Raw genomic sequence first — 42,202 nt, 5'->3', positions numbered from 1 at the left:
GCGCCGTCGTCTCGCGGCTCAGCAGCCCGGGCGGCGCCCGCCACGACGGTCCCCTGCCGGAGCGCCCCTTCCTGGTCGCCGCCGTCGACGACGGCCAGCCCGGCTGGGCGGCGCTGCTGGACCGCTGCCGGGAAACCGGCATCCCGGTCGCGGTGGAACCCGCCGCCGGCGCCGCCGGCCACGTCACCCTGGTCGGCGGCGGCCCGGGAACCATCGAGCTGCTGACTGTCGCCGCCGTCGAGGCCCTGCGGGACGCCGACGTCGTCTTCTACGACCGGCTGGCCCCCTACCAGGAACTTCCGACACTGAGCACGGCCGAGCTGGTGGACGTGGGCAAGCGCCCCGGCCACCACCCGGTCAGCCAGTCCGGCATCGAGGGGCTGATGGTGGAAGCGGCCCACGCCGGGAAGAACGTGGTGCGGCTCAAGGGCGGCGACCCGTACGTGTTCGGCCGCGGCGGCGAGGAAGTGGCCGCCTGCGTGAAGGCCGGTGTCCCGGTCCGCGTGATCTCCGGCGTCACGAGCGCCATTTCCGTTCCGGCCGCGGCCGGAATCCCGGTCACGCACCGCGAGGTCAGCCACATGTTCACCGTCGTCTCCGGCCACGCCCCGCTGACCGAGCAGGAGCACATGCACCTGGCCGGGCTGGGCGGGACCATCGTGGTGCTGATGGGCATCGGCACGCTGCACCAGCTCGCCGCCGGGCTGCGCCGGGCGGGGATGCGCGCGGACATGCCGATGGCCGTCGTCGAGCGCGGGTACCGCCCCGGCCAGCGGACCACCATCGCGGAGCTGGGCACCATCACCACGGCGGCTGCCGACTGCAGCAACCCTGCTGTCCTGGTGATCGGCGACGTGGTCCGGGTGGCTGAGGCCAACCGCGGCTGCGCGGAGGCGGAAGCCGAACTGGACCGCCTGGCTGCTTCCCTGATGGGGGCGTGAAAGCCATGAGCGCGCTCAACGCCATCGCCCCTGCCGGGCTGCCCGGCGCCGGTCCGGCACCGCAGACCGCGGAGCAGACTGTGGAGCTGCCGCTGGAGGGCTTCCGGATCGGTGTGACCTCGCACCGCCGTTCCCAGGACCTGATCGAGGCCCTGGAGCGGCGCGGCGCCGAGGTGCTGCACGCACCGGCGCTGAAGATCGCCCCCGTGCAGGAGGACCTGAGCCTGATCGAAGACACCCGAACCATCATCGCCGCACGCCCGGAACTGTGCATCGCCACCACGGCCTACGGCATGCGGCGCTGGTGCGAGGCCGCGGACACCTTCGGAATCGGCGAGCAGCTGCTGGAAACGCTCGGCGCCACCCGGATGTTCGTCCGGGGCCCCAAGGCCCGCGGCGCCGTCCGCGCGGCCGGGCTGGCCGACGTCGGGATCAGCAGCGACGAAACCACCGCCACCCTGGTGGACATGCTCCTGGCCGAGGGGGTGCGCGGCAAAACCGTCGCGGTGCAGCTGCACGGCTACACCGACGTCCGCCAGCTCGAGCGGCTCCGGATGTCCGGGGCCACGGTCCTGACGGTCACCCCGTACCGCTGGGTCAAGCCCGACGGCGCCGACCGGCTGCCGCGGCTCATCGAGGCCGCCTGCAGCGGCAACCTGGACGTGCTGACCTTCACCAGCGCCCCCGCGGTGGACGCGATGTGGAGCACCGCCCACGAGATGGGCCTGTACAAGCAGCTCGTGGAGAGCCTGAAGACCACGGTGGCCACCGCCGTCGTGGGCCCGATCACCGCGCAGCCGCTCATCGATGCCGGACTGCAGCCGCTGATCCCGGAGCGGTTCCGGATGGGCGCCCTGATCCGTCTCGTCGTGGAGCACCTCGCCCTCAACCATGTCCGCCGCCTGGACACCGTGTCCGGCCGGGTGGAACTCCGCGGCCGCTCGCTGCGGATCGACGGCGAGTCCGTGGAGCTGGCTCCCGCGCCGCTGCTGCTGCTGCGGGCGCTGCTGGGCGCCAGCGGCGCCGTGCTGTCCCGGGAGTCGCTGTCCGAACTGCTGGAACTCCGCGGGTCCGTCCATGCCCTGGACATGACGGTCAGCCGGCTGCGCTCCGCCCTGCCGGACGGCCGGCTGGTGGAAACCGTGGTGAAACGCGGCTACCGGATCCGGGTGTGACCCACGGCATTACTGGCGGGTAAACATTGGCGAACGGGCCGCGAAAATACGGCAACACCGGGGAAACACGCCGGAAAAATCGGCCGCCTACGCTGGGGACCAACAAGCAGTCAGGCCACACCGACGGCCACCAGCGAAAGGGACCCATCATGTCCGCCACCCCCACCGTTTCCGCCGATTCCCAGACCCGGCCCAGGATTGTCATCGCCGGGGCCGGCCCGGCCGCGCAGGCCCTCGTCCGCCAGCTCACCCGGACCCCGTTCGCCGGCGGCATCACGGTGCTCAGCAACCGGGATGACGCCCCGGAGGAACTCCTGGAACTCGCCGCCCTCCCGCAGGTCTCGGTCCGCTTCGGCCAGCCGGCCAGCTACGTCGACCCGGACAGCCGCTATGTCACCACGGCGGACGGCCTGGAATTCAGCTACGACCAGCTGGTCATCGCGACCGGCTCCTCCCCCGCCGGCGCACCGCTGGCAGGGGAAGGCCGGTGCCTGAACTACTCAACGATTGACGACGCCGCCGGACTGGGCGAGGCCGTCAAGGACGTCACGCGGGTCCTTGGCCGGCGGCCCCTGGGCATCCTGGTCGGCACCGGAACGGCCGCGGGCCAGGCCGAGGCCGTGTTGCGCGCCCGCGGTGTCCGCCCCATCCGCACGACCCAGCGGCCGGCCGCCGTCGTTCCCACCGTCGCCGGGTCGGCCCTTACGGCTGCCGGGATTGTGTTCGAGGACGGCTCGAGCATGGCCGGGGACCTCGTGGTCCTGGCCGAGGAACCGGTGGCCCGTGACGCCCTCGCGGTCAGCGCCGGGCTGAAGACAGCCCGCCAGGGCGGAATCGTCATCGGCCGTGACTTCCGCACGTCCGTCCCGGGAATCTGGGCTATCGGGGATGCCGCCGTGTTCGACGGCGTGCGCCTGGGCCTGCTGGTGGCCGCCTCCTCGGCGGCGTCCGTCTGCGCCTCCCAGCTGCTCCAGGCCGGCATGGCGGAGCCGCTGGCGAACGCTGCCTGAACGCCTGCGCGGATGCCCTCCGGCGGGAGGCCTGTTATGGCAAGATGGACACCTGAGAAGCCACGAAGAATGCGGTGTCTGCAGGCCCATAAGGCCCCCAGAGGGACAACCTCGGGGAAAACCCCCGGGGGGCAATACAGTCCCAGGCCCGCCAGGAAAGGGACCACCATGAGCCACGAAGCCGCGACTGCCGGAAGGGTTACCGCCGCTGCCGGGGAAGCCGTAGCGTCCGGAACCTCGGGAAATATTGCCTCCTACATCGACCACACACTGCTCAAGCCGGAGGCAAGCGAGGCTGAGATCCTCAAGGTCTGTGCCGAGGCCGCCGAATACCGGTTCAAGTCAGTGTGCGTCAACCCGGTCTGGGTCAAGACGGTCAAGAAGGCCCTGAAGGGCTCTGGTGTGCTGACCTGCTCCGTCGTCGGATTCCCGCTGGGCGCCACCCCCAGCGACGTCAAGGCCTTTGAGGCCCGCGGTGCCGTCCTGGACGGCGCCGAGGAAGTCGACATGGTGATCAACATTGCTGCGGCCCGGGCCAATGACAGGGGAGCCCTGGTCGATGACATCACGGCCGTCGCGGAAGCCGTCCACGAAGGTGGCGCCATCCTGAAGGTCATCATCGAAACGGCGCTGCTGGACGACGCCCAGAAAGTGCTGGCCTGCGAGGCGGCAGTGGAGGCGGGCGCCGATTTTGTGAAGACGTCCACCGGCTTCAACGGCGGCGGGGCCACCGCCGCGGACGTCGCGCTGATGCGCCGCACGGTGGGTCCGGGCCTCGGTGTCAAGGCCTCGGGCGGGGTGCGTTCGCTCGCCGATGCACAGGCTATGATTGCTGCAGGTGCAACACGTATTGGCGCCAGCTCCGGCATCGCGATCGTCACGGGTGAACAGGGTTCTTCCGCGTACTGATCCGCTCCGGCAGCCGCCACAGTTTTGAGCCCCACGGGGCCGAGGAGGAACGAATGTCCAGCAACACCGCGAAGACCCAGCAGACCCCGCAGAACGAGAACAGCCTCGGCTCCAGCGTCGTCCTGTTCGTCCTGATGATGGTCCTCTTCGGCGCTTCCCTTTACTCGCTGAGCTTCCTGTCGCTGGGCAACCCGTGGCCGATGGCCGCCTGCCTCGTCCTGTTCGCCCTGGCATTCTGGATCCCGCAGACCATCACCGGCCGTTCGGATTCCGCGGGCGAAAGCTAAAGCACCAGATACTTAAAATGACTGAAGCTCCGGATCTTTCGGAGCTTCAGTCATTTAACCCAAGGACTCTTGGCCGGTTACACGGCCTCACCGCGAGGCGGGCCGGCGAGGCGGCTGGCGGGCCGGCTGGCGGGCCGGCCGCTACGCGGCGGCGAGCAGCCCGAACAGGCTTTGGACCAGCCCGGTCCCGATGGCCACCGCGGCGGGCCAGTGCACCTTTGCCACGCCCAGCACCCCGCCGAACATGCCGATCATGGCGTAGGCACTGACCGGGATCAGGACGAACCACTCCCGCCGTGACCCGGCCCGGCCCAGCAACGGGACCGAGAACGCCCCGTTGGCCTTCCAGACGTCCTTCAGCAGCGGCAGCTTCCGCAGGACCTTCGGCGGCTTGATCACCAGAGGCCAGAGCAGCGGAACTCCCCCGGTCGTGATCATGTCCCCCACAATGTGCACCAGCACGCCGGTCAGCATGGAGACCGGCAGCCAGGTCCACTGGTGCGGCGCGAACCAGGTCACGAGTCCGGCCATGGTGAGGGCAAGGACCCAGTTGCTGATCCAGCCGTACTTCGGGAAGAGCTTCAGGGCTTTCGCGGCGATGTTGATCATGAACATGCACAGCAGCCCGGCGCCCACCGACAGCAGGCCCCAGTCCGTCTGCAGCTGAAGTTGCCCCGCGAGCGCGGCGAGCAGCACAAAGAACGCGGCGCCGAGCAGGGAATGCGTGCCCTGGCGGTGCCCGCCGGAGACGTTCTCGATGCCGACCGCGATCACGTTCGACAGTGGCGGCAGCGAGTGCGCCACCGTGCTGGAGCGGTGGTCCCAGTCGCAGACCAGCGCCGTCCCCGCCGTCGCCATCCCGCCGATCACAATCCCGGTCGCGTCCAGCGGATACCAGCCCAGCGTGTACGGACCGGTCGAGGCAATGGCCACCCACGCCGCGGCTCCCGACGCGGCGTGGTGTCCTCCCATCATTCTTTACTTCACCGCAAGCGGGGCGTCGGAGAAAATATTGCGGATGACGCCGTTGGCCCATTCCAGGATCTCGGCGTCCTGCAGGTCGCGGCCGCCGATCCGCGCGGTCTTGGGCTTGGGGATAAGCACCGCGTCCAGGGCAGGTTTGGACTGCGATCCGGGGTACATCCGGGTGAGCCGCATCAGCTTGGATTCCGGCAGCTGCGCCGGGGAGAACTTGATGAAGTTCCCCTGCAGGGCAACATCGCTGAGCCCGGCTTCGCGGGCGCCGACCCGGAAGCGGGCAACCTCGATCAGGTTCGTCGCGGGCAGCGGCAGCTCACCGTAGCGGTCCACGAGCTCGGCGAGCACTTCGTCGATCGCCTCGTAGGTGATCGCCCCGGCGAGCTTGCGGTAGGCCTCCAGGCGCAGCCGTTCGCCTGGTACGTAGTCGTGCGGCAGGTGCGCGTTGACCGGCAGCTCGATCTTCATCTCCGCGGCCTTCTCCTCGGCCTCGCCCCGGTATTCGGCCACGGCCTCGCCGACCAGGCGGATGTAGAGGTCGAAACCCACCCCCTGGATGTGGCCGGACTGCTCGCCGCCGAGCAGGTTGCCGGCGCCGCGGATCTCAAGGTCCTTCATGGCCAGCTGCATGCCGGCGCCGAGCTCGTTGTGGGTGGCGACGGCCTTGAGCCGTTCCAGCGCCACTTCGCCCAGCGGCTTTTCGGACGGGTACAGGAAGTAGGCGTAGGCGCGTTCGCGGCCGCGGCCCACCCGTCCGCGCAGCTGGTGCAGCTGCGAGAGCCCGTACTTGTCCGCCCCGTCCACGATCAGGGTGTTCGCGTTGGAGATGTCCAGCCCGGTCTCGATGATGGTGGTGCAGACCAGCACGTCGAAGCGCTTCTCCCAGAAATCCACGATGATCTGCTCGAGCCGGCTCTCGGACATCTGCCCGTGCGCCACCTCGACCCGGGCCTCCGGGACCAGTTCGCGGATCTTCGCCGCGGTGCGGTCGATCGTGGACACCCGGTTGTGCACGAAGAACACCTGGCCTTCGCGCATCAGTTCGCGGCGGATCGCCGCAGAGGTCTGCTTGTCCGTGTACGGGCCCACGTACGTCAGCACCGGGTGGCGTTCCTCCGGCGGGGTGGCCAGGGTGGAGGTCTCGCGGATGCCGGTCAGCGACATTTCCAGGGTCCGGGGAATCGGGGTGGCGCTCATGGCGAGCACGTCCACGTTGGTGCGCATCTTCTTCAGCGCTTCCTTGTGTTCGACGCCGAAGCGCTGCTCCTCGTCCACGATCACCAGGCCGAGGTCCTTGAACGCAAAGTCCTTGGACAGCAGCCGGTGGGTGCCGATCACCACGTCCACGGACCCGGCCTTGACGCCCTCGGCGGTCTCTTTGGCCTCCTTGGCGCCCTGGAAGCGGGACAGCGGCTTGACCACGAGCGGGAAGCCGGAGAACCGTTCGGTGAACGTTTCATAGTGCTGCTGGGCGAGCAGCGTGGTGGGCACCAGCACGGCGACCTGTTTGCCGTCCTGGACGGCTTTGAACGCGGCCCGGACCGCGATCTCGGTCTTGCCGTAGCCCACGTCGCCGGAGATCAGCCGGTCCATCGGGATCTCCCGCTCCATGTCCGCCTTGACCTCGTTGATGGTGGTCAGCTGGTCCGGGGTCTCCACGTACGGGAAGGCTTCCTCGAGCTCGCGCTGCCAGGGGGTGTCGGGGCCGAAGGCGTAGCCGCGGGAGGCCATCCGGGCCGAGTAGAGCCGGATCAGTTCGCCGGCGATTTCCTTGACCGCCTTGCGGGCCCGGGACTTGGTGCTGGCCCAGTCAGCGCCGCCCATTTTGCTCAGCGCGGGGGTGTCCCCGCCGACGTAGCGGGTGACCTGGTCCAGCTGGTCGGTGGGCACGAAGAGCCGGTCGCCGGGGGCGCCGCGCTTCGACGGCGCATATTCCAGAACGAGGTATTCGCGCACACCGTCGCCTCCCCCTGCCACCTTGCGCTGGATCAGTTCCACGAACCGGCCGATGCCGTGCTGTTCGTGCACCACCGAGTCGCCGGCCACGAGCTGCAGCGGGTCCACGGCGTTCCGCCGCTTCGACGGCATCCGGCGCATGTCCTTGGTGGAACCGGCGGAGGTCCGTCCCAGCAGGTCCGCCTCGGTCAGCAGGGCGAGCTTGAGCGGCTCCAGGACAAAACCGCGTCCGACGGCGGCCGTCGTCACCTCGATCAGCCCGGCCTGCGGGTCGTCGTCGAGGGAGTCGACCCGGGCGCAGGGGATGTCGTTGTCGTGGAAGAGTTCCGCGAGCCGCTGGGCCGGGCCGGGACCCTCGGTGACGACGACGATGCGCCACTGGTCGCGGACGTGGGAGCCGATGAAGTCCATCATTTCGGCGACGTCGCCCTGGTAGCCGCGGGGTTCGCGGGCATGCAGGTTCAGGACGTCGACGTCGGGCAGCAGTTCCTCGTCGGTGGCCAGCGAGGTGATGGACCACCAGGACACCTCGTGCCCGAGGGCCACGGAGCGGGTGTCCGTGAGGGAGCGGAAGCTGGCCGAGTGCAGGGCCTCAGACGCGGCGGACGTGAGATCAAGGGGTGCGGTGCCGCCGTCGGACGCCGTCGACCACGCAGCCTCAAGGAATTCCTCGTTGGTGGCGGCGAGGTCGTGGGCGCGGGTCCGGACCTTTTCCGGTTCGATCACCACGGCCATCGAACCGGCCGGGAACTGGTCCAGGAACGGCACCATGGCATCCACCAGCACCGGGGCCAGTGATTCCATGCCTTCGACGGCGATGCCACCGGCGATCTTCTCCAGCATGTCCGCGGCGGCCGGCAGCTGTGATTTCAGCGTCGCGGCGCGGGACATCACCGAAGGCGTGATGAGGATTTCGCGGCACGGCGGGGCGTGCAGTTCGGTGGGGTGGTGCACCCCCGGCGCGCTCAGCGAGCGCTGGTCCGCGACGGCGAACCAGCGCATCTGGTCCACTTCGTCGCCAAAGAACTCCACCCGGATGGGGTGGTCCTCGGTGGGCGGGAAGACATCCAGCATCCCGCCGCGGACGGCGAATTCACCGCGCCGGGTGACCATGTCCACGCGGGCGTAGGCGGCGTCGGCCAGGCTCCGCACGACGCCGCTGAACGGGGCCTCCTGGCCGACCTTCAGGGTGACAGGCACCAGCTCGCCGAGGCCAGCGACGATCGGCTGCACGACCGCCCGGACCGGGGCGACGACAACGCGAAGGGCGCCGGCGGTGGCGGTTTCCGGGTGCGCGAGCCGGCGCAGCACGGACAGGCGCCGGCCCACCGTGTCCGAGCGCGGTGACAGCCGTTCGTGCGGGAGCGTTTCCCAGCTGGGGAACTCCGCGACGGCGTCGGCCGGCAGGAAGGCGCGCAGCGCTTCAGTCAGGTCCTCGGCTTCACGGCCGGTGGCGGTGATGGCCAGGACAACGGGCGCGAGACTGCCGCCGCTGCCTTTCCCTGCGTCTGCCGCCGTGTTTTCCGCGGTGTCTTCCGCCAGGGCGGAGAGTCCGTCGGCCATTTCCGCCAGCAGGGCCGAGCGCAGGCCGGCGGGGGCGCTGATCTGGTAGTCCTCGCTGCGGGCCGCGAACCCGCGCGCGGCTTCAGCCCGGACACGGGCATAGTTGCGGTCTTCGGCGAGGACACGGCGCAGACCGGTGAGTGAGGGGCCGTTGAGGCTCATGACGGTAGCTCCTGAAGGGATCACGGGGGACGCAGGCAACACGAATAGCCGGAATTCGCGAGAATCCCGGGTACCCCCAGCCTACCGCGCGGCCCGGAGGCCCCGGATGCAGCGTGCCGCCAGAACAACGCCTCCAAAACAACGCGGGGTCACGTAGCGCCCATCCGGAGGGCCATTATGGGCGATACGTGACCCCGCGTTGCTGCAGCGGCCTGCCGGCACCAATGGCCGTCGGGCTAGGCTGGCAGAATACGCGGCCGTCCAAACGGCACGGCGCTCCGAATGCTTCGTAGACGACAAGGAGTCACCATGACCGGCACCCCCGAATCCGCACAGATGCCGACCGCGCCCACCGGCAAACCGAAGACGGTGCTTGTCACCGGCGCCACCGGCTATATCGGCGGCCGGCTGGTTCCGCGCCTGCTGGAAGCCGGGCACAAGGTGAAGGTACTGGTCCGCACCCCGGCGAAGATCGCCGGGGTGCCGTGGCTTGAGGACGTCGAAGTCATCCAGAGCAGCCTCGACGACGGCGATGCCCTCCGCGCGGCGCTGGACGGCGTCGACGTTCTCTACTATCTGGTCCATTCCATGGCGGCCGGGGCGGGTTTCGAGTCCAAGGAAAAGGCGATGGCGGAGATTGCGGCGCAGGCGGCAGCCGACGCCGGGGTGGCCCGGATCGTCTATCTGGGCGGCCTGCACCCCGCGAACGCTGAACTGTCCACCCATATGCGGTCCCGCGAAGCCGTCGGCGGGGTCTTCCTCGACAGCCCGGTGGACGCCATCGTCTTCCAGGCCGGCGTCGTGATCGGCTCGGGATCGGCGTCGTTCGAGATGATCCGGCACCTGTCGGAGACGCTCCCCCTAATGCCGGCCCCCAGCTGGGTCCGCAACAAGATCGAGGCGATTGCCGTGCGCGATGTGCTGCACTACCTCGTGGGGGCCGCATCGCTCGAAGGCCCGATCAACCGCACCTTCGACATCGGCTGCCGCCAAGTCCTCAGCTACGCGGGGATGATGCAGGAATACGCTGCGGAGGCCGGGCTCCCGCACCGTGTGGTGCTGGCGCTCCCCATTCCCGCGCCCAAGCTCGCGGGCATGTGGGTGGCGTTGACCACACCGATCCCGCTGTCGATGTCCTTGCCGCTCGTGGAGTCCCTCCAGCACGATGCCGTCTCCCGGGAACACGACATCGACGCGTACATCCCACCGCCCGAGGGCGGCCTGACCCCCTACCGTGGCGCGGTCGCGCTTGCCCTGGGCAAGGAGCGCGACGGCCAGGTCGAGACGACCTGGGCCAGCGCCGGGGCCGACGCCGATCCCCTTCCCAGCGACCCGGACTGGGCCGGGCACCGGGTGTACCTGGACGAACGCACCTACTCCAGCCCGGTGGATCCGAAGTACGTCTGGACCATCATCGAAGGGATCGGCGGCCGCAACGGCTGGTACTCGCTCCCGCTGGCATGGCGCGTCCGCGGCTGGCTGGACAAACTCACTGGCGGCGCCGGGCTGCTGCGCGGCCGCCGGCACCCGCACCTGCTGGCCGAGGGCGAAGTGGTGGACTGGTGGCGGGCGGAGCGGATCGACCGCGGCCGGCTGCTCCGGCTGCGCGCCGAAATGAGGGCGCCGGGCCGGGCCTGGCTGGAGCTGTCTGTGGAGCCGGAGGGAACCGGCAGCCGCTACCGCCAGCGGGCAATCTTCTTCCCGAAAGGCCTGGGCGGGCGCCTGTACTGGCTGGCGGTTCTGCCATTCCACAGCCTGATCTTCCCGGCCATGTCACGGAATATCACGGCCGCGGCCAAGGATCTCCAGGACCTCGAATCGGAGCCGGCCCGGCACACCGCGTAGGATGTTTGGAGCCCGAAACGACCAGTTCCACCCCACGGAGGACCCCCATGGCATTGAGTGCATCCACCAACCTTCCGCACAGCGTTGACCGCGTGACCGCGGTTTTCGTGAATGAGGACTTCCTGCGCCACACGAGCGAACTCGTTGGCGGCACCCTTGAGTCCTTCGTCGTCGACGGCGACACGGCCGGCGCCTTCAACACCACGACCGTGCGTACCATCCCGACCAACCGGATGCCGGATATCGCCCGGAAGTTCGTCGGCGAGAGCCTGAAAGTGACGCAGCTCGACAGCTGGGACGCACCCGCCGCAGACGGCTCGCGGCTGAGCAATATCACCCTGAAGGTGTCCGGCGCGCCCCTGGACGTCAACGCCGTCCAGCGCCTGGTCTCCGACGGCGGCAGCACCCGGATCGAGCTTGAGGGCACCGTCACATCCTCGGTGCCGTTCCTGGGCGGCAAGATCGCCGAAGCGGCGGAACCGATGGTGGGCAAGGCCCTGAACATCCAGTCCACCCAGGCCCAGGCCTGGCTCGAAAGCCACTAGCGCATGGAGCTGCCGGCAATCCTGGCCGTCGTCCTGATCGTGGCGGGTCTCTGGTCCCTCGCCGTCTGGCCGCAGTTTCTGCGCCGGGTCATGAAGGATGAACGGTCCCGCGACGCGAACGGTAAAGCCACCCGCTTCCTCACGGTCCACGTCGTCCTCGTCAGCATTTCCATGCTGCTCGGGGCGGCGACGGCGGCCATCGGGATTGCCGGCCTGCTCGGCTAACGAGCCGGCCCGCCGGCCGCTCCTAGGGTGCCGCGGGGCTTGGCGCCAATGCCTGGGCGAGGGCGTCTTCGGCCGCCACCCAGGAGATCATGGCGCACTTGACCCGGGCGGCGTATTTCGAAACGCCTTCAAAGGCTGATGCGTCGCCGAGGATTTCGGGATCCGCGGCCAGTTTCCCCCGGGACCGCAGGACTTCGCGGAAGTTGTCGATGACCTTCGTGAAGCTGCCGACCTCCATTCCTTCGGCAAGGTCGGCGAGCACGGAGGCTGAGGCCATGGAAATCGAACAGCCTGCCCCGTCCCAGCGCAGCTGGGCGACCTTCCCCTCAGACACCGCCACCCGGACGGTGATCTCATCCCCGCAGACGGGATTGAGCTGGTGGGACTGCCCGGACGACGACCCCGCCGGAACAGGAATCTCCGCCAGTCCACTGCCGGTACGCAATTTTGCGTGTTCCAGAATGATCTGCTGGTACAGCTGTTCAAGGCTCATGCGGAAAAATCCTTAGGCTCCAAAGTAGGCTCGGACCTCGGCGACAGCCGCGAGGAAAGCGTCCACGTCAGACGTTGTGTTGTACAGGTAGGTGCTGGCCCGGGTAGTGGCTGTCAGGCCCAGACGGCGGTGGAGCGGCTGCGCGCAGTGGTGGCCGACCCGGACCGCAATCCCCTTGCTGTCGAGGAACTGGCCGACGTCGTGCGCGTGCACACCGGCGACGTCGAAGGAGGCAAGGCCGATCCGGTCCTGTCCCGGGGCCGGCCCGAGGACCCGGATACCGGGAATCGAGGCCAGACCCTCGACGAGGCGCTGCCCGAGCAGCGATTCCCAGGCATGGATGCGGCCCATCCCGGTCTCGGTGAGGTAGTTCGCCGCCGCGGCGAGCGCGATGGCCTGGGAGACTTTCTGGGTGCCTGCCTCGAAGCGCTGCGGTGACGGCAGGAACGCGGCACGCTCCATCGTCACCGTGGTGATCATCGATCCGCCGGTGAGGAACGGCGGCATCGCGTTCAACAGTTCGGACCGGCCGTACAGCACGCCGATGCCGGTGGGCCCGAGCATCTTGTGTCCCGAAATGACCGCGAAGTCCACACCGAGGTCCTTGACGTCCAGCGGCAGGTGCGGCGCGGACTGGCAGGCGTCCAGCACGGTGAGGGCGCCCACCTGGCGGGCCATCGCCACGAGCGTCTTGACCGGATTGATGGTGCCCAGGACGTTTGAGGCGTGGCTGAAAGCGAGGACCCGGGTGGCGGCGTTGATGATGCCGGCGGCGGCCTCGAGGTCCAGGACGCCCGCATCGTCGACGGGGATGAACCGGAGTGTCGCGCCGGTCCGCTCCGCGAGCTGCTGCCACGGGATGAGGTTTGCATGGTGCTCCATCTCGGTGACCACAATCTCGTCGCCGGCGCCCAGGGCGAAGCGTGCCGCCGTCGCCCCGGCGCCCGGCAGGGATGAGTTCAGGAACGAGTAGCTGAGCAGGTTCAGGCCCTCGGTGGCGTTGGAGGTCCAGATGATCTCATCGACCCCGGCGCCCAGGAAGGCAGCAAGAGTTTCGCGGGCGTCCTCGAAGGACTCCGTGGCTTCGACGGCCAACAGGTGTGCACCCCGGTGAACGGCGGCGTTCCGCTGCTCATAGAACTCCTGCTCGGCCTCGATCACACTGATCGGGTTCTGCGAGGTGGCCCCGGAATCCAGGTAGATCAGGGGGTGTCCGCCCATGGACCTTGAGAGGATGGGGAAGTCGTTGCGGATCCGCAACACCTCGTCGTCGCCCAGGGCAGGCGTGAGCAGGGCCTGGGACTCTGACGTCGCCGTAAATGCCACGCTGGTCTCCTCGGATCGGGTAAAATGGACTACTGTCCATCATCCCACGGAACGGCGCCCCTGATTTGGCAACCGGTTCCGCGGGCGGCCGGGCGGGTGGATCAGGCCGGGCTGGGGGCCTCAGGGCCGGTGGGAATCCCCGCCCGTGTCGATGAGGTCAACCCGCCGGCTGACGCCCAGTTTGGCGAAGACCCGGTAAAGGTGTCCTTCCACGGTCCGCTGGGACACGCAGAGCCGACTGGCGATCTCGGCGTTCGTGGCACCGCCGGACACCAGATCCAGGATTTCAGTCTCCCGGGCGGTTAGTTCCGCGTCCTGCTCCGGACGGACCAGGTCGATGTGGGCAGCCATCCCGGCAGCCGTCATTCGATTCTGGATCTTGCGCTGGACAGCCAGCAGTTTGCGCTTGTCCGTGGTCTCGGCCAGGCACCGTTCCGCCTGCTGCGCCGCCTCCAAGGCCAGCAACACGTATCCGGCACGCAGTGCCTTGTCACTGATCCGGACGAGTTCGGCGTCGTCGGCATGCAGCACGGCGAGCGCATAGTCGTGCAGCATGCCGGCCTCCCGCCCCTCGACTGCGAGGCTGCTGAGGGCAAGGCCGCCCGCGGCTTCCGTGTCTCCGCGGCGCACGGCAAGCCGCCTGATGTCTGTCTCCACCGCCCGCAATCCCTGCCGTTTGGCCTCCGCTGCCAGGCCGGTGAGCCTCCTGCTGACATCACCGACCCCGCCTGGTGCTCCGCTGGCCGCGGTGGAATACGCCTCGGCGAGCAGCGGAACGGCCCCCGGTCCCCGGTATCGGGACAGCCGGAAGGCGGTCGCATGGTCCTCAGCCTCCCGCATGTGACCCACTACGGACGCGGCATAGGCTGCCACGGCGTGGGCCAGTGGCAGGAGCTCCCATGGATCGGCAATCGTGAGTTCCTCGACGCCGAGAACGAGTTCGGCAATGCCCTCGGGCATGCGTCCCTGACGGACGCGGGCGAGGCCCCTCATCAGGTGCAGGATGCCACCGCTGAGTAACAGCCTCCTGGGGTAATGAGCCTCGTACTCATCGAGGGCAGCGGCGAGTGCCTCCCACTCCCCCGCCCAGTTCAAGCTCAGGCTGTAACGCACCAGCAGGTCTTCGTAGACGAGCGGCAATGCCCCGCCCCAGTCCTGCGCCCCCTGCCAGGCATCGCGGGCGAGCCCGACGCCTTCCACGACCCTGCCCTTGGCACAGCGCAGCTCGGCGAGCAGCGACTCCGCCGGAAGCGCGATTTCGGGCCGCTCCCCGGCGGCCACGACCAGCTGGCTTAGCCTGCCCTCCCGGTCCTCATGGCTTCCCTTCTGCTGGCTGCCCGGGATCCCCGCTGCACCGGCGACCGGGGCCAGATCCAGCCACGACGGGCCCGCGGCGGCATCGATTTGAGCGGCCGGATGGCCGGTCAGCAGCGGGCCGACCCCGGGTGCCGCGACGGCGGGAACTGCTGCTGCCGGTTCCCTTCCGGCCGGTTCTGTTGGGGGTGCAGGCCCGCTGGCCGGAGCCGTCGCGGCGGCTGGCCAGACGGCCGGTTCTGCTCGGGGCGCAGGCACGGCAGCGCCGGCGGAGGAGGCGCCGGTGACCGGCGCCTTTGCTGCACCAGCCAGGCGCCCGGACAACAATGCCGCCAGATAGCGGGATCTTTCGTTCACGAGGGGTCCCGCGAGCTGAAGGAATTTCGCGGACTGCTCGCGGTCGCCCAGCAGATAGCGTGCATAGGCGATCTGCAGCCGGGCCTCGGGAATCATCGCTTCGTCGGAAATGGCCTCAGCGGTCCTCAGCGCGGCCGGGGCATCAAGGTTGGCATTAGCCGTACACGCCGCCTTGAGGAGCTGGTCCGCCGGGACGACAGCTCCGCAATCCAGGGCCCACCGGACCCGGTTGAGGAATGCGTCCGGGGGCACCATTGTGCCCGACGGAAGCGACACGAAGCTGGCACGCAGTCCCGCGCTCCTGCCGGCCGGCACCCAACGGCGGATGATCTCCCCGATCAGGGGACTCGCGGGACGCACGGTCCGGTCGCCGCCGCGTGAAACGCTGATGATGCCGGCCCTTTCCAGGGCGTCGACAGCCTTCGGGCCGCCAAATGCCAGTAGCTGGCCGAGCGAAAGTGGTCCGGCCAGGGCAACAATGGCGGCCGCTGTCCTTTCCTCGGGCGACATCGACCGCAGTTCGTGGCCAATCAAGTCAGCGACCGGGATATCGGACATGCCGGGAGCTGACAGCAGGAACCAGATCCCGTGGCGCAGCCCCAAGGCTCCGGTCTTCCGGGCGTGCTCAATCAGCGAAAGCAGCATAAACGGGTTCCCGGCCGAGGCATCCGCGAACACCGCGCTGGCCCAGGGCGAGACATCGGCGCGGAGGACTTGCTCGCACAGCTGGTGCACCTCGGCCCGGGTGAGCGGCTCCAGGTCAAACTTCGCCAGGATCCCGTCATCCCAGAGGGCCAGGAATTCCTCGGGGATCAGCAAACCCGGCCGGCAGGTGGCCAGCACGTTGGCAGCACCGGTGGCAACGGCCTGGGCAACAAGCTGCGTTGTCCCGCGGTCCAGACACTGGGCATCGTCGATCACGAAAAGGGGCCTGCTGGGCTGCGACTTGATGTTGTCCGTCACGGCCTTGACGACTGCGGAAAAGGAGTCCAGGTCGTGCGCGGGCAACTGGCCGAGATAGGGCGACAGCGCACCGAACGGCACGGCCGACAGTGCCGGAGTTGCTGCGAGGCGAATCACGGCGGTGTGCGGCCGGAGTTCCCGGATGACCGCCCGGGAAACGGCCGTCTTCCCGGTGCCCGGGTTGCCCACGATAAGGGCGCCGGATTTTCCCTCGTCGCGCAGGCATCTGACAATGTCCTTCACGACGCCGGAGCGGCCAACCAGCGTGGCGGACTCGGTCAGGCTTTCCACCAGCCGCCCTCCCTGCTGCGGCGCGGCGGTTCCCGAACGGGCCTGGACGCTGGCGGGCCGGGTCGGTTAGCCGAGGCGGGCGTGTTCCACGGGTCCGGAGATGACATCTTTGAGTTCCGACCTGCTTGCGACGTGGAGTTTGGCGTACACCTGGTACAGGTGTCCCTCAACCGTGCGGACGGAAACGTGCATCTCATCGGCAATCTTCCGGTTGGAGGTACCCGCGGCCGCCCTGACCGCAACCTCGGATTCCCGGGCCGTCAACGTGGAGGTCAGCAGGGAGAGCACACCGTTTCTCGGATTCCCGAACCGGTCTTCCAGGGACTGCTGGGTGCGCTGGGCCATCCTGAGGGAGATGCGGTTCCCGGCATCGTTGGCGCAGCTGACAGCCTTTCTCGTCACGTCCCTGGCGAAGACGGCGTGTCCGGCGGCATCGGCGTCCTTGGACGTGGCCAGCAGTTCCTCGCTGTCGGCATCCTTGAGCCCGTCTGCGAGACGCAAGCACAGGCCAGCGAAGTGCCCAGTAACCTGGCCCGCAAGATCGCTCAGTTTTTGGCCGGCCTGGCGGTCCCCCAGCCTGGCCACCGCCGAGAGGAACTGGAGCCCGGTGGCAAGCGCGGAGGCCTCGGCGTCAATGTCGGCTTCCTGCTTCAGCGCGCGGAGGGCCTCGGTCTTCTGACCGATTTCCGCCTTGGCGGACAGCTCGAAATACCGCGTAATCCGGTTTACCAGCCACGATGCCCGCGGCATGGGCTCCTCGACTTCCATCAGCAGGGCCCCCGCTTTTTCCTCGTCGCCCTGGAGCGCGAACGCGTAGGCGCACGCGGCCGTCGCGAGACCGGCCACAGCATCCGGATCGTGCACGTTGAGCTGCCAGACCCCGGCCTGCAGCCGCTGGATTGCCCGGGTGAGGTAACCCCGGTGGAGGTCGACGATCCCCTGCCCGATCTCGAACATGCCGCCCAGCCTGGCCTGCTCGTCCCAGGACTCAGAGGTGGCCGCGATGAAGTCCGCGGCCTCCCGGAACTTTGCCGAGAGCAGCAGGAGGAGCAGGAACCGGCCCCTGACATCCCGGATCGAGCCATCGGCCAGGTCCAGGGTGGCAGCGGCGAGAATGACCTGCCTGCCCAGCCCCACAGCGCCGAGGATGTCTCCGGTGACAGCCATCGCCTCGCACAGAAGGCTCGCTGCCATGATCTTGGCTTCGCTGCCCAGGTCGGTGGAATCCACATCCTGGAACATTTGCAGGACATCACCGTACCTGCCTTCGAAAACGGCGAGCTCGGCATATGCCAGGCGCACCCGCTCAGCCACGGAGCCCAGCTTCGCCCCGGCATCCCCGGACATCGTGAGCCGCAGCTCGATCTCCTGCAGCCTGGCGAGTGCGTTTGACGCGGCCACGGGGCTGCGCCTGTCCAGCTCCGCCCACAGCAGCTGAAGTGCGGCCCACTGGTCCAATGCCAGACTGTCACCGACCCGCTGTTCAACGTCAGTGAGGATTCTTCGGGCTGCGTCGTCGTTGTGCAGGGAAATGAAGGCACGGGCGGATTCAACGGCCACTTCCGCCAGCTTTTCCCGTCCGGCGATTTCCCGGGTGAACCGCAGGGCGGACTGCGGATCGGACGCGTTGTTCGCGAGGCGCGCCGCGGCCAGGGCAAGCCGGGAATCCACCTCTTCCCCGCAGTCCAGTGCCCACGCGACCGCGGTGGATCCGGTGTATGCGTCCAGGTCCAGGTCCTGGAGCACAGCGCCGAGCCGGCGGCGGAGCTCCGCACTGCGGCCGGGCGGAACGACGCTGGCGACGATACCGGCAGTCACCGGGTTCGCGATGCTCACCATTGGCGGATGTTCATGGCTGACGCGGATCAGCGCGCGCTCCTGGAGGGTGTCAATGTCCTGCGCCTTGGAGACGCTCATCAGGGTCTGCAGGGGCAGGGCTCCGGCGAGCGATAAGAGTTCAAATACATCCCGCTGGCCCGGGCTGAGCCGGTTGAGGCGGGCTTTCAGCACGTCCCGGATTTCACCGGCCAGCGCCACCGGGCGGTCCCCCAAAACCCAGGAATCCTCGTGCCGGACAATCGTTCCCAGCTTGATCTGCTCCCGCGCCAGGGAGTGCAGGAAGAGCGCGTTGCCGCCGCTGGCGTTCCAGAGCGCGCGTGCCGCGGCGTGGGAAAAGTGTCCACCGTACTCCTGGGCGAGGCTGTCCGCCGTTTCGCGGAAATCGAAGGGACCAAGGTCCACCCGGCGCAGCAGGTCGTCCTTCCAGAGACCCATGATGTCGCTGCCCAGATTGGGCAGGTCAACGCACGCGGCGAGCAACAGGACGTGGCCGCCGGCGCAGAGCTGCGCAACCATCATGGTGGAGAGCTCATCCAGGTCATGGGCGTTGTCGACAAAGAGTACGACGCTGCGGCCCTGGGCACGGGTATGGAGCAACTGGGTGAGCCCCCGCAGAACCATTAGCGGGTGCTCAAGGTGGGAGGCGTCGAGTTCATTGAGCAGTACGCTGAGGGCGCCGTAGGGGAGCTTGGAGGAAATCGAGCTGCCCCGGACCTGAACCACCAGGTACTCGTCACCGAGCTGTTCCAGGGCCCGCTGGGCAATAAAGGATTTCCCGGCTCCGTGTTCGCCCACAATCACTGCCCCGCAACCGGATCCCGAGGTTAATGCCGCAACTACGTCAACAACGGTTTTGTGCCGCGTGTAGTGCTTCCCTTGCCACGCCTTCCCCTGGCGTTGGGCGGCTGAAATCACATCTGTTCTGCCGCTGCCCGAAGACAGGCCGGCTTCTTGCTGAAACATGAGAGAGACCTTCGCAATCAAAGTATTGACTACCGATAGCTCCAACATATTGACAGCAGGAAAGTTGGGGATGCGTAAGCGCTACTCGATTACCAGCGCAGGGTCTTGACTTGGGCTACGTGGATGTACTCAGGATCCGCGGGCAGTGCGGTGATCAAAACCAAGTAGTCACACCCCGTCCGCGTGGCGGGTGCCGCCGTGCCGTTGCCGGGGGCGCCCCTGCGGACGAAGGCTCTGGAGGTCTGCCGTGTGGGCTGGTTCTGCGGCTCGGTGCCGACACAGTCCTGGCACGGCCGCCCGGCCTGCGGGCGGCCGAGCCAAGACTGGGGGCCACTGAAAACTTAGGGAGCCGACGGCGGCTGGGGGGAGGAACCTCGGTCTCAGAAGGTTCCGACGCCGTCGGCTCCGTCAAAGGGGTTCACGCACTCGGCGGGAACCATTTCGGGAGACCATTTCGGAAAGTGTTTAGTATCTATGGCACCAGCGCGGACCATCATTCCCCACGCCGTCGGTCCTGGCAGCTTCATCGGAGGGCCTGGGCCGCATCTGCGTTGATGGCTCCACGTTCAAAGTCCTTTGTCGTGTGGTTCCTGGTGCTGACTACAATCTAGCGAACGGAACGCCGAGGGCGCACCGGTAGTGCGTACTCGAATTCGTGGCGGGTTCCGAACGAACCGCGATCGAAGGTACTTGCCCTGGCGGCCGGCCTCCGACGCTTCCGCGGTCCGGCTACGCGGTCCCCATACCCGGCCGGCCTGGAGCCTACTTGCCGGACTCCGCGAGCTACGCACGCCGTGCGGGCATGGGCGGGTGGCTCCTTCCGGCCGCCCGGGCAGCCGGGGCGCCGCGGCGGGCGGAAAGGGGCCACAGCGGGCGAAAAAGGGCCAGGACGCGCGGAAAAGCGGCGGAGGCTAGGAGGGGGACACTCCCGGCAACTGATCCCGGCCCTTGACGTTGAGCTTGGCGTAACTGCGGTACAAGTGGCCCTCGACCGTCCGGATGGACACCTGCAGTTCGGCGGCGATCTGGCGGTCGCTGAGGCCCCGCACCGCCAGTGCCACGATGTCGCGCTCACGCCGAGTCAGCAAACCGAGGGCGTCCGTCTCGGTTACCTCTTCCTGGCCATCGACGCTGTCTGCCCGGTCCAGGCACCGCTTCCGCTGGGACATCGCCATGCGCTCCCGCAGGGTGTCGCCGGCCGCCCGGAAACTGTTCGCAGCGCCATCATAGGCCATGGCCGCGAAACCCAAGAGCTCGGCATCTTCGCAGCTCTTGCCCGCGTCCAGATAGTCCGCGGCCAGATCGGTGCTGACCGCCGCAGCGTAGCGACAGATCGCGGCGGCCCGTGGACCCTCCAGACCAGGCTGCAGTTCAAGCAGCCGGGAAGCGGAGTTCCGGTCCCCCAGGGCGAGGCAGAAGGAAAGCGAATCGAACTCCAGGCCGGCCGTGGAAGCATCGCCACGCGGCCGGCCCAGCGTCCGGAGCTCGTCGACGGCACCCGGGTAGTTGCCAAGCCGGGCTTTTCCGTACGTGACTGCCATGTGCGAGAGGATGCGCAGGTAGCGTGACACGGCCCGTGGCGCTGCCTCGTAGTCGCCGAGGAATGCTGCGGCCCTGTCTTTGGCGCCGACTTCGGCGGCCGCGGCGAAGGCCATCGAGGCGGTCAGGGCAAAGAGCTGCTGGGGATCCGCGAGGCGCAGTGATTCCAGGGCCGCACTGAGGGTGTTGACGGCCTGGGCGGCCTTGCCCTGGTACAGCAGGATGATGCCGTGCGCGGCGTGGACTCCCCCGCCGAACGAGATGAGGTTCGGTCCCTGGCCGGCGGCTGCTTCGGCCAGGAGGGTTGCGGCTGCGTCCCAGTCGCCGCCGTGGATCACGGCCGCTGCTGCCCGGGCCACGAGGAACTCCGTCAGGACGTACAGTTCGTCGTGTCCGGAGCCTGCCGTTTCCAGGGCCTTGGACGCCGCCGCGAACGCCTGGGCCGCTTTGCCCTGCACCAGGAGCTGCTCCGATTCCAGGGCCAGCCTGAATGCGGCCTCCAGGGAGTTGGCGGGCGGGCTTTGCGGGCCGGCCTCCGGTTCGGTCCCCGTGCCGGCAGCCTCCGGGTACTCGCCTGCCAGCGCGGATACCATGGCCTGCATGGTGGCGTAGCGTTCCCTGGTGGCGCCGAGGATTCCCTCGGCATCGTCCGGATTTTCGCTGGCCAGCCGCTCCCCGGCCGTCAGGAGGGCCCGGGCGCGGTCCATGATCTCGGCCGGCGTGTGGCCGAGAGCGGCCAGCACCGCGGCCCACATCAGGGTACCGGTGAGGAGCACAGCCACACTGTGTCCCTTGGCGAAGTCGGCCTCCAGGATATCCCGGGCGGCCGCGTAGTCCGAGGTGTTGAAGTAGGTCCGTGCCGTCACGGCCCGTGCCGCCACCTGCAGTTCCGGGTCCTTGACCAGTGCGGCGGCCTTGCGTGCCAGCTCGTCCTCGAAGAGCCGGCTGGCCAGGACGGCTGCGCGCAGCAGCTGCCGGTCATCCACTTCTGCTCCGCATTCCAACGACCAGCTCACTTGGCGCAGCAGGCCTTCTGCCGACGTCGGCTCACTGTCCATGAGCCTCAGGAGGCTCTGGCGGAGCTGGAGGCTGCGCGCCGGCGAAATCAGGTTGCGGAGCGTGTCGGCATAGATCGTGTGCCACAGCCGCAGTTGAGGGTGTGGTGCCGGCGTGACGCGGATCAGCTCGTGTTCGATGAGAGCCGCCACCGGGACCTCGCCCACGGTCGACTCAATGAGCTCGCGGGACACCGGTTCGGCCAGGGCAATCAGGTTCAGGGCCTGGCGTTCTTCCGGCGAGCGCCGGAGCAACTGCCGGCGCACGACGTCGGTCAGGCGGTCCCCGTGGCTGTTGAGCGGACGCGTTAGCAGCCACACCCCGTTGCGTTGCAACAGGGAACCATCACTCTTCGCGTCATCAATCAGCCCGCTGAGCAGCAGCGGGTTGCCTTCGGAAGCTTCCCAGAGGACTTCGGCGGTGTTCGGAAGTATCCGGGATCCCAGCGTGCGTTCCAGTATGCCGTTCGTCTGCTGCTGGCTCAGTGGACGGAGGTCGATCCGTTCCGCAATGCCTTCAAACCACAATTGCAGCAGCGGCTCCGGCAGGCCCGGTCGGGTAGCAGCGGCTACAAGGAGTTTGGCCCAGCCCGCGGCGGCCAGTTCCACAAGGATCCCGGCCGTCGACTCATCAAGGTCGTGGCCGTCATCGACGATCAGCAGCAGGGGCTTTCCAGATGCTTGGCGCTCTTCCTCCAGCTTGGACCAGAAGGTCCTGAGGACCGCCAGCTGTGAGGTGGCATCCTGAACGGGCAGTCCGACGATGAAGGGGCCCAGTACGCCGTACGGAACGTTCGCCAGCGAAGGGCTGCCGTGGATGCGGACGGGCGTCACCGCTGCCTGCAGCTCGTCCACCACGGCTTCCAGCAGCGCGGACTTGCCGATCCCGCTGTCCCCGAGCAACAGGGCCGCGACGTGGGTGCTCCCTTGGATGGCCTCCACCGCCGACCGCAGGTCCTCAGTCCGCCCGATCAGGGCGTCTTTGGGTTCTTCTGTCGCGTCGGTGGCGGCTGTGCGGTTCCTAGATAAGTCCAAGCAGATCACTTCGCGAAGAAACTCCGAGCTTGGTGAACACCTGGTACAGGTGGCCTTCCACTGTTCTGACGGAGATGCCGATTGCCAGTGCTATGTCCTTGTTCGAAACGCCGTTCCCTGCGAGGGTGGCTATCTGCCGCTCCCGGTCTGTGAGCAGCGGCCCCTTGTTCCGGGGCATGATCGGCAGCGCCGGAACGGAGTGCGCAAGGCCCTCCAGGATGGCGTGCGCGGCGCTGGCTTTCCCGCTCAGGCCCGCGGCCTTGGCGAAGTCGAAGGCGAGGGCGGCGCATCTGGCCTGCACTGCGTCGAGTTCCATGGCCGCGGCCTGGGCTGCGGCTTCGAGCATGATGGCGGCGTCCTTCTTCCGGCTGCCTACGGCAACGGTCCGGGACAGCTCCGCAAGCGGACCCTGCCGCAACGCCGCGAGCTCCTCCATAAACTGGAAGTCCTTGGTGGTGCCGTTGACCGTCGCGCCCAGCATGCAGATCCCGGCCAGGGTGTAGCGGCCTGCCCGGTAGTGTTCCTCGGCCGAGCGGACCAGCCGGTCCTTCGCTTCCGGGTCCCCAAGCCAGCGCGAGGCCATGTCCAGGCAGAAGTCCGCGGAGCTGCGGACCGCAAAGCGGGCGGGGCCGTCGGCTGACCGGGCCCGGTCCAGATAGACGGTGGCCTGCACGGAATTGCCTGTCTGGGCGTAGGCGAAGGCCGTGGCCGCGTAGGCCTGCCGCAACGAATGCAGGCTCGCCCGGACTTCCAGCTGTGCGATCGCGGCCAGGAGCGGGTCGAGGGCCATGTAGCCGCGGCCCGCGTAGACATAGGCGAGTCCCACTGCCAGATCAGTGGGCGCGCTGCCGGAATGCAGCCCGTGGCCCGCCCGGCCACTGGCGTCCTTGAGCATGTCGATGCTCTGGCGCCATTGTCCGGACAGCAGCAGCACATTAAAGGACCGCCAGGCGTAGTTCTCGCGGATCCGCGGAACGTTGGACCATTCCCCCAGCTGCCCGCCGATGTCGCGCATCAGCTTGCGGGCTTCGATTTCCTGGCCCGTCATGCAGAGGGCTTCCATCAGGATGATCCCGGACCTGAGCCGGTGGACCGGGTGGACGTCCTCCACATCCGGGGAGGCCGCCGCGGTAAGCCGGTCCATCATGGGCTTGTAGTCTCCAACAAAGGAGAGATAGTTGAATTCGCAGAGGTCCAGGCACAGGCCGGCCCGGGTCAGCTCCTGCGTTGACGCCGCCTGCTGGATCTCACCGAGTTCGTGGAGCCGCAGCCGGGCCTGCCGGATCAGCTCGGGGACCTTCCCGGTCCGGTCCTCGAGCCACCCCATGCAGTCCGCTTTTGCGGCAATCAGTTCCGCGTACGCCTCCGCTCCGAGGGTGCTGAGCTGGGCTTCAGAGACGTCGTCCAGGGCAGCCATGGCCTGCCGCGGCAGCCCCAGCTGGAGGTAGGCGGCGGACTTCTGCAGCTGCCCCTCGGTCCATTCCGGTTCCTCCGGGCTCAGGCTGCCGGCGCATTTGAGGGCAAACTTCGGGTCAAAGAGTTTGACGGCGGCGGCGGCAGCGGCCACGGCGTGGGCGGGGGCTAGCGGCGCGTCGCAGTCGTGGGTCCAGGCGGCGTAGGCCAGCAGGTCCTCCACGGTCAGCTCATTCAGCTCGTCCTGCTGGTGCCCCGGCACCTTGTCCCGCAGCTCAAGCCTGCGCTCCACGCTGAGCCAGTTGCGGACGATGTCGCCCAGGTAGCGGTCCCCGAGTGACACACGGTGCCGGTCCGTCCGGTCAACCACAATCTGGCCGGCGTCTTCCATGTCCGCGATAATCCCGGGACTGTACATCCGCGCCAGCCGGGCCAGGGGCAGGGTCCGGGCGCAGGACAACACTTCGATGAGCTCACGGGCCACGGGGGATTCCCGGGCATAGCGGGCGCGGACGATGTCCTCCAGCGCCGTGCGTCCGTCGAGGACCACTTCATCCACCAGTGTCCAGACGGATCCGGACAGGACGAGGTTGCCCCGCTCGATCTGCTCCGAGACCACGGCCTGCAGCAGGGTCGGGCTGCCGCCGACCAGCTGGTGCAACTGGCTCGCCAGCGCGCTGGAAACCCGGTGCCCGAGCGCCGCCTTGAGCACCTCGAGGGTTTCGACCTCCGTGAGGTTGGCGAGCCGGACCTCGGCCAGCTGCCCGGAGGTGATGAGCCAGTAGAAGTCCGGCGGCAGGTCCGTCGTGCGCTGGGCCGTGGCGACGAGCCGCGCGGTGCGGGTCTGGAGCAGGTTGAGCAGGACGCCTGTGCTCAGTTCGTCCAGGTTTCCGGCGTTGTCCAGCAGGATGACGCATTTGCGTCCGGCGGCGTCGTCCCGGATCAGGGAGGTGATGCCGTGCAGGATGGCCGTCGGCGATCCGAGGGAGCTCTGGGGCAGACGGGCGAGTGTGAAGGCCAGACACCCGTAGGGCGTCGCGGAGCCCGGTCCGGAGGTGCGCAGCTGGAGAGTGTAGACATCGGGTCCGAAGCCCGCGATAGCGGTGCGTCCTACCTGGGTTTTGCCCACGCCGCGGTCGCCGGTAATGACCACGCCCATGCGGTCCTCCGCGAGCAGGGCGGTGCGGACCCGGTCGGCGTCGGCATTACGCGCGAGCCCGGTCCACCGGTGCCGGTCCAGCGGACCGGTTGAAGCGTCTTCTTCGGCGGGTGCCAATGTAGTGGAAACATTTCCCCAGCCCAGCGATTCCCTCGACATCTAGTTTCCTTCGTACCGCTTGGCGGACAGCAAAACCGAGACCGTCCGCTTAGAAGTAGCGTATCCCCTATCCCCCGACATGAGAGTAGAGCGATCATATCGGCATTTCTGGACGCTTGGAAGCAATTCAAGGGCTGGCGGCGATGCGTTACGCGGCGGAGGTGCCGCCCGCGTCCGGCCTAGGGTGCTTTCGCGGGGTGGAACTGCTGCTGGGCCGCAAGCAGGCCGTCGCGGACCAAAGCTTCCACGGCGTCGGCCGCGGTATCGATCAGGAACGGCAGTTCCTTCTTTTCGGAGCCGGAAAAGTCCTTCAGCACATAGTCGGCGGTGTCCATCCGGCCCGGGGGGCGGCCCACGCCGACCCGCACCCGCAGGTAGTCCTTGGTGGCGATGGCCCTGGAGATATCCCGGAGCCCGTTGTGGCCCCCTTCGCCGCCGCCGAGCTTCAGTTTTACCGTATTAAAGGGGATGTCGATTTCGTCGTGTACGGCGACCACGTGGCCGGGGTCGATATCATAGAACCTGGCCAGAGCCGAGACCGGGCCGCCGGAAACGTTCATGTAGCTCAGCGGCTTGGCCAGCACGACCCGCGGTCCGCCGATGCCCAGCCGGCCCTCCAGGACCTGGGCGCGGGACTTGTGGGACTTGAAGCCGCTCCCGATCCGCGCGGCGAGTTCATCGAGGACCATCTGTCCGACGTTGTGCCGGTTGTGGGCGTACTCCGCTCCCGGGTTGCCGAGGCCTACGATCAGCCAGGTGTCAGTCATGGGTCAGTCCTTTTGTGGGGCAGTGCGGGCCGGGCGGCCAGGATGGGCACGCTGTGCAAACGACGGCGGCCGGGTCCCATTGGGACCCGGCCGCCGGAAAATCGCCGGAACTACTCGGCGGCTGCGACCGAGGAACCTTCAGTCGTGTCGGCGGATGCTTCTTCCTCGGAGACCTCGGTGGCCTCGGAGATGTGAACAACCAGGGCCTCGGCGTCGGCCAGCAGGACGGAGCCCTTCGGCAGAACCAGGTCGGCGGCGTGGATGTGCTCACCGGCGGTGCGGCCCTCGATGCTGACCTCGATGGCGGTCGGCAGGTGGGTTGCCTCAGCCTCGAGCGAGACGGTGGTCATTTCCTGGTTGAACACGTTGCCCGGTGCCAGCTCGCCGGTCAGGTGCACGGGAACGTCCACGGTGACCTTTTCGCCGGTGCGGACGGTCAGGAGGTCGAGGTGCTCGATGATCTGCTTGATCGGGTCGCGCTGGATGTCCTTGACCAGGGCGAGGTGCTGTTCGCCGTTGATGTCCAGGGTCAGCAGCGCGTTGGCGCGGCGGACAGCCAGGGTGGTGGACTTCGACGGCAGGGTGATGTGGATCGGCTCGGCGCCGTGGCCGTAGATAACGGCCGGGATCAGGCCCTCCATGCGGGCGCGGCGGGCGAAGCCCTTGCCGAATTCGGTGCGTACTTCTGCTGCGAGCTTCTGCTCAGACATGGATATCTCCTAGTGGACTAGCGGTGATCAGCAAGGGCGGAGGTCTGTTTGCGACCTTCAACGCCGGGTGGCCGTGCGGCCGCCCTTCCGAAGGGAGATTCAGACCCAGTCGATAACGGAGACCAGCAGTCCGGTTAGCCGCAAAATACGGGTTACCGGCGCTCTCCCTCGCCAAGGTTCGGTTCAAGGCTACCAGTGCGGGGCCGAATTCCTATAAACGGCCCCGCACTGGGGGTCGGTTGAGCAGGCTCAACCGGGGGGGTCAGGCGATGCCGTCGAACAGGCTGGTGACGGAGCCGTCGTCGAACACTTCGCGGATGGCGCGCGCGATCAGCGGTGCGATGGACAGCACGGTGAGCTGCGGGAAGCGCTTGCTGGCCTCAATCGGCAGGGTGTTCGTGACGACGACCTCGCGGGCGCCGGACTCCGAGAGCCGCTGGGCCGCGGGGTCGGAGAAGACGGCGTGCGTGGCGGCGATGATGACATCCTTGGCGCCGGCGTTCTTGAGCACCTGGACGGCGCCGGAAATGGTTCCGCCGGTGTCAATCATGTCATCGATCAGGACGCAGGTGCGGCCCTCGACCTGGCCGACGACCGTCTTGGAGATGGCCTGGTTCGGAACGGTCATGTCGCGGCTCTTGTGCACGAAGGCCAGCGGCGCGCCGCCGAGGCGCTCGGCCCACTGCTCGGCGACCCGGACACGGCCGGTGTCCGGGGAGACCACTGTGATGTTGTCTGCCGCGACGCGGGTGCGGATGTAGTCCGCCAGCAGCGGGATGGCCATGAGGTGGTCCACGGGACCGTCGAAAAAGCCCTGGATCTGCGAGGTGTGCAGGTCAACGCTCATGATGCGGTCGGCGCCGGCGGTCTTGTACAGATCGGCGATCAGGCGCGCGGAGATGGGCTCGCGGCCGCGGCCCTTCTTGTCCTGCCGGGCGTAGGGGTAGAAAGGCGACACCACGGTGATCCGCTGGGCGGAGGCCCGCTTGAGCGAATCGATCATGATGAGCTGTTCCATCAACCAGTTGTTCAGGGGTGCGGGGTGCGCCTGGATGACGAAGGCGTCGGTGCCCCGCACACTCTCCCCGGCCCGGACGTAGATCTCGCCGTTGGCGAAGTCATAGGCGTCCAGGGGCAGCAGCTCAGTTCCGAGCTCCTTGGCGATTTCCCTCGCCAGCTCAGGATGCGCGCGCCCAGCGGCAAGCACCAGCTTCTTCTCGCCGCGTGCCGTAATTTCGCTCATTTTTGCTAGCCCTCTTCTGTAGATGCCGGAGTACTGGAGGAAGTTGTGGTGGCGCCGGCGGCCTCGGCCAGGGACGCGGAAATCGAGCCCGGGCGGTTCGCGAGGACCCAGCCTTCGGAGTTCTGCTGCTTGGCCAGGGACAGGACCAGGGCGCCGGGGGGCACGTCGCTGCGGATCACGGCGCCGGCGCCGCTGTAGGCGCCGTCACCGACCTGGACGGGTGCCACGAAGACGGTGTTGGAGCCGGTGCGCACGCCGGAACCGATGACCGTGCGGTGCTTCTTCTCACCGTCGTAGTTCGCGGTGATGTTTCCGCAGCCGATGTTGGTGTCCTCGCCGATCTCGGCGTCGCCCGCGTAGCCGAGGTGGGAGAGCTTGGATCCCCGGCCGATGATGACGTTCTTGGTCTCGTAGAAGGCACCGATCTTGCCGGTCTCACCGAGGACCGTGCCGGGACGCAGGTAGGTGAACGGCCCGACGCTGGCCTTGGCACCGATCGTGGCGCCGGAACCGTGGGTGCGGACCACCCTGGCGCCCTCCCCCACGTGGACGTCGGTGAGGGTCGTGTCGGGGCCGACGACGGCGTCCCGCGCCACCGTGGTGGCGCCGTGCAGCTGGATGTTCGGCAGCAGCCGCACGTCCTCGTCGAGGGTCACGGTGGCGTCGATCCAGGTGGTGGCCGGGTCCACGACGGTGACGCCGGCCCGCATCCAGGCTTCAACGGTCCGCCGGTTGAGTTCGGCGCCGAGCGCCGAAAGCTGGACCCGGTCGTTGGCGCCTTCAACCTGCCAGCGGTCTTCCGTGACGACGGCGGCGACGCGGCCGCCGGCGGCACGGGCCAGGCCGAGTACGTCGGTGAGGTACTTCTCGCCCTGGGCGTTGTCGGTCGTGACGTGGGCCAGCGAGTCGCGGAGCACTGCGGCGTCGAAGGCGTAAATGCCTGAGTTGACCTCCCGGATGCCGCGTTCGGCGTCCGTGGCGTCCTTGTGCTCCCGGATTCCGGTGACGGATCCGTCCGCGGCCCGGAGGATGCGGCCGTAGCCGGTGGCGTCGTCCAGGACGGCGGTAAGGACGGTGATGGCGTTGTGCCCGGCCTCGTGGCTCGCGACGAGTTCGGCGAGCAGCTGGCCGGTGAGCAGGGGGACGTCACCGTAGGTGACGACGACGGTACCGTTGAGCGGCCCGCGCGCATCCAGGGCCTGGAGGGCAGCTTCCACGGCCCGGCCGGTGCCGGGAACCTCGTCCTGGTCCACGACCAGGGCGGCCGGGTCGACGGCGTTGATGTGGGCAGCCACGAGGTCGCGTTCATGACGGACGACGAGGGCCAGCTCCTGCGGCCGGATGGTGCGGGCTGCATGGAGGGCGTGGCCGACGAGGGACCGGCCGCCGATCTCGTGGAGGATTTTAGGGGTACGGGATTTCATCCGGGTACCGGCACCTGCAGCTAGGACGATTACGGCGGCTGGGCCGGACTTCTCGGGGCTCACGTACGGGCTCTCCTTGCTCAGTGGCTTAGCTCATGCCGCTGCTCGGTGGATCTGGGTGGCCGGCGGCTGAGGCCTGGTGATGCACCTCCGTTGCCGGATCCGCGCGGTTTGGCCGGACACGAGTCCGGTCGGGGCGCCAGATTCATCCTACTGGACCCACACCAAGCCGCGCCCGCCTGGTGCCGTTTTCCGGCCCCTCGACGCGCGGCAGTTCCGCCCATAGGACTCGAACCTATACTCCACGGCTCCAAAGGCCGGGGTGCTGCCATTACACCAGGGCGGACCATGCCAAGGCGGTGAGCCTGTGGCACGAGAGTCAATTCTGCCATACTGCGTAGCCGCCGGGGGCTGACCCACGGACGGTGCGCGGCTGCACCCCTCCCGGTGGGTGATCTGGGGCATGATGGACCTGTGAGCAACAGCACAGGGGTATCCGGAGGGGCGGAACGCCGCAGCGGCAGGCCCGTCCGGTCCCCTGACTACGTACCCCGGATCCGGATGACGGGGCCCCAGCGACGCAGCCAGCTGATCGGCATCGGCCGGGGACTCTTCGCGCTCCGCGGGCTGGACGGGACCACGATCGAAGAGATCGCCGCCGCGGCAGGCGTGTCCAAACCGGTGATTTATGAGCACTTCGGTTCGAAGGAGGGCCTGTACACGCAGGTCGTTGAATTCGAGTTCCGGATTCTGCTGAGCTCCATCAACGACGCACTGTCCGAGGAGGCCAAGCCGCGCGTTCTGGTCGAGCGAGCCGCCCTGGCGCTGCTGAGCTACATCGAGGACCGCGCCGAAGGCTTCCGGATCCTCATGCGCGATGCGCCGCCAACGCAGCCCGAAGGAGCCTTCTCCACCTTGCTCTCGCACGTCGCGGCACGCGTGGAGTACATCCTCGCCGACGAGTTCGCCCGCCGCGGCTTCACCTCGGCCGACGGCGCCATGTACGCGCAGATGCTGGTGGGAATGGTGGCGATGACGGGCCAGTGGTGGCAGGACAGCCGCACCCCGGACAAACGCGAAGTAGCCGCGCACCTCGTCAACCTCGCCTGGAACGGCCTCACCGGACTCCAAAAGGACCCCGAAATCCGCAGCGACGACTAGCGCCCCGCGGGACATGCCCTCCCCTGGGCCCCAGGAATGGACATAACACCACCATGTCCAACCGTGGCCTGCACCAAGGGACATGTCCAGAGGGCTCCGAGCGCCCCGCGGGACATGCCCTCCCCCGGGCCCCAGGAATGGACAGAACACCACCATGTCCAACCGTGGCCAGCACCAAGGGACATGTCCAGAGGGCTCCGAGTCGACCAGAGGGCATGTCCAGAGGGCTCCGAGTCGACCAGAGGGCATGTCCAGAGGGCTCCGAGTCGACCAGAGGGCATGTCCAGAGGGCTATGAGTCGACCGAGGGACATGTCCAGCCGTGCCGCTGCACACTGGGCATGTCCCCCGGGTCCGGACAGCTATTCGCCGAGGACTTCGAGGGCTCCGAGCCATTCGAGTTCGAGGGCTTCGCGTTCCACCGAGAGGTCCTTGAGCTTCTTGTTCAGCTCGCCGAGCTTGCCGGCGGCCGAGGCGTCGGCGGCCGCGGCGGTCATCTGGGCGTGGATCTTGTCTTCCTGCTGCTTGAGCTTGCCCAGCTGCCGGTCGATCCGGTTCTTGGCCTTGCGGGCGTCCCGCTTCTCGGCTTCCGAGGGTCCGGTTGTGGGGGCGGAGCTGCCGCTGGCGGCGATGACGGGGTTGCCGCCGCCGGTGATCGTGGAGCCGGCCAGCGCCGCTTCGCGCAGTTCCAGGTACTGGTCTACGCCTCGCGGCAGGGCACGGATTTTGCCGTCGCCCAGGAGCGCCATCTGGTGGTCCGTGACGCGCTCCAGCAGGTAGCGGTCGTGGCTGACGACGACGAGGGTGCCCGGCCAGCCGTCCAGCACATCCTCGACGGCGGCCAGGGTGTCGGTGTCAAGATCGTTGGTCGGTTCGTCAAGCATCAGCACGTTCGGCTCCCCGACGAGCAGGCGCAGGAGCTGCAACCGGCGCCGTTCGCCACCGGAGAGGTCCTTGACCGGGGTCCATTGCTTCTCGTTGGTGAAGCCGAGCTGCTCCACTAGCTGGCCGGCGGTGAATTCCTTGCCGCCGACGTTGAACGAGCGCTTCTCGCGCTCGATCACTTCGATGACGCGCAGGTCCGAGACGTCGTCGAGCTCCTTGACCTCCTGGGTCAGGACCGCAGTGACGACCGTCTTGCCGCGCTTCACCGTCCCGGAGGTGGGCTGGATTTCGCCGTTGAGCAGCTTCAGCAGGGTGGTTTTGCCGGCGCCGTTGACGCCCACGAGGCCCAGCCGTTCACCCGGGGCAAGCCGCAGGGTGATGTTGTCGAAGAGCTGCTGTCCGGGTTCGCCGCCCAGGAAGTCGAGGGAGACGTTCTCCAGGTCCAGGACGTCCTTGCCGAGCCGGGCCGTTGCCATCTTGCTCAGCGCCATCGAGTCACGCGGCTCGGGGACGTCGGCGATGAGTTCGTTGGCTGCCTCGATCCGGAATTTGGGCTTGGCCGTGCGGGCCGGGGCACCGCGCCGGAGCCAGGCGAGCTCCTTCTTCACGAGCTGCTGGCGCTTGCTTTCCACCACGGAGGCGGAGCGGTCACGCTCGGCGCGGGCCAGCACATAGGCGGCATAGCCGCCGTCGAACGGGTCCATGATGCCGTCGTGGATTTCCCAGGTCTTGGTACAGACTTCGTCCAGGAACCAACGGTCGTGGGTGACGACGAGGAAGGCGCCCTGGTTGGGCCGCCAGCGGGTCTTCAGGTGCCGGGACAGCCATGCGACGCCTTCGACGTCGAGGTGGTTGGTGGGCTCGTCGAGCATGATGACGTCGTGGTCCTCGATCAGCAGCTTGGCGAGCGCCACGCGGCGCTTCTGCCCGCCGGAGAGCGCGTGCACGTTGGCGTGCCAGTCGACGTCGGACACGAGGCCGCCCATGACTTCGCGGATCTGGGGGTTGCGGGCCCATTCATAGTCGGCCTGGTCGCCAACGATCGCAGCACCAACGGTGAGGTCGCCGTCGAGCACGTCGCTCTGGTCCAGGTAGCCGATGTTGACCTCGCTGCGCTTGGTCACCCGGCCGGAGTCAGGGGTGGCGCGCATTGCCAGCAGCCGCATGAGGGTCGACTTGCCGTCACCGTTGCGGCCCACCATGCCGATCCGGTCGCCCTCTTCAAGGCCGAGGGTAATGCCGTCGAGGACGGTACGGGTTGCATACGAAACCGTGAGGTTCTCGCCGCCGAGCAGGTGTGCCACTGGGAACTGCTTTCCTAGAGAAAAATAATGTCGAGCTAATTGGCCAGGCTGAAACGGCCCCAAGCCAAAGACGCCGTGCGGATGACGTCAATCCTATTAAAGGAGCGTATCGGAGATGATGCGCGCCCCGTGAACCGGGCCGTGCACCGCGATGGCCTCTAGACCATGGTGCCGGAGGTCTTCGGCCAGTCCCTCGGCCGCCGCCGGGCTGTGGGACAGCAGCGCGACCGTGGGTCCGGAGCCGGAGACGATTCCGGCGATGGCACCCAGGGATTCACCGAGCCCGAGGGTGTCCCGGAGGCTGGGCGCCAGCTCAATCGAGGCGCGCTGGAGATCGTTGACCAGCACCCGGCTCAGGGCATCGGCGTCGCCGCCGCGCAGGGCCTGGAGGATCATCGGGTCCACCGCGGCGGGCTCCTCAACCACGGCGCCTTCGGCTGCGCGCAGCCGGTCCAGGGTCCGGTAGACCTCCGGGGTGGGCAGGCCGAAGTCCGCGGCCACCAGGACCCAGTCGGTCTGGGCCTTGACGAGGGCAGGCGAGAGCTCGTCGCCCAGGCCGAGCCCGACAGCCGTTCCGCCGAGCAGGGAGAACGGCACGTCCGCGCCAAGTTCCGCGGCCAGGTGGGCGAGTTCGTCGCGCGACAGTCCGCTGTTCCACAGCGCGTCGCAGGCAAGAAGCGTGGCGGCAGCATCCGCCGAGCCGCCGCCCATCCCTCCGGCGACGGGCACCCGCTTCGTGATTTCAAGATGGACCCCGGTGGAGTGCTCGGAGACGTCGGCCATGATCGCGGCGGCCTTGTAGGCCAGATTGCGCTCATCCAGGGGGATGTCGACGCCGTCGAAGTCGAGGGTGCTCGCCGCGCTGAGGCTGACCGTGATTTCCCCGGTGTCGGTGCTGGTGGCCGCGACTTCCTCGTAGAGGGAGACCGCGAGGTAGACACTGGCCACCGAGTGGTAGCCGTCAGGCCGCAGGGGCCCGACATCCAGTGAGACGTTTACTTTGCCGGGAGCCTTGACCCGGACAGTCCTCGCGGCAAAGCGCCCTCTCACTGCGTTCATGGCTCCACGCTATGGCATGCCATGGTCAGGGTCCAAGCACAGCCCCGGTCAGGCTTGACCGTCCGGGGCCGCCGCCGGGGACGGGAGCGGCCGCTCGCGTGCTTCCGCGATCCTGGAAAACGCCGAAATGTCGATCACTTCACCGCGGGCGGTGGGGTCGACGCCGGCGGCACGCAGGCAGCGTTCGGCCTCCGCTGCGCTGCCGGCCCAGCCGGCCAGCGCCGCGCGCAGTGTCTTGCGGCGCTGGGCGAAGGCGGCATCGATCACGGCGAATACCTGTTCCCGGGTGGCCGTGGTGACGGGCGGTTCCCGCCGGGTGAACGCCACCAAGCCGGAGTGGATCTTGGGCGCGGGCCAGAAGACATTCATGCCGATCACCCCGGCTTTGCGCATGCTGCTGTACCAGGCCGCTTTGACCGACGGCACGCCGTAGGTCTTGGACCCCGGCCCGGCGGCAAGCCTGTCGGCCACCTCGTCCTGGACCATGACCAGGCCGTGGCGCAGACTCGGGAAGTGTTGCAGCAGGTGCAGGACCACCGGGACGGCAACGTTGTACGGAAGATTCGCCACGAGCGCGGTCGGCTCCACCGGGAGGTCGGTGACCCGCATCGCGTCGGCGAGGACGAGGTGGAAATCCCCGACGGCGTCCGGCCGCCACTCGGCGACGGTGGCCGGAAGCTTGCCCGCCAGGACCGGGTCGATCTCGACGGCGACGACCGAGCGGGCGGCGTCCAGCAGCCCCAGGGTGAGGGATCCCAGCCCGGGGCCCACTTCCAGGACCGTCTCGTCCGCGTGGATGCCCGCAGCGGCGACGATCCTGCGGATGGTGTTGCCGTCGATGACGAAGTTCTGCCCTAGGGACTTGGTGGGACGGATGCCGATTTCCTCGGCCAGCCTGCGGATGTCCGAGGCGCCCATCAGGGGCGCGGGCGCAGTGCCGGGGGCAGGAACCGGCGTACTGCCAGGCGCGGAGGGGGTCGGTTCAGTCACCTAGGTATCCTATCCCGCCGGCTGGCCCGGGCATGGCGAAGGCCGGGTCCGAGAAACCGGACCCGGCCTGTGCCGGGGGTCCGCCGCTGTGGTCAGCCGCTGCGGATACCCTGTATTCATTTGTCCGCTGGCCGGAGCCTGCAGTCGACCCTTGGCCGGAGCCCTGGCTCCGGCGTGGCCCGCCCTAGCTTGTGGCTGCCCAGCCGCAGCCCCAGGGCTGCAGGCCGCGCTGCGCGTAGATGCGGTTGGCGATGTCGATCTGCTGGGCCTTGGTGGCCAGGCTGGCGTTCGGGGCGTACGCGCCGCCGCCGGCTCCGAGCCAGGTCCGGATGTCGAACTGCAGTCCGCCGTAGTAGCCGTTGCCGCTGTTGACGGACCAGTTGCCGGTGGACTCGCACTGCGCGATCTTGTTCCACATGGCTTCGTTCATCATCGACGGGGCTGCGGCCCCGGTATTGGTGCCGGCGGCCTCGGCAACGGGCTTGGGCTTGGTGCCGACGGTGACCTTTTCGGTGACCGGCTGCGTGCTCACGGACTGGGACACCAGCGTGCGGGAGGCTTCGCGGCCGTCGACGAGGACCAGCTTGAAGCTCTTGTTGAGGGTGCCGGCCACGCCTGGCTGGGTCACCTTCTTCTCACCCTTGGCCATCCCGGCGTCCTCGGTGGTGAGGGTATCGAAGGCAACGGCTTCGGTCGCCTCGGCCGTCTGGCTGGCATCCACCCGCGAGACCTTGATCACCATGTCGTTGACGACCGGCGCGTTGCCGGGCTGCGAGAGGCGGTCGCTGGCGCCCAGCGAGATACCGGCGTCGGCGAGAAGCTGGGAGACGCTGGCGGCCGTCGTCGTGGTTTTGTCGGCCTTGCCGTCAGCGACGATGCTCACGCTCTTCGGCGTGGAGATCGAAACGAAGGAACCGGAGACCGCGAGCTGCGCGTCCTTGGGGACGGACAGCTCGGAGGAACTGGCGACGCCGAGTTCCGTCACGAGGCCTTCGACGGTGGGCGAGGTGGTGTTGATGGTCTTCTCCGCGCCGTCCAGGCTGACCTTGACGGCCTTGGCGAGGTTGACGTTGATGACGGAGCCGTCCTGTACATGGGAGTCCGCAGCGGGCGTGACCCTGTCCGAGGACTGGAGTTCAAGGTTGGCGCCCTTGACGACCTGGCCGACGGTACCGCCGAAGGTCTGGACCGAACTCACTTTGCCGTCCACGTTGAGGGTGACTGTCTTGTTATTGCCGACGAAGGCGACGAGCCCCAGCACGAGTGCCACGAGCACGACGAACTGCGTGCCGACTTTGACGACGCTGACCTTGCCATCCGATGTAAAGAACTTGACCACGATTGCCCGTATCTCTTGGACCATCCGGGCACGGGGAAAAGCGCACAGATTCACCCGCCGCCGACAGCCCTGGGGCGGCACCCCCAGGGTGCATGATGTCCGCGGCAGCTGTGTGCACTGCCACACTCACAAACGAGAGCGCGCCCATGGTTCGTTGGCCACGATGCGCGCCCTGCAGGAGTGAAATTATCCGAAGGCCTTCCCCGACCCCGGCTAATAGTTGTCCACTGTAACCGGAGCGTTATAAAGCAGCCAACAAATTGTGCATACGCGGTATCTATCCAGCGGGCCCAGTTTTCGTCACATCAGTCCCAGGATCCGTATGCCCGCACGGTATTTCCGGCAATCCGGGAACACAGTTCCGAGAGCTCCCATCCAGTCAATTCGGCCATCGCCCGGACCGTGTAGGGCACCATATAGCTCGCATTGGGACGGCCCCGGTGCGGGTGCGGGGTGAGGAACGGGGCATCAGTCTCGACGAGGATCCGGTCCGGCTCCGCGATGGCCAGGGCGGCCCGGAGGTTGGCGGCGTTTTTGAAGGTCAGGGTCCCGGCGAAGGACATGTACCAGCCCTCCCGGTTGCAGATCCGGGCCAGCTCATCCCCGCCGGAGAAGCAGTGGAAGACCACCCGCTCGGGGGCGCCTTCCTCACGCAGCACCTGGACGACGTCGTCGTGGGCGTCGCGGTCATGGATCTGCAGTGTCAGCCCGAGGCGTTTGGCGATATCAATGTGGCGCCGGAAGGAATAGCGCTGATGGGCCAGCCCCTCACCCTCGGTGCGGAAGAAATCCAGGCCGGTCTCGCCGATGGCCCGGATCCGCGGGTGCGCGGCGAGGGCCTCGATTTCGGCCAGGGCATCCTCCAGTTCACCGCGGGCGGCGTATTCCGGCGCGTCATTGGGGTGCAGGGCGACGGCGCCCAGCAGCCGCGGATCCAGCTCCACCGCCTGCACGGTGAACCTGGACGATTCGAGATCGCAACCGACCTGCACGGCACCCTGGACGCCGACGGCGGCGGCAGCGTCAAGGGCGTCAGCGATGCTGACTTTCAGGTCGGCGCTCGGGAAATCGAGATGGGTGTGGTTGTCCATAACCGGCACGGGAAGAGGTTCCGGGGCCGGCGGGTATCCCTGCCGGCCGGTGCCATCGCTGCCGGGCGCACGGAACGGTACGGGGGTGCGGGGATTGATCATCTGTCCACCTTAACGGCGGTCCCCCGCCGGGATGAACCCGGCCCGTACCGGGAGTTAACCCAGACGCGCTATCTCCGGGCCCGCGCCGCGGCCCAGATTTCCGCGGGAACTCTCTGTCAGGCCCGGCAGTTGTGTTAGTACTCTGATATAAACACCGGCTGCAGGACAACGGAAGGTCGGGAACCCACCAGGGCTGAGAGGCTACCGATGGACTACCACCGCATCTCCCTAGACGAAGCTCTCCCGGAAGGCGAGGGCCGCCGGGAGGACTCCGCCGCGTCCGGGCTCCCGGCTGCGCGGCGCCCTGCCCAGCCGCCCGCGGCCATGGATGCGGAGGAGTTCCGCTCCGCCAGCGAGCGCATCCTGGAAGCCATTAACACCGTGATTGACGGCAAAGCGGAAGCGGCCAAGCTGGCCCTGACGGTGCTTTTGGCGCAGGGCCATCTCCTGCTTGAGGACGTCCCGGGTGTCGGCAAGACCCTGCTGGCGAAGACCCTGGCCCGGACCATCGACTGTTCGGTGAGCCGCATCCAGTTCACCCCTGATTTGCTCCCCTCGGATGTCACCGGCGTGTCCATCTACAACCAGGCGTCGAGGTCTTTTGAGTTCCGGCCCGGGGCGGTGTTCGCCAACATCGTCATCGGGGACGAAATCAACCGCGCCTCGGCCAAGACGCAGTCAGCCCTGCTGGAATGCATGGAGGAACACCAGGTCACCGTGGACGGCAAGTCCTACAAGCTCGACGAGCCCTTCATGGTGGTGGCCACGCAGAACCCGATCGAAATGGAGGGGACGTACCCGCTCCCGGAGGCGCAGCGGGACCGTTTTATGGCCCGGATCTCCATGGGCTACCCGGACAAGGACGCCGAGATGGAGATGCTGGAAACACACCAGTCGACGTCGCCGCTGACCAGGGTCACCGCCGTCGTCACCGCCGGCGAGGTCGCCGCCATGATCGCCACCGTGCGGCAGGTGTACGTGTCCCAGTCGATCAAGGAATACACCGTGTCCCTGGGGCGGGCGACGCGGGAGAGCGGGATGCTGCGGCTCGGGGCCAGTCCCCGGTCCATGCTGCAGCTGCTGCGTGCGGCCAAAGCCACCGCGGCCCTGGAGGGCCGGGACTTTGTGCTGCCGGATGACGTCGCCAGCGTGGCCGAATCCGTCCTGGCGCACCGGATCATCCTGGACCGCAAGGCCGCGAGCATGGGCGAGACCGCCCAGAGCGTGGTTCGTGCCATCCTGGCGAAAATCCCGGTCAGCCCGGAAATGGCGGCGGCGTCCGCGTCGGGCGTCCGTGACGGCCGTGAGGCCCGTGGCGCCCGTGGCGCCCGTGGCCAGGCTGCCGGCGCGGCGGCCGCTCCGGCTGCCACCCTGCCGAACCGCCGCTAGAGGTGGCTCGGCCATGGCGCTGATTGCCCGGTTCCCGACCCAGATCTTCACCAGCCGCGGCTGGGGGCTGCTGGGCGCGGGAGCGGTCTTCCTGCTGGCGGCCCAGGTGATGGGACGCCGGGACCTGTTGGCGCTGGCCATCCTGCTGCTTGTCCTGCCGCTGCTCTCGCTGGCCGGAACCCGCGTCCTGAAGCCGAATTTCCGGGTCTACCGGGAGTTCAGCCCCGGCAGCGTCGAAACGACGGCGACGACGACGGTCCGGCTGGCCGTCGCCCGGACCGGAATCGGCTCCGGCCATGCGCTGATGGAGGAACGCCTGCCCGCGCGCTTCGGCGAATCCCCGGTGTTCCGGTTCCCGGCGCGCTCGTCCGCCGGCGGGACCAGCCGGTACGAATACCATTTGCGCTCCAGCAAGCGCGGCCAGTTCCTGATCGGTCCGGTCACCGCCGAGTTCAGCGACCCGTTCGGGTTGTCCCTGCACCGCCATGCCATCGACGACGGCGACATCCTCACCGTAACGCCCGCCGCGCTTGAGCTCCCCGTCACCGGGCTGGCCGGTGCCCGGGGGCACGACGGCGTCACCGCCACGCGCATCCGGGCCAACCCGAGCGACGACGACGTCATGACCCGGGAATACCGGCACGGCGACCCGATGCGCCGCGTGCACTGGGCGGCGACGGCCCGGCACGGGGAGCTGATGGTCCGCCAGGAGGAGTCCGTCACCACGCCGGAGGCGACCATCATCCTGGACCAGCGGTTCTCCGCCTTCACCCGCGGCACCCCCGGCCCGGACGGGCACGAGCCCCTGACCAGCGAGGCCTTCGAGTGGGCCGTGACGGCCGCAATGTCCATCGGCGCGCACCTCGCCGAGCGCAACTACGCGCTGCGTTTCCTCGACGCCGCCGGCGAGCCCGCGTTCCGGCATTCACCGTCGGCCCCTGAACCGGAGGCCGAGGAGTACGTCGGCGCGGCCGGGCTGCAGTCCGTCGCCGAGAGCCTGGCGGCGATCCAGCTCACCGGGTCCCACCACAGCCGCAGGGACCCGAAGGAACCGGTTTTGCCGCGGCCCCCGGGCCGCCGCCCCGCGGGCGGTGAGACTGGCCCGCAGCCTTTCGATGACCGGCTCCTGGACAGGCTGTCCGCCCACCGGTTGCGGGGACCCGTGCTGGCGATCCTCGGCAGCCTCACGCCGGCCGAGGCCCGGTCGCTGGCCCCGGCGGCCGGTTTTGCAGCCAACGCCTTCGCCCTGGTCATCACGGAGCGGGCCCGGGAATCCGACGATGCGCTCGAGGCCCTCCGGCTTGGCGGCTGGCGGGCCGTGGCAGTTTCCCTGTCAACACCGCTGAGCGCCGCGTGGGCGGCCTTCGATGAGGGCGGGACCGCGCCGCTGGCAGCCCCAGCCGACGTGCGGCGCGGAACGGGGACGCGGCGATGACTCTGACACCCCAGCGCAGCGCCGGTGCCCGCTCCGGCCAGTCCGGGCCGGCCGCGGGTGCCGGCTCCGCCGGCCATGACCCGGATTCCCTCCGGGCGGGCCGGAAGGGCCGGACGAAGGCCGGGGCGCAGCCGTGGCTGATGGCCCTGGCGGTGGCACTCGCCGTCGCCGGTGCAGCGCTGGGCCTCAACGGAGTGCTGCGGGGATGGGCGTGGTACTCCCCCGTCCTCTCCACGGTCCTCACGGTGGCCTTCACCCTGGCAGCGCTCCGCGCGCTCCGGTGGCGCAGCGTTTTCGTGACTGCCGGGGCGCTGGCAGCTCTGGCCCTGATCCTGGCCTTCACCTTCTTCCGCCCGCAGAGCATCCTGGGCTTTATTCCCTCCGGCGCGACCATGGCGCAGCTGGGCCGGTACCTGCGCCGTGCCAGTGAGACTGTCCTGGCCGAAAGCGCCCCGGTGGCCCCCAATGCCGGCATCGTCCTGCTGGCCTGCGCCGTCCTTGGGCTGCTGGTGATCCTGATCGATGCCCTGGCCTATCCGCTGGCCCTGCCGGCGACGAGCGGCCTCGGGATCCTCGCCATCCTCATAGTTCCAGCCATGATCAAACCGCAGAGTGCCGGCGTGCTGGGTTTCGCGGCGGCCACCGCGGGCTATCTCATGATCCTCGGCTGCAGCCACTGGTTCGCACCCGACTCACGGACCGGAGCGGACACCGCGCGCAACCCTGGCCAGTTCCGCCGTGGCGCCCTGACCGGGGCGGCGGCCCTGACCGTGACCCTGTTGCTCCAGCTGGCCATCCCGGGATTTGACCAGGGCGTCTTCCCGCAGGGCTCGCGGCTGAACCCCTTCGGCCCGGCCACGGGGCTCAACCCGATGATCAGCCTGGGCAACAGCCTGCGCAGCCCCACCGGCGACGGCCGGATCACCTTCGCCACCAACGCCGCCACCACCCCGTACCTGCGCTCCGTGACCGTGGACAGTTTCAACGGCGACAACTGGGCCCCGGAGGACCGCAACGAGACCCGCCGGCTGGGCACGGGCCGGATGGAATCGGGCGTCGAGTCCGCCGCCACGGAAGTCCGGGTGGTCACCGCGGTCAACACCGGCCAGTTCACCAGCCCCTATCTCCCGGTGCCCTACGCCCCGGAGGCGGTCAACGGTCTCACCGGCCGCTGGAGCTGGGACCCGGCCACGCTGAGCATCAAGGGGGTCGACACCAACTCCCATGACCAGCAGTACGTGGTGCTCTCGGTGGCCCCGCAGCTCACCCCGGACCTGCTGGCCCGGGCCACCGGGCCGGTGCAGGGCGTCCCGGACCAGTTCATCCGGCCGCCGGACAACGTACCGGAGATCGTCCGCACGACCGCGGAGGCCGTGACCGCGGGCAGCGCCACTCCCTACGCCCGGGCCCTGGCCATCCAGCGGTACCTGCGCTCCGCAAATTTCAGCTACTCGCTGCAGTCACCGGTGCAGGGGGGCTATGACGGCAACGGACTGTCGGTGCTGGCGGACTTCCTGGCCCAGAAGAGCGGATACTGCATCCACTTCGCCTCGGCCATGGCCGTGATGGCCCGGCTGGAAGGGATCCCCAGCCGCATTGCCGTCGGCTACGCCCCGGGCCGCCCCACCGGAGCGACGGTCTCGATCGGAGGCCAGGGCGCCCTGCCGGAGTTTGAGGTCGATGCCCGTGACGCCCATGCCTGGCCGGAGCTGTACTTCCAGGGACTTGGCTGGATCCCCTTCGAACCCACCCCCTCGCGCGGCGTGGTTCCGTCCTATGCCGAGGACGCCTCCTCCCCCGGC

General features: G+C 68.3%; 29 protein-coding genes and 1 tRNA gene. 12 read left to right on the top strand and 18 right to left on the bottom strand.

The features are described from left to right. The 5 genes from cobA to BJQ90_RS19870 form a co-directional block, all read left to right on the top strand. On the top strand, nt 1-941 hold a 941-nt coding region (cobA, locus tag BJQ90_RS19890), incomplete at its 5' end, for a uroporphyrinogen-III C-methyltransferase (RefSeq protein WP_226761909.1). Between the two features lie 5 nt (nt 942-946). Further along, nucleotides 947-2,116: a uroporphyrinogen-III synthase gene (locus BJQ90_RS19885; RefSeq protein WP_226761908.1), complete on the top strand. Its 1,170-nt coding sequence runs from the start codon at nt 947-949 to the stop codon at nt 2,114-2,116. Between the two features lie 149 nt (nt 2,117-2,265). Further along, the gene (locus BJQ90_RS19880; RefSeq protein WP_226761907.1) at nt 2,266-3,126 is read left to right on the top strand and encodes an FAD-dependent oxidoreductase; all 861 of its coding nucleotides are present in this window, start codon (nt 2,266-2,268) and stop codon (nt 3,124-3,126) included. A gap of 168 nt (nt 3,127-3,294) precedes the next feature. Continuing rightward, complete coding sequence (gene deoC / locus BJQ90_RS19875; protein WP_226761906.1) at nt 3,295-4,035, top strand: deoxyribose-phosphate aldolase; 741 nt, start codon at nt 3,295-3,297, stop codon at nt 4,033-4,035. A 53-nt stretch (nt 4,036-4,088) separates the two neighbouring features. Beyond that, the gene (locus tag BJQ90_RS19870; RefSeq protein ID WP_226761905.1) at nt 4,089-4,322 is read left to right on the top strand and encodes a hypothetical protein; all 234 of its coding nucleotides are present in this window, start codon (nt 4,089-4,091) and stop codon (nt 4,320-4,322) included. A gap of 141 nt (nt 4,323-4,463) precedes the next feature. On the opposite strand, the gene BJQ90_RS19865 is transcribed toward BJQ90_RS19870, so the two are convergent. Together BJQ90_RS19865 and mfd are read right to left on the bottom strand one after the other, a co-directional pair. Next, nucleotides 4,464-5,297: a metal-dependent hydrolase gene (locus tag BJQ90_RS19865; protein WP_226761904.1), complete on the bottom strand. Its 834-nt coding sequence runs from the start codon at nt 5,295-5,297 to the stop codon at nt 4,464-4,466. 3 nt (nt 5,298-5,300) lie between these two features. After that, entirely contained in the window at nt 5,301-8,981 is a 3,681-nt protein-coding gene (gene mfd / locus BJQ90_RS19860) for a transcription-repair coupling factor (RefSeq protein ID WP_226761903.1), read from the bottom strand. Between the two features lie 309 nt (nt 8,982-9,290). On the opposite strand from mfd, the gene BJQ90_RS19855 reads away from it, so the two are divergent. The 3 genes from BJQ90_RS19855 to BJQ90_RS19845 are packed head-to-tail and all read left to right on the top strand — an operon-like array spanning nt 9,291 to nt 11,596. Beyond that, entirely contained in the window at nt 9,291-10,826 is a 1,536-nt protein-coding gene (locus tag BJQ90_RS19855) for an SDR family oxidoreductase (RefSeq protein ID WP_226761902.1), read from the top strand. Between the two features lie 47 nt (nt 10,827-10,873). Then, the gene (locus tag BJQ90_RS19850; RefSeq protein ID WP_226761901.1) at nt 10,874-11,371 is read left to right on the top strand and encodes a DUF2505 domain-containing protein; all 498 of its coding nucleotides are present in this window, start codon (nt 10,874-10,876) and stop codon (nt 11,369-11,371) included. Between the two features lie 3 nt (nt 11,372-11,374). Beyond that, on the top strand, nt 11,375-11,596 hold the full coding sequence (locus BJQ90_RS19845) for an SCO4848 family membrane protein (RefSeq protein ID WP_226761900.1): 222 nt from the start codon (nt 11,375-11,377) through the stop codon (nt 11,594-11,596). A 22-nt stretch (nt 11,597-11,618) separates the two neighbouring features. On the opposite strand, the gene sufU is transcribed toward BJQ90_RS19845, so the two are convergent. The 11 genes from sufU to BJQ90_RS19790 form a co-directional block, all read right to left on the bottom strand. After that, nucleotides 11,619-12,089: a Fe-S cluster assembly sulfur transfer protein SufU gene (sufU, locus tag BJQ90_RS19840; RefSeq protein WP_226761899.1), complete on the bottom strand. Its 471-nt coding sequence runs from the start codon at nt 12,087-12,089 to the stop codon at nt 11,619-11,621. Nucleotides 12,090-12,101: 12 nt separating this feature from the next. Next, on the bottom strand, nt 12,102-13,415 hold the full coding sequence (locus BJQ90_RS19835) for a SufS family cysteine desulfurase (protein ID WP_226761898.1): 1,314 nt from the start codon (nt 13,413-13,415) through the stop codon (nt 12,102-12,104). A 120-nt stretch (nt 13,416-13,535) separates the two neighbouring features. Then, nucleotides 13,536-16,340, bottom strand: coding sequence for a LuxR C-terminal-related transcriptional regulator (locus BJQ90_RS19830; RefSeq protein ID WP_226761897.1), 2,805 nt, complete (start codon nt 16,338-16,340; stop codon nt 13,536-13,538). A 66-nt stretch (nt 16,341-16,406) separates the two neighbouring features. Beyond that, on the bottom strand, nt 16,407-19,142 hold the full coding sequence (locus tag BJQ90_RS19825) for a LuxR C-terminal-related transcriptional regulator (RefSeq protein ID WP_226761896.1): 2,736 nt from the start codon (nt 19,140-19,142) through the stop codon (nt 16,407-16,409). Between the two features lie 911 nt (nt 19,143-20,053). Beyond that, the gene (locus BJQ90_RS19820; protein ID WP_226761895.1) at nt 20,054-22,771 is read right to left on the bottom strand and encodes a helix-turn-helix transcriptional regulator; all 2,718 of its coding nucleotides are present in this window, start codon (nt 22,769-22,771) and stop codon (nt 20,054-20,056) included. After that, nucleotides 22,758-25,502 (bottom strand): helix-turn-helix transcriptional regulator, encoded by a 2,745-nt coding sequence (locus BJQ90_RS19815; protein ID WP_226761894.1) that lies wholly within the window; start codon nt 25,500-25,502, stop codon nt 22,758-22,760. The genes BJQ90_RS19820 and BJQ90_RS19815 overlap by 14 nt, the downstream gene beginning before the upstream one ends. A 179-nt stretch (nt 25,503-25,681) precedes the next feature. Further along, on the bottom strand, nt 25,682-26,269 hold the full coding sequence (pth, locus tag BJQ90_RS19810; protein ID WP_226761893.1) for an aminoacyl-tRNA hydrolase: 588 nt from the start codon (nt 26,267-26,269) through the stop codon (nt 25,682-25,684). Between the two features lie 110 nt (nt 26,270-26,379). After that, nucleotides 26,380-26,979 (bottom strand): 50S ribosomal protein L25/general stress protein Ctc, encoded by a 600-nt coding sequence (locus tag BJQ90_RS19805; RefSeq protein ID WP_226761892.1) that lies wholly within the window; start codon nt 26,977-26,979, stop codon nt 26,380-26,382. Nucleotides 26,980-27,241: 262 nt separating this feature from the next. Then, on the bottom strand, nt 27,242-28,222 hold the full coding sequence (locus BJQ90_RS19800; protein WP_226761891.1) for a ribose-phosphate diphosphokinase: 981 nt from the start codon (nt 28,220-28,222) through the stop codon (nt 27,242-27,244). 5 nt (nt 28,223-28,227) lie between these two features. After that, nucleotides 28,228-29,709 carry a bifunctional UDP-N-acetylglucosamine diphosphorylase/glucosamine-1-phosphate N-acetyltransferase GlmU gene (gene glmU, locus BJQ90_RS19795; RefSeq protein ID WP_226761890.1) on the bottom strand — a complete coding sequence of 494 codons (1,482 nt, stop codon included), beginning with the start codon at nt 29,707-29,709 and terminating at the stop codon, nt 28,228-28,230. Nucleotides 29,710-29,920: 211 nt separating this feature from the next. Next, a tRNA-Gln gene (locus BJQ90_RS19790) sits at nt 29,921-29,992 on the bottom strand. A gap of 215 nt (nt 29,993-30,207) precedes the next feature. On the opposite strand from BJQ90_RS19790, the gene BJQ90_RS19785 reads away from it, so the two are divergent. After that, complete coding sequence (locus BJQ90_RS19785; RefSeq protein WP_226761936.1) at nt 30,208-30,807, top strand: TetR/AcrR family transcriptional regulator; 600 nt, start codon at nt 30,208-30,210, stop codon at nt 30,805-30,807. A gap of 361 nt (nt 30,808-31,168) precedes the next feature. Here BJQ90_RS19785 and BJQ90_RS19780 read toward each other — a convergent pair whose 3' ends face one another. From BJQ90_RS19780 to BJQ90_RS19760, 5 genes are all read right to left on the bottom strand, one after another. Next, nucleotides 31,169-32,995, bottom strand: a complete 1,827-nt coding sequence (locus BJQ90_RS19780) for an ABC-F family ATP-binding cassette domain-containing protein (protein WP_226761889.1) — start codon at nt 32,993-32,995, stop codon at nt 31,169-31,171. Between the two features lie 96 nt (nt 32,996-33,091). Continuing rightward, nucleotides 33,092-34,054 (bottom strand): 4-(cytidine 5'-diphospho)-2-C-methyl-D-erythritol kinase, encoded by a 963-nt coding sequence (locus BJQ90_RS19775; protein WP_226761888.1) that lies wholly within the window; start codon nt 34,052-34,054, stop codon nt 33,092-33,094. Between the two features lie 48 nt (nt 34,055-34,102). Next, complete coding sequence (rsmA, locus tag BJQ90_RS19770; RefSeq protein WP_413463721.1) at nt 34,103-35,044, bottom strand: 16S rRNA (adenine(1518)-N(6)/adenine(1519)-N(6))-dimethyltransferase RsmA; 942 nt, start codon at nt 35,042-35,044, stop codon at nt 34,103-34,105. Between the two features lie 184 nt (nt 35,045-35,228). Continuing rightward, nucleotides 35,229-36,407, bottom strand: coding sequence for a resuscitation-promoting factor (locus BJQ90_RS19765; RefSeq protein WP_226761887.1), 1,179 nt, complete (start codon nt 36,405-36,407; stop codon nt 35,229-35,231). A 281-nt stretch (nt 36,408-36,688) separates the two neighbouring features. Further along, nucleotides 36,689-37,576, bottom strand: coding sequence for a TatD family hydrolase (locus tag BJQ90_RS19760; RefSeq protein ID WP_226761886.1), 888 nt, complete (start codon nt 37,574-37,576; stop codon nt 36,689-36,691). Between the two features lie 207 nt (nt 37,577-37,783). Between BJQ90_RS19760 and BJQ90_RS19755 the strand changes: the two genes are divergently transcribed. The 3 genes from BJQ90_RS19755 to BJQ90_RS19745 all read left to right on the top strand — a co-directional run. After that, the gene (locus BJQ90_RS19755) at nt 37,784-38,965 is read left to right on the top strand and encodes an AAA family ATPase (RefSeq protein ID WP_226761885.1); all 1,182 of its coding nucleotides are present in this window, start codon (nt 37,784-37,786) and stop codon (nt 38,963-38,965) included. A 13-nt stretch (nt 38,966-38,978) separates the two neighbouring features. Next, the gene (locus tag BJQ90_RS19750; RefSeq protein ID WP_226761884.1) at nt 38,979-40,400 is read left to right on the top strand and encodes a DUF58 domain-containing protein; all 1,422 of its coding nucleotides are present in this window, start codon (nt 38,979-38,981) and stop codon (nt 40,398-40,400) included. After that, nucleotides 40,397-42,202 (top strand): transglutaminaseTgpA domain-containing protein (locus tag BJQ90_RS19745; RefSeq protein WP_226761883.1); only part of this gene is annotated, 1,806 nt, incomplete at its 3' end. The genes BJQ90_RS19750 and BJQ90_RS19745, both read left to right, overlap by 4 nt.

This window comes from Arthrobacter sp. SO3 (assembly GCF_020532825.1).
GTDB lineage: Bacteria > Actinomycetota > Actinomycetes > Actinomycetales > Micrococcaceae > Arthrobacter.
Note: the sequence above shows the minus strand (reverse complement) of the source record. Positions and strands in the feature narration are given on the sequence as shown.

Coding starts and splice junctions, on each gene's coding strand:
- BJQ90_RS19750 (WP_226761884.1), top strand. CDS start 38,979: ATGGCGCTGATTGCCCGGTTCCCGACCCAGATCTTCACCAGCCGCGGC.
- BJQ90_RS19845 (WP_226761900.1), top strand. CDS start 11,375: ATGGAGCTGCCGGCAATCCTGGCCGTCGTCCTGATCGTGGCGGGTCTC.
- BJQ90_RS19805 (WP_226761892.1), bottom strand. CDS start 26,979: ATGTCTGAGCAGAAGCTCGCAGCAGAAGTACGCACCGAATTCGGCAAG.
- BJQ90_RS19800 (WP_226761891.1), bottom strand. CDS start 28,222: ATGAGCGAAATTACGGCACGCGGCGAGAAGAAGCTGGTGCTTGCCGCT.
- deoC (WP_226761906.1), top strand. CDS start 3,295: ATGAGCCACGAAGCCGCGACTGCCGGAAGGGTTACCGCCGCTGCCGGG.
- BJQ90_RS19825 (WP_226761896.1), bottom strand. CDS start 19,142: ATGTTTCAGCAAGAAGCCGGCCTGTCTTCGGGCAGCGGCAGAACAGAT.
- BJQ90_RS19850 (WP_226761901.1), top strand. CDS start 10,874: ATGGCATTGAGTGCATCCACCAACCTTCCGCACAGCGTTGACCGCGTG.
- BJQ90_RS19815 (WP_226761894.1), bottom strand. CDS start 25,502: ATGTCGAGGGAATCGCTGGGCTGGGGAAATGTTTCCACTACATTGGCA.
- mfd (WP_226761903.1), bottom strand. CDS start 8,981: ATGAGCCTCAACGGCCCCTCACTCACCGGTCTGCGCCGTGTCCTCGCC.
- BJQ90_RS19765 (WP_226761887.1), bottom strand. CDS start 36,407: ATGGTCCAAGAGATACGGGCAATCGTGGTCAAGTTCTTTACATCGGAT.
- BJQ90_RS19865 (WP_226761904.1), bottom strand. CDS start 5,297: ATGATGGGAGGACACCACGCCGCGTCGGGAGCCGCGGCGTGGGTGGCC.
- BJQ90_RS19885 (WP_226761908.1), top strand. CDS start 947: ATGAGCGCGCTCAACGCCATCGCCCCTGCCGGGCTGCCCGGCGCCGGT.
- BJQ90_RS19755 (WP_226761885.1), top strand. CDS start 37,784: ATGGACTACCACCGCATCTCCCTAGACGAAGCTCTCCCGGAAGGCGAG.
- pth (WP_226761893.1), bottom strand. CDS start 26,269: ATGACTGACACCTGGCTGATCGTAGGCCTCGGCAACCCGGGAGCGGAG.
- BJQ90_RS19880 (WP_226761907.1), top strand. CDS start 2,266: ATGTCCGCCACCCCCACCGTTTCCGCCGATTCCCAGACCCGGCCCAGG.
- sufU (WP_226761899.1), bottom strand. CDS start 12,089: ATGAGCCTTGAACAGCTGTACCAGCAGATCATTCTGGAACACGCAAAA.
- BJQ90_RS19855 (WP_226761902.1), top strand. CDS start 9,291: ATGACCGGCACCCCCGAATCCGCACAGATGCCGACCGCGCCCACCGGC.
- BJQ90_RS19785 (WP_226761936.1), top strand. CDS start 30,208: ATGACGGGGCCCCAGCGACGCAGCCAGCTGATCGGCATCGGCCGGGGA.
- BJQ90_RS19760 (WP_226761886.1), bottom strand. CDS start 37,576: ATGATCAATCCCCGCACCCCCGTACCGTTCCGTGCGCCCGGCAGCGAT.
- BJQ90_RS19775 (WP_226761888.1), bottom strand. CDS start 34,054: ATGAACGCAGTGAGAGGGCGCTTTGCCGCGAGGACTGTCCGGGTCAAG.
- BJQ90_RS19870 (WP_226761905.1), top strand. CDS start 4,089: ATGTCCAGCAACACCGCGAAGACCCAGCAGACCCCGCAGAACGAGAAC.